Here is a 56,342-nt window from a genome sequence, read left to right as displayed (position 1 = left end):
TTTGCGGTACGGGTTTCCTTCTCTATCGGTGGTCGGAACCGCGGCCCTCGGTGAGCTATCGATCCACAGCTGAGGCCGCGGCGTCCGGGGCGCCTCGTCGGCACAACACTCTCGTCATGTTCGCGGGTAGTGCGGGCATGCTCGTCGCGTGTCTCATCGGCTGCATCGGCTTGCGGTACAGGCCCTGGTGACAGCATTTCGGGCTTCCCGCTCACTGCCCCACCCACACCTCCGCCAGCTTGACGAGGACCAGGACCATGGCGACCAGCAGGTACGTGCGGAGGGCCGCCAGGCCGGCCTTGTGGGCGGTGGAGAGGACGGGGGCGGGGAGGATGTCGAGGGGCGGCATGCGCCAGTTGGCGCGGTCGGCGCGGGAGGTGTGGTCCATGGGGCGGGCGCCGGGGGTCCAGCCCTTGCGGCGGCGGCGCAGTTCGGCGTAGCCGAGGAGTGCGACGCCGGCCGCGCCGCAGCAGGCCATGATGGTGAGGATGGTGCCGGGGCCGAGGTCCGGGAAGAGCACCGCGGCGGTGAGGATGACGGAGAGGGTGACGAGGACGGCGACGACGCAGGACGTGAAGGCGTTCATGGCGCGGCCGTTGACCCACGGGCCGAGTACCGCGCGGTCGTTGCAGAGCAGGAGCAGGAAGACCGACGCGGAGGGCAGCAGCACACCGGCCAGGGTCTGCACGCCCTCGGTGAGCAGGCCCAGCGGGGAGCCGGGGATCAGCACGATCGCCGCGGCGGCCGCGACCAGGCCCGCGTAGACGGCGTAGAAGCCCTTGGCGCGGCCGACGCCGCGGTGCAGGGAGTGCCGGATGCCGAAGACGTCGCCGATGGCGTACGCGGTGGACAGCGATACGGCGAAGGCGCCGATGATCGAGGCGTCCAGCAGGGCGATGGCGAAGAGGACTCCGGCCAGTTTGCCGGCGTGCGCGGCCAGGCCGTGGGCGATCCCGGCGGTGTCGGTGAACGCTCCGGCGCCGGACGTGCCCGCGAACGCCGCGGCGGTGCAGCCCATCAGGGCGGCGGCGCCGACCACGACGACCGCGATGCCGAGCCACAGGTCGGCCTTCTCGTACGAGAGGAAGCGCGGGGTGATGCGCTTGTCGATGACGTAGGACTGCTGGAAGAAGAGCTGCCAGGGGGCGACGGTGGTGCCGACGATGCCGATGATGAGGAGCATGGCGGCGGACAGACCGCCGGGGCCGGTGGGGAGTTGGGGGACGAGGAAGTCGTGGGCCATCTGCCCGGTGCGCGGGTGCACGAGGAAGTAGAGCGGCACCAGCAGGAGCGAGGCCGCGCACAGGCCGATGGCGATCCGCTCGAAGCGGCGGAACGAGCCGGTGAACGCGGAGGCGATGATCACGGCGGCGGCGAGCAGCACCGCGCCGACCCGCGGCAGCCCGAGGTAGCCGGCGGCGAGGGTGACGCCGATGAACTCCGTGACCAGCGTGAGGGCGTTGAGCAGGAAGAGGTCGATGACGGAGAAGGCGCCCCAGAACTTCCCGAAGCGTTCCAGTATCAGGCGGGCGTGGCCGACGCCGGTGACGGCGCCGAGCCGGAGCACCATCTCCTGGTTGACGTAGAGGACGGGGACGAGCAGGAGCAGCGTCCACAGCAGGTGGGTGCCGTAGTTCTGGCCGGCCTGGCCGTATGTGGCGAAGGCGCCGGCGTCGTTGTCGCCGACCATCACGATCAGGCCGGGGCCGACGATGGCCAGCAGGGTCTTGAGCTTGGCGGACAGGCCCCGGCGCGGGGCGGTGTCGTCGTGCCGGATGGTGCCGAGCGCGCCGCGGATGTCGCCGGTGTGCGCGTCGTCGAGGACGGCGGTGGCGCGCGGGGCGGGCGGTGCGGAGCGGACGGTGGTGGTTTCGGTCATGGCTACCTCCCGGGTCCCCGGTGGGGGACGGGTCGGTGGCGCGGGGCAGCCGTCCTCCCTGCGCGGCGGCGCAGCACGGCGGCCCGTCGCGGCGCGTTGCCGCACGGGGGCGTGACGCGGCCGGAAGCCGCGCAGGGAAGGTGGTTACCGCGTGCCGGAAGAATGCGAGGGCAGGCGGAGGCGGGGCCGATGATGGCCCGGACTACTGCAATCCATGTCTCTCGCCTCCTTCCGGCCGGGGCGCTGGGTGCGCCGTCGTCGATCCGGCAAGGAGCGGACCGGTCGCCGCGGACCGGTGCCACCCCCACTCGTCAGAGCTTTGGCACGTCACGGCGTAGCCCCCGCGGGGCAGCCACTTGGGGTCACCCCTTGGGCCGGGGAGACCTGTCCTGATCCGGAGCGTCTCTCGACGGGTGGGATCAGTGGCCTGTGTCCGTGACGACGCCTCACCGAACGAGGTGCTCGCTTCGTCAGTCGTGTGATGTGTGTGGATTTTCCGGAGTCCGCCCTGGGCGGGCGTCCGGAGTCCTCTGGAAGTGTAGACCCTCGGTGGGGGTCACTTGCGCAAGCGCGCAAGTTTTGACCTCGTCTTAACCGCGCGGCCATCCCGTTCCGCCGCCCGCGGGCCCGACGCTGGACACCGCCGCCGTGCCGGGTGAGCATGAGCCGCATGTCCCAGGAGGAGCCGGGGCCCGGCGAAGCGGGCCGTCCCGGAAGCGAGGCCGAGCGGCTGGAGCGGATCGAGGCGCTGCTGGCGCCCACCCTCGCGGGGGTGGAGGCGGCCGGGCGGCGGCTGCGGCCGGCCTGGCGGCGGGTCACCCGCGGGGAGCCCCGCTGGCCCTCGACGGTCGCGGTCCTGGTGGCGGTGGTGCTCCAGTGGCTGCTGCCGGAGCGGCTGGCGATCCATCCGGAGTGGCTGCTGCCGGGGCTGGAGACGGCGCTGGTCCTGCTGCTGGTGGCGGCCGACCCGTACCGCATCGAGCGGGTCTCGGCGCTCTACCGCGGTGCGGGGCTGGTGCTGATCGCGCTGATCAGCACGGCCAACGGCTGGTCCGCGGTGCGGCTGGTGGCCGGGCTGGTGCGCGGTACGGAGGGCAGCGACGCCGGCCAGCTGCTCATCACCGGCGGCGGCATCTGGCTCACCAACGTCATCGCCTTCGCGCTCTGGTACTGGGAGTGGGACCGCGGCGGCCCGGTCGCCCGCGCGCACGCCGTACGCCGCTACCCCGACTTCCTCTTCCCGCAGATGGCGACGCCGGAGCTGGCGCCGGAGCACTGGGAGCCGCAGTTCCCGGACTACCTCTACCTGTCCTTCACCAACGCCACCGCCTTCAGCCCGACCGATGTGATGCCGCTGACCCGCTGGGCGAAGCTGCTGATGCTCCTGCAGTCGGCCGTCTCGCTGCTGACGGTCGTTCTGGTGGTGGCGCGCGCGGTGAACATCCTGAAGTAGCGCGGGCGCGGGCCCGCTTGGCGGCCGGTGTGACGCGATCGGGTGTGTGGCGGGCGCGTTGCGAGGGTATGGCGGTGTCATGACGGCGTGATGAGGCCGGCATGAGAAAGCGATGAATACTTGCTCGGTTGCGCAATAATTGGCCAAGGCTTGACCGGCCGGTCCGTAACCGATCGGCGGCAGGGCTGTGACCTGCGGTTTTACGGGTGCCGGGTGCGGGTCCCGAAAACAATCCCCGGCCGGAGTCAATTCTTTCCCACGCCGTGGTCAGGCGCCGCGGCGCGTTTCCCGGCGCCGCCTGCCCGAGCGGCCGGCGGCCGCCTTCACACCGCGTTCGATTAGCGGATTCCGGGTCCCGGCCCGCGAACCGCCGCCCGGTGCCCGGCATCTGTAGGGGCGAACGTCCGAGGGTTTTCTGCCCACCGGCACCGAACAGAGGCATATCGATGTCGTCGCCCCTTCTCGAATCGTCCTTCGAGCCGTCCGAGCCCCTCACCGAACGGGCCGTATACCGCACCGCCGGCACCCCGGCCCCGCGGACCCTGCTCGACGTGCTCGACGCCACCGCCGCCGCCCACCCGCGGGCGACCGCCCTGGACACCGGCTCCGAGGCGCTCACCTACCGCGAGCTGTGCGCCGAGACCGAGCGCCGCGCGCGGCAGCTCAGGGACCGCGGGATCGGCCCCGGCGACCGGGTCGGGATCCGCGTGCCCTCCGGTACCGCCGAGCTGTACCTGTCGATCCTCGCCGTCCTGCGCAGCGGCGCCGCCTACGTCCCGGTCGACGCCGACGACCCCGACGAGCGGGCCGCCACCGTCTTCCGCGAGGCCGCCGTCTGCGCCGTCCTCGGCCCCGACGGCCCCCACGACGCCCCGGCCCGGCCCGCCGGCGCCCCGCGCCCGCCCGGCCCCGGCGACGACGCCTGGATCATCTTCACGTCGGGTTCGACCGGCGCGCCCAAGGGCGTCGCGGTCAGCCACCGCTCGGCCGCCGCCTTCGTCGACGCCGAGGCCGGCCTCTTCTGCCAGGACCGCCCGCTGGGCCCCGGCGACCGCGTACTGGCCGGGCTGTCGGTCGCGTTCGACGCCTCCTGCGAGGAGATGTGGCTCGCCTGGCGGCACGGCGCCTGCCTGGTGCCCGCCCCGCGCGCCCTGGTCCGGGCCGGCCACGAACTCGGCCCGTGGCTGGTCGAGCGGGGGATCACCGTCGTTTCCACCGTGCCCACCCTCGCCGCGCTCTGGCCCGACGAGGCGATGCGCGCGGTCCGGCTGCTGATCGTCGGCGGTGAGGCGTGCCCGGCCGGGCTCGTGGACCGCTTCGCCCGGCCCGGCCGCGAGATGTGGAACACCTACGGCCCGACCGAGACCACCGTCGTCGCCTGCGCCGCCCGCCTGCTGCCCGGCGTACCGGTCCGCATCGGCCTCCCGCTGGCGGGCTGGCAGCTCGCCGTCGTCGGCCGCGACGGCCGGCCGGTCGCCCACGGCGAGGAGGGCGAGCTGGTCATCGGCGGCGTCGGCACCGCCCGCTACCTCGACCCGGTCAAGGACGCCGACCGGTTCCGCCCGGACGCCGTCCTGGACACCGCCCGCGCCTACCGCACCGGCGATCTCGTCCGCGCCGAACCCGAGGGCCTGCTCTTCCTCGGCCGCGCCGACGACCAGGTCAAACTCGGCGGCCGCCGGATCGAACTGGGCGAGATCGACGCCGCGCTGGCCGCCCTGCCCGGCGTCCGCGGCGCCGCCGCCGCCGTCAAGGCCACCCCGGCCGGCACCCAGGTCCTGGTCGGCTACGTCGTCCCCGAGCAGCGCACCGCCGACGGCTCCAGCTTCCAGCAGGACAAGGCCAGAGCGCTGCTCCAGGAACGGCTCCCGGCCCAACTCGTCCCCGTCCTCGCCGAGGTGGACGACCTGCCCACCCGCACCTCCGGCAAGGTCGACCGCAACGCGCTGCCCTGGCCGCTGCCGTCCGCCCCGGCCGCCGCCGGGCCACCGCCCGAACTCCACGGCACCGCCGCCCGCCTGGCCGCCGTCTGGGAGGAACTCCTCGGCGTCCGGCCCGGCCCGGACAGCGACTTCACCGCCCTCGGCGGCACCAGCCTGGTCGCCGCCCGGATGGCGTCGATGCTCCGCGCCCACCACCCCGGCGTCTCGGTCGCCGACCTCTACCGCCACCCGGTGCTGCGCGATATGGCCGAGCACCTCGACTCGCTCGGCGGCCCGGTCGCCGAGGCCCGTCCGGTCCGCCCCGTCCCGCGCCGCGCCGCCGCCGTCCAACTCCTCGTCCAGACCGCCCTGTACGGCGTCGCCGGTCTGCGCGGACTGGTCGGGCTGGCGCTCGCCGACAACGTCCTGGGCCTGCTCGCCCCGCACGCCTGGGCCCCGCACACCGCCTGGTGGCTGGTGGCCCTCGGCTGGGTGGTGCTCTTCAGCGCGCCCATGCGGTGCGCGATCGGCGCGCTGGCCGCCCGCGCGCTGGCCGGCTCGATCCGGCCCGGCGCCTACCCGCGCGGCGGCGCCGTCCACCTGCGGCTGTGGACCGCCGAACGCACCGTCGCCGCCTTCGGCGTCCCCTCCCTCCTCGGCACCCCCTGGGCCCGGCTCTACGCCCGCGCCCTGGGCTGCGCCACCGGCCGCGATATCGCCCTGCACACCATGCCGCCGGTCACCGGCCTCGCCGAACTCGGCGACGGGTGCAGCGTCGAACCCGAGGCCGATATCTCCGGCTGGTGGCTCGACGGCGACACCCTGCACATCGGCGCGGTCCGCATCGGTCCCGGCGCCCGGGTCGCCCACCGCGCCATGCTGATGCCCGGCGCGGTCGTCGGCGCGGACGCCGAACTCGCCGCCGGCGGCTGCCTGGACGGCACCCTCCCCGACGGCGACCGCTGGACCGGCTCCCCGGCCCGCCCGGCCGGCGCCGCTGAACGCATCGCCGGCCCCGCCTGGCCCGCCCCGCACCACCGCCGCTCCCGCCGCTGGACCGCCGCCTACGGGCTCACCCTCCTCGGCCTGCCGCTGCTCGCCCTGCTCACCGCGGCGCCCGCGCTGATCGCCGCGTACTTCCTGATCCGCGACTGCGCCACGCTGTCCGCCGCGGCCCTGCGGCTGCTGGCCGCCGCCCCCGCCTTCGCACTGGTCACCACCGGCTGCTCGATCCTCGTCACCGCCGCCACCGTCCGCGTCCTGGGCCGCGGTATCACCCCGGGCCTGCACCCGGCCGCCGGCGGCGTCGCCTGGCGCGCCTGGCTGGTGACCCGCCTCCTCGACGGCGCCCACGGCAGCCTCTTCCCGCTCTACGCGAGCCTCGCCACCCCGCACTGGCTGCGGCTGCTGGGCGCCCGGGTCGGCCGGCACGCCGAGATCTCCACCGTGCTGCCGCTGCCCTCCCTCCTCCACGTCGAGGACGGCGCCTTCCTCGCCGACGACACCCTCGTCGCCCCCTACGAACTGCGCGGCGGCTGGCTGCGGCTGGGCACCGTACGGATCGGCCGCCGGGCCTTCGTCGGCAACTCCGGCATCGTCGATCCCGGCCACGACGTCCCCGACCACAGCCTGGTCGGCGTGCTCTCCAACGCCCCCGCGCACGGCGAGCCCGGCCAGTCCTGGCTCGGCCGCCCCGCCATGCCGCTGCCCCGGGTCGCCGCCCAGGCCGACCCCGCCCGCACCTTCGCCCCGCCGCGCCGCCTGGTCCTGGCCCGCGCCGCCGTCGAACTGTGCCGGGTGCTGCCGCTGATCTGCGGCGTCGCGCTCGCCGAGGGCGTCCTCCTCACCGAACAGGACGCCTTCGCCAGCGGCGGCCTGGGCCTCGCCGCGCTGGTCGGCGCCCCGCTGCTGCTCGCCGCCGGACTGACCGCGCTGCTCACCACCACGCTCGCCAAGTGGCTGCTGGTCGGCCGGTTCACCACCGGCGAACACCCGCTGTGGTGCGCGTTCGTCTGGCGCAACGAGCTCTACGACACCTTCGTGGAATCCCTCGCCGTACCGTGGATGGCCGGCGCCTTCACCGGCACCCCGGTCCTGAACTGGTGGCTGCGCACCCTCGGCGCCAAGATCGGGCGCGGGGTCTGGCTGGAGAGCTACTGGCTGCCCGAGACCGACCTGATCAGCCTCGGCGACGGCGTCAGCGTCAACCGCGGCTGCGTGCTGCAGACCCACCTCTTCCACGACCGGATCATGCGGCTGGACACCGTCCGCCTGGCCGAGGGCGCCTCGCTGGGCCCGCACGGCATCGTGCTCCCCGGCACCGACGTCGGCGCCCGCGCCTCCATCGCCCCGTCCTCGCTGGTCATGCGCGGTGAGACGGTCCCCGCGCACACCCGGTGGGCCGGCAACCCGATCGCCGGCGAACGCCCCCGGCAGGCCGCCGCGCCCGCCGCGCAAGGCGGTGCGGCCGCATGACCCGCTGCAGCCGCCGCGCCCTGCTCCGGGGCGCGGCCCTGCTCCCGCTCGCCGCCACCGTCGCGGACGGCCTGGCCGGCGCCACCGACCGCTACTTCCCGCGCCACGGCACCTACGCCCACGACACCGTCTCGTACGACCTGCACCTGGACTACCGCCCGGCCGGCGCCAACCTGGAGGGCCGGGCCCGGATCGAGGCGGTGGCCTGCGAGCCGCTGGACCGCGTCGAACTGGACCTGTCCCGGCTCACCGCGCACACCGCCAAGATCGACGGCACCCGGGTCCGGATCCGCCAGCAGCAGGGCAAGCTCTACCTCGACACCCCGCGCCCGCTGGCCGCCGGCACCCGCTTCACCGCCGAGATCGGCTACCGCGGCCGGCCCCGCCCGGTCCGCTCCCCGTTCGGCCCGATCGGCTGGGACCGCACCGGCGACCCGCACGACGGGACCCTGGTCGCCTCCCAGCCGCTCGGCGCCCCGTCGTGGTTCCCCTGCAACGACCGCCCGGACGACAAGGCCGCCTTCACCCTCCGGATCACCGTCCCGCACGGCCACCACGCGCTGGCCAACGGCACCCTCCTCGAACGCCGCCGCACCGGGCACCGCGAATGCTGGACGTACCACCACCCGGGGCCCATGGCCCCCTACCTCGCCGCGCTCTACACCGGCCGCTTCCGCCACGACAGCGGCACCGCCCACGTCGGCCCGGACCACCCGCCGGTCGCGCTGCACAACGCCTACCCGGCCCGGCTCGCCCAGGAGGCCGCGTTCGACCTGGCCCGCCAGCCGGACATGCTGCGCGCCTTCGCCGGCTGGTTCGGCCGCTACCCGTTCGAGGCGTACGGGGCGGTGGTGGTGGACGCCGAACTCGCCGCCCCGGTCGAGAACCAGACCCGGTCGGTCTTCGGCAGCAACCACATCGACGGGCAGCGCGGCGCCGAGACCCTGGTCGCCCACGAGATCGCCCACCAGTGGTACGGCAACAGCGTCAGCCTGCGCGACTGGCGCGACATCTGGCTGAACGAGGGCTTCGCCACGTATGCCGAGTGGCTGTGGTCCGAGCACATCGGCGAGGACTCCGCCGACGAGATCGCCCGGCACGAATGGCGCTCGCTGCGCGACCGGCCTCAGGACCTGCGGATCGCCGACCCCGGCCAGCGCCGGATCTTCGACGACCGGATCTATGTCCGCGGCGCCTGCGCCCTGCACGCGCTCCGCCGGGCCGTCGGCGATACGCGGTTCTTCGCGCTGCTGCGCGGCTGGCACGAGACCCACCGCGGCGCCAGCGCCGACACCGCCGCCTTCCTCGCGCACGCCGAGCGCTGCTCAGGCCCCCACGTCCGGCCGCTGCTGCATTCCTGGCTCTACGAGAAGCCGCTGCCCGTCCTGGCGGCCTGACCCGGTGCGCCCCGGCGGCGGCCCGCGCCGCCGCCGGGGACCCGGGCCTCAGCCCCGGCGCCGCACCTTCAGCACCGTGTCGGTCCGCTCGGTCGGCTGCCCGTCCGGACCGGTCTGCGTACGGGTGACCTCCTCGCTGCGCCGCACCTCCCACTCGCCCTCCGGGAGCGCCAGCGCCGCCAGCACCTCCCCGGGCGTCGGGAAGCGCTCACCGTGCGTGCGGCGGTGCTCCTCGGGGACCGCCCCGGCGTGCCCGACGATCAGCAGCACACCCCCGGGTGCCACCGCGTCCACCGCCCGCCGCAGGATGCGCTCCCGGAAGAGCTCCCCGGGCGCGTGCAGGAACTGCGCCGACACCAGGTCGAAGCGGCCCTCGGGGAAGGCCGCCGCCAGGTCGTGCCGCTGCCAGTCGATCCGGTCCGCGACCCCGGCCGCGGCCGCCTGCTCCGCGGCCCGGTCCAGCGCCACGCCGGAGACGTCGACGGCGGTGACCCGCCAGCCCTGCCCGGCCAGCCAGATCGCGTCCGCGCCCTCCCCGCAGCCCACGTCCAGGGCCGTCCCCGGGGAACGCCCGCCGACCTCGCGCACCAGGGCCGCGTTGGGGCTGCCGCTCCAAATCCGGTCCCGCTCCGCGTACCGGGCGTCCCAGAACTCCTCGTCGTCCGGGACCGCCGTACCGGTCCCGCCGCCGCTGCCATGAGCTGCCATCGCCGGGCTCTCCTCTCGTCGTCGAGAGGGAGAGCATCCGGCGGCCCGCGGCGGTACGGCAAAGTCCGTTGCCGTTCCCGCAACGAAGCGGAGAGAGCCTCCGGTAAAGCGGTGGCGGTCAGACCTCGCCCTCGACCGTCCCGCCCACGTCGTGCGCGATATGCACCGCGGCCTCCTCGGCGGACGCCGCGCCCCCGTCGATGCCGACGTCCCGGCCGACGATGTCGTTGCTGCCGCCCCCGCGCCAGAACCCCTCGTCGGAGCCGACCAGCCGCCCGGCGCGCTCCTCGCCCACCTGGTCGTCGTACGGCTCCCCGGCGCCGTCCGGCAGATCGCCGATCCCGTCGCCGTCCGGGGTGCGGATGTCCGGCAGCTCGACGGAGAGCCGGTGGGCCAGGGATTCCCGCTCGTGCTGCTCGCGCGCGGTGGTGCCCTCGTGGTTGACCACGAACGGCCGCTCCGGCGGCGAGTAGCCGGTGTCCAGGAACTCGTCCAGCCCCGGCTCGTCCAGCGCGTCCTCCATGTCGAGGTCGTTGGGGATGTCCTGCGGATCCGATGCGGGCGGCTGGTAGACCTCGTCGCCCATGGCGTCGTCGGACATGTGCCGCCCTCCTCCACTGCCCCTAGGAGCGCCGGTCCTCGGTGCCCAGACCGAGGGATTCGGCGACCCCCTGCACATTGCTGTACTTGTGATGGGCGGGCAGCTGCTCGGCCATCGACACCAGGCGGTCCGGGGCGTGGTTGCGGCGCAGGGTGCGGATGATGTCGCCGCGCTCGGCCGGGTACACGCTGCGGCCCAGATACTGCGCCAGCTCCGAGCGGATCCCCACGTCGCGTTCGGACATCCCGTGCGGGGTGCCGCCGCGGTAGGCGGTGTCCGGCGCCGGTGCCACCGCCGGCTGGTCCTCGCCGGCCGGCTCCAGGTCCCGGCTCTCGTCCGCGCGCAGCGAACGGTCGGTGGCCATCTGGCTCCGAAGCTGCTTCTTCATCATGTCGTCCCGGGCGGGACCGGTCTTGTCCATACCGTGTTCCATGACGCTGCCTCCGTTGCCTTCTGTTCCAGTCTCCCTGTTCCCTCCGCCCTGACAACACGACGGAGGAGGGGTACGGGGACGCCTACCACGGTGGCGGGGCGGCACACACCGAACCGCCCGCCGTCCCCGTGGTCACGGGAGCGGCGGGCGGGCGGTCGGTACGGTGCCGGGCCCGGGTCAGTCCTGGGCCTCGGCCGCCACCGGCTTCGGGATCAGGAACGACGTGGCGATGGCCAGCGCCAGGATCACCACACCCGCGATCATGCCCGCGGTGTAGCCGCCGGCCGAGGCCGGGTCGGCGGGCGCCAGCGCGGTCTTCACCGCGTACAGCGCCGCGAAGCTCAGCCCCGCGCCCAGGTTGAACGCGCCCGCGTTCAGACCGGGCAGGAAGCCGGGGTTCTCACCGGGGGAGAGGACGATGCCGAGCCCGTTGAGCACGATGTTGGCCACGCCCGCGTAGGTGACGCCGACCAGCAGCGAGGTCACCAGCAGCAGGACGTGCGACTGGCCGTGCATGGTCAGCAGCATCAGCACCACCGACCCCACGGAACCGACCAGCCCCAGCCGCAGGATCCGGCCGTAGCCGAACGTCGCGGCCAGCCGGCCGGCCACCGGGCCCATCGCGAGCCCGGCCAGCGCGTACGGCGACAGCGTCCACCACGCCGACTGCTCGGCGGACATCCCCAGGCCCGCCTGGGCGTCCTGGGCGAAGGCCGGGATCAGGCCGTTCATCACGGCGAACACGCCGGTCATGGTCAGCACCGTGGTCAGCAGCAGCGACCAGGTGGCGCGCTGCTTGAGGTGCCGGGTGGCGACCAGCGGATGCCGGCTGCGGTCCTCGGTCCGCCAGAACAGCGCGAACGCGGCGGCGGCCAGCACCACCAGGACGGCGATCATGGCCCAGTTGGCGGCGGCCAGCTTGCCGGCCTCGTTGAGCGCGATCAGCAGCGCGCCGACCGAGACGACCAGCAGCGCGACGCCCGGCCAGTCCATCTTGGAGGCGGCCCGCGCCTTGGACTCCGGGGTCAGCGTGGCCACCAGGGCGGTGGCCAGGGCGGCCACGACCGCCATCGCCCAGAAGACCGACTGGAAGCCGTGGTGGTCGGCGAGGTAGCCGCCGGCCAGCGAGTCGACACCGGCGATACCGCCGTTGACGGCGGTGATCACGCCCAGCAGGGTGCCGTACTTCTTCGGCTCGGTGACCTCGACCCGCAGCATGATCAGGCACAGCGGGACCACCGGTCCGCTGACACCCTGGATGATCCGCCCGGCGAACAGCATCGGGATGCTGGTCGCCAGCGCGGCGACGACGCAGCCGACCGCCATCAGGGCGAGCATCCCGGCCAGCACGCGGCGCCGGCCGAGCACATCGCCCAGCCGGGGCAGGAACAGCGAGAACAGCGCCGCGGAGGTGAAGAACGCGGTCTGCGTCATGCCCACCTCGGCGGAGCTGGCGCCGAGCGAGTCCTCGATGCTCTTCAGCGCCGGGCTGAGCATGCTGGCGTTCAGCTGGAAGGCGAAGCAGGCGGTGAGCAGCGCGGCGACCAGCACGCCGATCCGGACGCCGGATCCGCCGCCGGGGACGCCGGTGGTACGCGGTGCGGTGGAGACGTTCATGCCCGGCCTTCGCCGATCCGCTCCAGCGCGTCCACGACGAGGTTCCAGAACCGCTCGTGGTCGAGCTTGACCGCGACCTGGGTGTGGCAGTCGGCGGGCGCCGGCGCGCGGAAGTCCGTCACCGTCATGCCCAGCGTCAGCGCCCCGCGCAGCTCTATGTCCACCGGCGCCTTGCGCACGGTCATCACGTCCGGGTCGATCACGTACGCCACCGCGCACGGGTCGTGCACCGGCGGGAACTCGAAGCCCTGGTTCTCGCGGTACGCCTCGCGGAAGAAGTCCAGCAGCTCCAGGACGAACGTCGCGGGCTTGGTGCCGAGGGCCGCGATCCGGGCCTCGACCTCGGGGGTGGCCAGCGCCTGGTGGGTGAGGTCCAGGCCGACCATGGTGACCGGCCACTTCTCGTTGAAGACGATGTGCGCGGCCTCGGGGTCGATGATGATGTTGAACTCGGCGACCGCGCTCCAGTTGCCCTCGTGGTAGCCGCCGCCCATCAGGACGACCTCGCGCACCCGCTCGGCGATCCGGGGCTCCTTGCGCACCGCCATCGCGATGTTGGTCAGCCCGGCCGTCGGGACGAGGGTGATCTCGCCCGGCTCGTGGGACATCACGGTGTCGATGATCAGGTCCACGGCGTGCCGGGGGTCCAGCTCGAAGGCGGGCTCGGGGAGTTCGGGCCCGTCCAGGCCGGTCTCGCCGTGGATGTCCGGCGCGGTCTCGATGGACCGGACCAGCGGGCGGGGGTTGCCCGCGGCGAACGGGACACCGGTGATGCCGGCGATGGCCGCCACCGACAGCGCGTTGCGGGTCACCTTCTCCAGCGTCTGGTTCCCGACCACGGTCGTCACGGCGACCAGTTCCACATCGGGGTTGCCGTGCGCCAGGAGCATGGCGATCGCGTCGTCATGCCCCGGGTCGCAGTCGAGGATGATCTTTCTGGCCAACGGGAGAGCCCCTTTGCTCTGCGGGACGGTCAAGCGGGGTGAACTCGATCTCCAGTGCGCCGCCGCGGGGGCCGCTACCCAGGGAAAACGTTCTCCGGAAATTTCGCCCATCCTGCGCGGAGATGTCAATGAAATGTCAACGAAGTGTGAGCCAGGCGACCCCCTCACCCGCTGGTACCGAGGGCACGGAACTGGTACGTCTGTGCACGGGCGGTGATAACGTTTGCCGCCATCGTTCCGGGACGGCGCCGTCCGAGCGGTCCGCCGTCCCGTAGTGGAAGGGCACGCCGCCGTGGCCGAAGTGACCTTGCGGGACGTCGCGCGGGCGGCGGGCTGCTCCGTCGCCACCGTCTCCCGGGTGCTGGCCGGCACCCGCCCGGTCGGCGAGGAGACCGCGCGCGCCGTACGGGCCGCGGCCGAACGGCTCGGCTACCGCCCCAACGAGGTCGCCCGCGCCCTGCGCAGCCGCTCCACCGGCACCGTCGGCCTGGTCCTCCCGCAGATCGCCAACCCCTTCTTCCCCACCCTCGTACGGGAGTTGGAGCACGCGCTGCACGCCGCGGGCCGGGCCGTGCTGCTCGCCGGCTGCGACGACGACCCGGAGACCGAGGCCGCCCGGATCGGCGCGCTGCTCGACCGCCGGGTGGACGCCCTGCTGGTGATCCCGGTGGACGAGCGGCGCAGCCGGGACGCGGTGGCCGCCGCCGCGGCACGGGTGCCGCTGGTGCTGCTGGACCGCGGCTGCGGCCCCGGCGTCGCCGACTCGGTCGCCGTCGACAACGCCGCCGGCATGGCCCTCGTCCTCGCGCACCTGGCCGCCACCGGCCGCCGCCGCCCCTGCTTCATCGGCGCCGCCGGGACCGCCTCGGCGGCGGCCGAACGGCGCGCGGCCTACGCGGCGGGCGCGGCCGCCCTCGACCCGGCCGGGCCGGAACGCGCGCTGCTCGGCGACTTCTCGGTGGAGTGGGGCCGGGCCGCCGCCGACCGCCTCTGGCCGGCCCGCCCGGACGCCGTGGTGTGCGCCAACGACCTGATCGCGGCCGGTGCGCTGCAGCGCCTGCGGCAGCTCGGCGCGGACGTCCCCGGCGAGGTCGCGGTCACCGGCTTCGACGACATCCCGCTGGCCGGGCTCGCCGAGCCCGCGCTCACCACCGTCCGCCAGCCGGTCGCCGAACTCGCCGCGGAAGCGGCCCGGTTGCTGGTCCAGCACCCCGCCGGCGCGCCGATCCCCGCGCCCCGCCACCCGGTCCGCACCCTGCGGTTGGCACCGGAACTGGTGGTGCGGGCGTCCAGCGCTCCGGCAGCCGGGGTCCGTCCGACCTCTTGACGGTACGCGGTCAGGGCGTTAAGTCTAGACCAATCCCCTCGGTACACCCTCGCGTCATCCACCCCCCTCCGCGAAAGGGTTGACATGAACAAGAAGAGAAGGATCGCCCTCGCCGCCGGTATCGCCCCCCTCCTCGTCGTCGCCCTGCCGGCCGGCCCGGCCAGCGCGCACGGCTATGTCTCCTCCCCGCCCAGCCGGCAGGCCCAGTGCGCCGCCGGCACCGTCAGCTGCGGCCCCATCAAGTGGGAGCCGCAGAGCGTCGAAGGCCCCAAGGGGCTGAGGAGCTGCAGCGGCGGCAACAGCCAGTTCGCCGACCTCGACGACGACTCCAAGGGCTGGAAGGTCACCCCCGTCGGCAGCACCCAGACCTTCACCTGGCGGTTCACCGCCCGCCACGCCACCAGCAACTGGCAGTACTTCGCCAACGGGACGAAGGTCGCCGAGATCAGCGGCGGCGGCCAGCAGCCCCCGGCCGAGGTCTCGCACACCGTCAACTTCGGCGGCCTCAAGGGCAAGCAGAAGATCCTGGCGGTCTGGAACATCGCCGACACCTCCAACGCCTTCTACGCCTGCATCGACGTCAACATCGGCTAGCCGCCCCCCGACCCCCCTCTTCCCTGTCCCTTCTCCCCCTCCTCTCTCCTCTCTCTCCGCTCACCGGCACCGTCCGCCGCCCCGTGGCCCGTCCCAGGCCGCGGGGCGGCGCCGCTGTCAGAGGCACCCGTTACGATCGGCGCATTCAAGGGCCGATGCGGCCGGCCGCAGCCGGGAGGAAGAATGGGTCTGTTCCGCCGAGGACCGAAGCGCGATCCCCGGGACCTGACGCGCGACGAGGAGTTCAGCTTCTTCTCCGAGCGCGAGGGCCGGGTCTTCAGATCGCAGGTCCGGCAGGCGTTCGCCGAGCGCGGTCTGGAGGTCACCGCGTACGCCGGCGTGGTCACCGACTCCGCCGGCCGCCAGTTCGGCCTGGGCAACCTCGCCGCCGTCTGCCACCGCGACCGCCGCGGTGAGCGCAGCTGGCCCGGCCTGATCCGCGACCACGTCGGCAAGGTGCTGCGCACCATGGACGGCCCGCAGCCGCTGGAGATCCTCTCCCAGGACGAGATCCGCGCCTGCCTCTACCCCCGCGTCGTCGCCCAGGAGACCCTGCCCGCCTCCGACTCCTTCCGCTACGGCCGGGAGCCCGCCCCCGGACTGCGCGAAGTGCTCGCGCTCGACCTCCCCGAGGCGGTGCAGATGCTCAGCGAGGACTCGCTCGCCGACCTCGGCGACGTCGCCGAACTGCGCATCCGGGCGATGAACAACCTCCGCGCGCTGCCCGTCGAGGGCCACGAGACGGTGCGGCGCGGCGACGGCTCGGCGTTCGAGGTGCTGCTCGGGGACTCCTTCTTCACCGCCAGCCGGGTGCTGGTCCTGGACGATCTGGTCGAGCGCCTGACCGGCACCGGCCTCACCCCGGACGGCGCCCTGGTCGCCCTGCCGTTCCGCCACCAGCTGGCGTTCCACCGCATCCAGGACGCCCAGGTGATCCCGGCGCTCCAGTCGATGGCGCAGTTCGCCGCGGCCGGGCACGAGGACGCGGCGGGCGCGATCAGCCCCCGGGTGTACTGGTGGCGCCGCGGGATGATGACCCCGCTGAGCGAACCGGACGGCGACGGCCTGCGGGTGGTGGTGGACCGCGAGTTCCAGGAACTCCTCGAACGGCTGGTCCAGGACGAGGCGTAGCGGGGCGCCGGCTCTGTGGCCCGCCCTCGGCCCGTAGCCGCGCCCGGCCCCGCTCCGCGGAAAAAATTTCCGCGAATTCCGCGCCGGGCGGGAACCCCGGCCCCCCACCGCCCGTTGTTCCCGGTGAGGCCCCGCGCTTTCCCCCGTGCGCGGGGCCTCACCAGTGCCGCCCGGTGCCGCACCGCCCGCCGGGCCCGCCCGCCTCAGCCGCTTTCGCCGTTTTCGAGCAGCGCCCGCTCCTCCTCGGTGAGCAGCCGCGAGCGGATCAGGAAGCGCACACCCTCCGGCGCCTCCAGCGAGAAACCGCTGCCCCGCCCCGGTACGACGTCCACCGTCAGATGGGTGTGCCGCCAGCGGGCGAACTGCTCGCCCGACATCCAGAAGCCCACCGGCTCCGGCACCCCGGCCACCGCCAGCCGCCCCAGCAGCACATCCGACGCGCCGGTCCGGAACTCCCCGGCCGGATAGCACATCGGCGCGCTCCCGTCGCAGCAGCCGCCGGACTGATGGAACATCAGCGGCCCGTGCCGCTCCCGCAGCGAGCGCAGCAGCGCGGCGGCCGTGCCGGTGAGCGCGATCCGCGCGGCGCCCGGCCCGGAGCCGGACTCCGTCGTGCCGGATCCCCCGGTGCCGGATTCCCCGGTGCCGCCGTCGTCGTCCATGCGCCGCCCCTTCCTCGGCCGTCCCCGGCGGGCCCGGTGCCCGCGCCGGGCGGGGGAGTGCCCCGCCCGGCAGCATGGCAGACCGCCACCGCGCCCCGGAACACCGCCGGGGCCGCCCGTCACCGGCTCAGCAGCGCCTGGGCGATGGCCACTTGGTCCGGTTCCAGGGCGGTGGCCCCGTCCTCGATGTCCCACAGCGCGTTCTGGAGCACCCGGCCGAGGGCCCAGCCGGCCGCCCGCGCGCGGTCCAGGCCGAGCGCCTCGGTCAGCAGGTCGAAGCGGCGCAGCACCGCCCGCCGTACGTCACCGGTGGCCACCACCTCCGCCCAGCGGTTGTCCAGGGCCGGCAGCAGCTCGAACCCGGGGTCCCCGGCCAGCGGTTCCGGATCGATGGCCAGCCACGGCTCCCGCTCCCCGGCCAGCACGTTGTCGTAGTGCAGGTCCCAGTGCAGCAGCCGGTCCCCGGGCTCGCCCAGCAGCTCGGCCACCGCGGCCGCGCAGGTGCGCACCAGCCGCCGCTCGTCCGGGTCGTGGAGCGCCCGGACGGCTCGCGGCGCCTGGTCGAGCATGGCGGCGGCGAGGTCCGCGAGCCGCCGCAGGCCCGGCGGTGCGGGCACCGCCACCAGCCGCGCCAGCAGCCCGGCCAGAATCTCCAGCGCCTCGGTGCCGTCGGGCACCGAGGACAGCGGGCGCCGGGCGTCGAGCCGTTCGAGCAGCTGGGTGGCGGTCGCGGCGTCGTGGTCGAGCAGGCGCACGATGCCGTCGCCGTCCCAGGCCCGCAGCCCGGCGGTGGCGCCCCGGGTCTCCTCCCGGGCCCGCTGGAGCTTGAGCGCGGCCGGGCCGCCGTCCGCCCGGCGTACGGGCAGCACCAGCGAGGCCATGCCGTAGCGGGCGGGGCCGTCCGGCCGCAGCGCCCAGCGGTCGAGGAACTCCGCGCCGAGCGCGGGCAGTTGGGCGAGCCAGGCGCGCTCGGTGGGGCCGTGCGCGCCGTACGACGCGGCGAACGCTTCCGGTACGCCGATCGGGGCCGAGGTGGTCATGACGGGACTCTCCTTCGTGGTCCGGATCCGGAGGGCGGTACGGGGACGAAGGAGGGAGCGGAGGTGCCCGGGGCGCGGGCCGGCGTCACAGCATGCGGCGAGCCTAACGCGCCGGCCCGCCGCGCGGTGTCCGGCCCGGTGCCGCAACGTTCCGGCACCGGGCCGGAGTTACCGCCCGCTCACGGCGCGCCGCCGTTTCCCGTGCCGTTGGCCGGGGGCCCGCCGCCGTCGCTCCTGCCGGACGGCCCCGGTCCGCTGCCGTTCCGGGACGCTCCCGGGCCGCTGCCGTTGCTGCCGTTGGGGCTGCCGTTGGCGCTCCCGTTGCGGGCGGAGCCGGGGCCGCCGCCCTGGGCGGGGATCCGGGCCCCCGCCCAGCCCTGCACGGCCGGTTCGGCCAGCGACCGGACCCACCAGTCGGCGGGCGCCGCCTCCCGGCCGCTGGGCCGCGGGCCGACGCCGATCACCCGCAGCCCGGCGGCCGCGGCGGCCTGGATACCGCACTGCGAGTCCTCGACCGCCAGCGCGCGTTCCGGCTCGACCCCGCAGAGCCGGGCCGCGGTGAGATAGACGTCCGGATGGGGTTTGGGTCTCGTGGTGTCGTCCGGCACCACGATGTGGCCGAAGAAGTGGCGCAGTCCGGCCAGGTCCAGGCAGGACTCGACGACCTCCAGCGGGCAGTTGCTGGCCACCGCCAGCGGCGCGAACCGCGCGGCGGTGCGGACGAGTTCGGGCGCGCCCGGCATGGTCGCCGGATCGGCCGCGACCAGCCGGCGGAAGCGGTCGAGCAGGGCGTCGGTCATCTCGTCGGCCAGCTCCGGCCGGCCGGCCTGGTCGGCCATCAGCCGTCCGCAGGCGGTGTAGTGGAGGCCCCGGGCCTGCTCGGCGAAGCCTGGGGCGGCGGTGCAGCCGTATTCGCGCAGGACCGCGTCACGGGCGTCCACCCAGTGGCGTTCGGTGTCCATCAACGTGCCGTCGCAGTCGAAGACCACGGCGGCTGGGGTCCAGGAAAGGATGCGATGTGCGGTCATCCGAGGTTCCGTTCCGATGGGCCCGGAGGGCGGCGGTGTGACCGGTCGCCTCGAGGGCGTGTCTGCGTCGGTGCACGGCCGCGGCAGCGGGCTGAAGGGTTCCCGGCGGAGGGCGGCTCCCGACAGGGGAGACCAAGGCGCGCTCGGCGTCGGAAAATAACGATCGTTACGTTACGTACGGCAACGCGCCAGGGTCAATAGAGACATAAATGTCCATATTTTATGCTCTATGGGTAGCTGAGGGTCCCGTAGGCCGTTGGTGTGCCGTCCTGGACGACGCGGAACACGCACGTCGAGTGGTGGCGGGTGCACAGCACACGCGCGGACGGCGCGAGTTCGGTGAACCGCACCGCCCTGAGTTGCCCGGCGCACGGCCGGGCCAGCGCGCCCCCGCTGCGGTACGCCGCGGCCTGCCGCGCGGCCTCCAGCAGCACCATCCCGGGTACGTGGTCGGAAGGGTGGTCGAAGAGGAACGGGTGCAGCGGATCGGCCGGCGCCACCAGCAGCCCGTCGCCGTCCTCGGCCAGCACCGCGTCCTGCGGGTGGTTCACGGTCAGCGCGGCGGCCGGCGGACGGGACGCGCCCGCCCGGATGCCGGACGGCTCCACCGGGGCCGCCCCCCGGCCGCGCAGCGCCGCGTACCCCGCCCCGTCCACGAACCGCACGCCGCCGCCGCCCTGCCCGAACACCGCCCCCCGGGCCGCGAACGAGACGTCCAGCCGCAGGCCGGTGACGGTGCCGCCGGGCGCGCGGCGTACCCCGCCCACCCGCGCCCGGCAGGTGATCTCGGTCGCCCCGGGCCCGGCCGCCGGTTCGCGCTCCGGCGCCAGGCGGAAGTACAGGTCGGTGATGATCGCGTGGCACGCCGCCGGGACCCCGTGGAACCGCAGCGGGATGTACAGCCCCAGCTGGCGCAGGGTCTCCACCAGCACCAGCGGGCTGTGCCGCTGCGACCCGTCCCGGGGGAAGGTGGTGTGGGCGCGGGGCCAGGCCGCGGCCGCCTCGAAGGCGTCCGGGCGGCCCGCCGCGGGCCGGACGTCCGTCAGCAGGACCTCCGCCACGGATGCCCGGTGGACCAGCTCGCGCTCGACGGTCCGGGACCGGTTGAGCGGTTCGACGGTTCCGGACCGGATGAGCGGTCCGCTCGCTCCGGCCGGGCCGGTAGGTGACGTACTCATATGACCAGGGAATATCGAAATTCGAACAGGCGCACCCGTGAATTGCCGGCGGCCGGGCGCGGTACATTTCCAGCAGGTGGAGACCGACATCCGAGGTGCACGTGCAGATCCGGGCGAAGACCACGCGCAGATTCCTGCTGGAAGCGGCCGCAACTCTGTTCGATGAACGGGGCTATGCCGGGACGAGTATCAGCGATATCAGCGCGCATTCCGGCCGCACCAGCGGCGCGATCTATTTCCATTACGCCAGCAAGGAGAAGCTCGCACTGGCCATCGTCGAGGAGCATTTCGCCACCTGGCCGCAACTGATCAGCCGCTACCGCGAGCCCGGGGTGCCCGCCCTGGAAAAACTCGTCGGGCTCAGCTTCGAGGTGGCGCGGGCGTTCCGGGACGACATCGTGGTCCGGGCCGGGGCCCGCCTCTGGGCGGAGCGCAAGGCCATCGAGACGCAGCTGCCGACCCCGTTCCTCGGCTGGATCGAGGCCGTCACCCAGCTCCTGGAGGAGGCCGCCCGCAACGGCGAGCTGGCGCCCGGCATCCCGCCCGCGCCCACCGCCCACGGCATCGTCTGCGCCTTCTTCGGCCTGCACACCGTCTCCGACGCCCTGGAGGGCCGGCGGAACATCGAGGACCACCTCAACGACCTGTGGCGGCTGCTGCTCCGCGCCCTCCAGGCCGACCCCGACCCGGCGGCCCTGCTCGCCCGGGTCCACCACCGCACCCGCACCGGGGACGCGGCCGCCGCCCGGGAGCCGGCCCCCGAACCGGCCTGACCGGCCTCAGCCCCGCCGCCCACCGCGCAGGAACCGCCGCAGCCGGGTCAGCGGCCAGGTGTTGATGACGTCCTCCGGCGTCAGCCAGCCGCGCTGCGCGGTGCCCACGCCGTACCGCAGATACGGCAGATGCGTGGTGGCGTGCGCATCGGAATTCACCGCGAATTTCACGCCATGACGCTTGGCGCGGAGAATGTCCTCATCGCACAGATCCAGCCGCTCGGGATGCGAGTTGATTTCCAGCGCGGTGCCGGTGCGGGCGCAGGCCGCGAACACCTCGTCGAAGTCCGCGTCGATTCCCGGGCGTTTGCCGATCAGCCGGGTGGTGGGGTGGCCGATGATCGCCACGTACGGGTTCTCGCAGGCCCGGACCAGCCGCCGGGTCAGCTCCCGGCGGCTCTGGTTGAAGTGCGAATGCACCGACGCCACGCACAGATCGAATTCCGCCAGGAAGTCGTCGGGCCAGTCAAGTTCACCGTCCGGGCCGATGTTCAGCTCCGTACCGTGCAGCAGCCGCATCCGCCGGAATTTCCCGTCCAGCGCGCGTACTTGTTCCCGCTGCGCGAGCATCTTCTCGTCCGTCATCCGCTGCATGTAGAGGTTCGGCGCGTGGTCGGTGACCGCGTAATACCGGTAGCCCCGCTCGGCGGCCGCCGCGACCATGTCCTCCAGGGAGGACAGCCCGTCGGTGAGGTCGGTGTGGGTGTGCAGGTCCCCGCGGATGCCGTCCTCGGTGACCAGCTCGGGCAGTTCGCCGCGGAGCCCGGCGGCGATCTCGCCGCGGTCCTCCCGCAGCGGCGGCGGGATCCACGGCAGCCCCAGCCGCTGGTAGATCTCCTCCTCGGTCCGCGAGGTCACCAACTCCCCGCTCTCGCTGTCGAACAGCCCGTACTCGGACAGCTTCAGCCCGTGCCGCACCGCGATCGCCCGGGTGCGGATGTTGTGCCCCTTGGACCCGGTGAAGTACTGGAGCCCCGCGCCCCAGGAGTCCGGCGGCAGCACCCGCAGATCCACCTGGAGCCCCTTGGTCGTACGGACCGAGGTCTTCTTCTCCCCGTGCGCGATGACCTCGGCGGTGGCCGGCAGCTCCGCCAGCGCCGCCATGAACGGCGCCGACCGCTCGGCCGCCACCAGGATGTCGATGTCCCCGATCGTCTCCCGCATCCGCCGCAGCGACCCCGCGTAGCCGCACCGCTCGCACCCGGTGATCCGGGACAGCTCCCCGGTGATCTGCTCGGCCACGTCCATCGCGGCACTGATCAGGATCCGCCCCCCGCCCGCCTTCTGGAGCAGCGCGATCCCGTGCAGGATGTTCGCCTCGGTCTTCTCCCCGAACCCCTTCAGCTCCCGCAGCCGCTCCTCGTGGACGGCGTCCAGCAGCGCGTCCACCGAGGCGATCCCCAGCTCCTCGTAGAGCACCATGGCCTTCTTCGGCCCCAGCGTCGGGATGGTGATCAGCTCCCGCACCCCCGCCGGAATCGCCGCCCGGGTCTCCTCGATCACCGACACCCGCCCGGTGTGCAGATACTCCGCCACCTTCTCCGCGATCGACGCCCCCACATGCGGAATCTCCCGCAACCCCGCCACATCCAGCCGCCCCACATCCGTCGGATGCCCCCCGATCGCCCGCGCCGCCTTCTCATACGCCCGCGCCTTGAACGCATCACCCCCACTGATCGCGATCAGGTCGGCATACTCCTGCAGCAGCCCCTCGACCTCCTCATTCACACGCCCCATAACCCCAGGGTGCATCGGGGGAGGCGGGGTGGCATGCGGGGCCGGGCGCAACGCACTCCACCCCGTACCCACTTCACGGTTTCAGCGACATATAAGGGATTGTGTAACCTCCCACAGGTTTCTCACAGAACAGATGGAAGACACATGGGTATAGCGAGTGGCAGCGCAGCGGCCGTCCCGGTCGCCGCCGGACCGTCCAAGGGGACCGATGCGGTATCCGCGCAGCGGCCACCGCGCCGCCGGATCCTCGCGGTCGACGGGCTGCGGCTCGTGGCGGCCCTGGCCGTGGTCCTCTACCACCTCGTCGCCCGGGAAGGCGCCTGGCGGACCGACCCCAAGGCCCTGTTGCCCGGCCTCTTCCCGGTCGGTGCCTACGGGTGGCTCGGGGTGCAACTGTTCTTCCTGATCAGCGGCTTCCTCATCTGCATGAGCTGCTGGGGCCGGTCGCTCGGCGACTTCTTCACCTCGCGGGTGGTGCGGCTGTTCCCCGCCTACTGGTTCGCCGTGCTCACCACGGCCGCGGTGCTCATCGCCTTTCCCCTCGGCGACTCCCGGCTGCCGTTGCGCATGGTGCTCACCAACCTCACCATGCTCCAGGAACCCCTCGGCGTGGAACACGTCGACGGCGTCTACTGGACCCTCTTCGCCGAGATGCGCTTCTACCTGCTCTTCGCCGCGCTGGCCTGGTGGGGCCTGACCTACCGCCGGGTGCTGGCGTTCTGCTGGGTGTGGGTGGTCGCCAGTGCGCTCTTCGCCGGCTACGACGACAGCCCGGCACGGCTGCTGGTGATGCCCGACTACAGCTGGTACTTCATCGCCGGTATCGCCTTCTACCTCATGCACCGCTTCGGCCCCGATCTGCTGCTCACGGGCCTGGTCCTGGTGTGCTTCGGCGCCTGCCTGCCGTTCGTCCACTCCTCGTGGCAGCGCCTCCCGCGCTACATCGGCCACCACGTCCCGTTCTGGCCGGTCGTCCTCGTCCTGGCCGCCTGCTTCGCGGTGATGGCGCTCGTCGCCACCGGCAGACTGACGTGGATGCAGTGGCGCTGGCTGCCGTACGCGGGCGCGCTGACCTATCCGCTCTACCTCCTCCACCAGAACATCGGCCGCAAGCTGATCGGCCTCCTGGAGCCGCGGCTGCCGTCGTACGGCGTGCTGGCCGCGGCCGTCGCCGCGCTGCTGGTGGCCGCCTGGCTGGTGCACCGCTGCGTCGAGCGCCCCGCCGCCCGGTGGCTCAAAACCGGCCTGACCCGCGCCGCGGCCCGGGTCCGCGCGGCCACCCCCTGAGCGCCAGCCGGCACCGGCCCGGATGCGAAAAAGCTCACCGGCGCGCAATACTTTTACATTGAACTAACGTTTTACCTTGAGCTACTCCTGCCGAGGGGAAGGCGAGTGCCGTGAGCAACGTCGAGGCGCATCCGGCCGAAATGCGCTGTGCGGCGCCGGTCGAGGGTGTGCGGAGCGCCGCCGCGCCGCGGGTCGAGGTCCTCGCCCCGCGGCAGGTCCCCCTGGGCGGCCCGCGCGCGATGACCGTGCGGCGCACCCTGCCCCAGCGCTCCCGCACCCTGATCGGCGCCTGGTGCTTCGCCGACCACTACGGCCCGGACGACGTCGCCGCCACCGGCGGAATGGACGTCGCCCCGCACCCCCACACCGGTCTGCAGACCGTGAGCTGGCTCTTCAGCGGCGAGATCGAGCACCGCGACAGCCTGGGCACCCACGCCCTCGTACGCCCCGGCGAGCTGAATCTGATGACCGGCGGACACGGCATCGCCCACTCCGAGGTCTCCACCCCGCGGACGACCGTCCTCCACGGCGTGCAGTTGTGGACCGCGCTGCCGGAAGCCCACCGCGACACCGGCCCCGCCTTCCAGCACCACGTACCCGATCCTGTACGCCTGCCCGGCGCCGAGCTGAGGGTCTTCCTCGGCTCGCTGGCCGGCACCCGCTCCCCGGTGCGGACCTTCACCCCCCTCCTCGGAGCCGAACTCCTCCTCGCCCCGCACGCCACCCTCGCCCTCGACGTGGACCTGGCCTTCGAACACGGCTTCCTCGTCGACACGGGAAGCCTTGGCGTGGCCGAAACCACCATCCAGCAAGCCGAGCTGGGGTACATCCACCCAGGCATCGACCGCCTCACCCTGACCAACCCCGCGGCGGAAACGGCCCGCGCGATCCTCCTCGGCGGCCCGCCGTTCGAGGAGGAGATCGTGATGTGGTGGAACTTCGTGGGCCGCTCCCACGAGGACATCGTCCGGGCCCGCGCGGACTGGATGACAGGCACCCGATTCGGCGAGGTCCATGGCTACGACGGCGACCGCCTCCCGGCGCCCGAGATGCCGTCGGTGGTCCTGCGGCCGCGGCGGCGCAGCTGCTGAGCTGGGGTGGCGTTACGCGCGTTCTTCGACGTCGGCCGGGGAGGGGCGGGCAGCGGTTGCGGGGCGTTCCGCCCGTCCGACACTGGACAGAGGGGCGTTGTCCGGAAGAACCAGGCGCCGGGAAGCAGGTGCGCAGATGCCAGCCCCGTACGAACGAAGCAACGCGGAGATAATCGTCCTGCAAGAGGAATTGGGTTCCGAACCCTTCCTCTCCGACCGATTGCGTTCCCTCCAGGGGGAAGAACAGCAACCCGGGCAGGGGCCGGATCAGGGCCCTTCTTCTCCTTCCGGAAGAACGCGGGCGCAGCGGGAGGAGAGGGCGGAATTCCGCAGGAGCGCGGCCGCCGAGACAGCGGGACACGTCAAGGAATTCCTGCGCCATGCGTCGTCGTCGCAGTCGCACGCGTTCTCACCCTCGCACGCCGTTCCGGCCCCGGAGGAATTTCCGTCGCACGTCTTCGGAGCGACCTACGGGCCCGATACCGAGGGCACGGGCGGCCCCGACGTCTACAGCAGAGGGTGGAGCTGGGTGCCGCCGCCGGTGACCGGTACGGATACCGCCAGAGCCGACGTACGCACCGGAAACCTCAGCGCCACCCGGTACATCACCTCGGGTGAGAACAACTCCTACGCGATGATCAGCGTATGGCTGACCCCGTTGGCCGACAGGCTGCTCAACGTCATGCCGTACGTGAACTGGAACGGCTACGCCAAGGTCCAGACCCGCGTCTTCGATCCGCACGTCGACGAACAGCAGCCGGCCGCCTCGGGCGGCTACCTGGGCATCATCGTCGGAAGCGTGGACGCGTCGGGCCACTACACCCTTCAGGCCAGAAAATGGGTCCCGCTCTGGGAGATCGGCGGACTGAACCCCAACCAGACACAGAGTTACACGGCGACCGCCCACGGCGGAGACTTCGTCCTGCCATTCCAGGCGAGAGCGAACCAGCGCTATGACATCTCCGTCGCCTGCACCGTCCACGTACAGGGCAAACAAGGTTTCGCGGTGGAGACCCTGGCGGATTCCGAGTTCTGGTGCACCATGCCGCAATTGCAGGTGTTCAGCTAACGCTCAGTCAAGACAGAACTCGTTGCCCTCGATGTCCAGCATCGGGATGCACGCATCATTACCGTCATACAGCGTCTGCACGTGTACGGCGCCGAGCGGGATCAGCCGCGCGCACTCGGCCTCAAGTGCGGCGAGGCGCTCTTCCCCCCTGAGCCCGGTGGCGACCCGCACGTCAAGATGCAGCCGATTCTTGGCGGCCTTCCCTTCGGGAACGCGCTGGAAGAACAGTCGCGGGCCAACACCGGAAGGGTCAACGCACGCAAACCATGCGTCACGCTCCTCAGCTGGCAGCGAGCGCTGGAATTCGTCCCAGGTAGCAAACCCCGCCGGTGGCGGCGGCACGACGTACCCCAACACCTCGCACCAGAAACGAGCGAGACGCTCGGGTTCCGCGCAGTCGAAGGTGACTTGGAACTGCTTGATCGATGCCATCGGTGCACCGTACCAACGGGACGTGAGGCTCCGCCGCCCGTTTTCCCAGGGGAGCCGCCGGCGACCCTGTCGGGACGCGGGACGCCGCACACTTCGCCAACCGCGGGCACACGGGCGTCCGCCGTATTGGCGCCGGTGCCGAAATCACGACTGCTTCCGCGACGCGCTCGCGGCCCTGGTCGCCCGGGCCGCAGTCAGGCACGACTTCGGCTTCTACACGACCGCGGGCGACCCGGCTTTCGAGGCCGCCGTCACCGCTGCCGTCTGGGACATGTACGGTCCGCACGCCGAGCAGCACACCGCGGAACTGACCGGTCTCTTCGCCCACGAGCTCGGGTACGCGCCGGCGACTCTCGCCACCTATCAGGCGGCATACGCCCTCACCACCTACGACCTCTTCGGCTTGGACGACAGCGACGGGCACTTCCGGTGGTGCGCGGAACTCCTGCGCCGCAACGCCGTGTTCAGTGCCTGAAGGGGCGGGCGGTCCCTTCAGGCCGTTCGAACCGTTCCGACGGTTCCGACCATTCCGACCGTTCGGACTGGACGGCTCATATGCCTCCGCGGCGGTGATGCACGGGATTGTGCCGCGTCACCCCGGATCAGTGCGCGGCATGGTCCCGCTCGGCTGCCGCGCGCCGGTATTCGGCGTTGATGCGCTGGGCCTCCTCGAGCTGATCCTCCAGGATGACGATGCGGCAGGCGGCCTCGATCGGTGTCCCCTGGTCGACGAGTTCGCGGGCGCGGGCGGCGATCCGGAGCTGATAGCGCGAGTAGCGGCGGTGACCGCCCTCCGAGCGGAGCGGCGTGATCAGGCGCGCCTCTCCGACGGCCCGCAGGAAGGCGGGCGTGGTGCCGAGCATTTCGGCGGCCCGGCCCATGGTGTAGGCGGGGTAGTCGTCATCGTCCAGACGACCGCTGAGCGGGGTTTCTTCTGTCATGTCACCTCGTTGAACCCATGCGTCGAAAGGCCCCGGCGCCGTACGGCACCAGGGCCCCGAGGGAATTCAACACCATCCGCCCGCCCCGGTGACGTACGGCACCGCCCTTCCGTGTCCGCCGCCGGCACGGGAGCCTGCCCTGCGAAGGCCGGTGGAGCGGCCCACCAGCCCGTGCCGCCTGCCGCACACCAGCACGCGGAAGGCCCCGCCGACACCTGCCGGCGGGGCCCTCCGCGTTCAGATCAGGCTTTCGCCACCGCCCGCTAGAGAGGGGTGGAGGTGGTGCCAAGAAGAGCGGATGCCGTCTCGAACGGCGTCAAGGCGCGCGCGGGCGCGTCGGCCTCGAGGTGAGTGCTGCACGTGAAGCCGAGCTGCGTCATGGCTCGGGCGACCTCTCCGGCGGAGAAGTCACGGCGGTCCTGCCGGGTGATGACCGCGCCCACCTGCTTGAGGGGGTACTGCCGGCGGCCGATCGTCACGGAGCCGCTGGTGATGGGCTCGGGCTTGACGCCCTTCATCAGTTCCAGCACTTCATTCTTGGTCAGATCGAACGGGAATCGGGCGATGACGACGCGCATGATGCCTCGCAAGTATGTGGGAGAAGCTGGCTGACAGGGGTGAGGTGATCCGGGGACACGACAGGAAACGGGGAAACGCCCCCAAGCGCACGGGCCGGCTCGAACGGTGCGGAGCGAGGAAATTCCCGGGAGCGGGCGAGTGAATTACCTGAGTGGTCCCGTCCGCCGGCTACCGGCCGGCGGCCCGAAATCTGCCCGCGCATCTCCCCGCGCAGCTCCTCGCGATGCAACGAGCTGGGGCCCGCACCCAAGGTGCGGGCCCCAGCTCTCATGTGCGCGCGGCGTCAGGCGGAGACGATGTTCTCAGCCGTGGGGCCCTTCTGGCCCTGCGCGATGTCGAAGGTCACCTTCTGGCCTTCCTGAAGCTCACGGAAGCCCTGGGAGGCGATGTTCGAGTAGTGGGCGAAGACGTCGGGGCCGCCGCCGTCCTGCTCGATGAAGCCGAAGCCCTTTTCAGCGTTGAACCACTTAACGGTGCCAGCAGCCATGTCAATTCTCCTTCGAGGCAGTGCCGGAGCCCACACCGTGTGGGCTCCGTGTCGTCGCGATGATTACCCCGCCGGAAACTGACCGGAAATGCATAGGCACTCCCACCGGCACGCGTTGGCCAAGGTGAGGGGTCTTGAAGCTTGCGGGAACCACAACTGCAACTGAGATCGAGACTAGCACGGCACGAACGGCATTGCGCAATAAGTAATTCAATTCCGCCTGCCGCGACAGAAATGCTCTCGGGGCGTATGCGCAAATTCTGTTCCCGCCGGCACACATATTGATTCCCTGGGGGCACAGCTATGAGGCGCTGCGGCGCGGCTGTGACACCCGAAGCGACCGGGTGGCCCCTGCCCCGTGCGGGCCTGGTCGTCAGGGGCCCGCGGGCGTGTCTGGCTGTGGCTGGGTGGCTTGGCGGGCTGGGAAGCGTTTGGCGATCTCGGGGTTGGCGAGCAGTCGGGTGGGGTAGCCGGGGCCGGTGCGGACGGTTGTGTTGTCGTGGCGCAGGGGTTCGCCGCAGGAGCAGCAGACGACGCGGGCCTGGGTGTCGTGGCCGCAGGTGGTGTGTTCCATGACGACGGGGACGCCCTCGTCGCCGGCGAGCCACCGGTCGCCCCAGGCGTTGAGGGCGGCGAGGACGCCGAAGAAATCGCGGCCTTTGTCGGTCGGCAGGTACTCGTGGCGGACCGGGTCGCTCTGGTAGGCGCGACGCTGCAGCAGGCCCGCGTTCTCCAGGCGCCTGAGGCGGTCGGTGAGGGTGTTGCGGGCGATGCCGAGCGAGTCGATGAAGCCGTCGAAGCGCGACTCGCCGTAGAAGACCTCGCGCAGGACGAGCAGCGTCCAGCCGTCGCCCAGGATGTCGACGGTGCGGGCGATCGAGCAGGGCCAGCTGTCGAAAGAGGTCCGTCTCATGCCCGTGACCTTATCAGTTGCATGATGAGATGCACTTGTCCTGGCGCTCCGGCCGGACTAACGTCTCGTGGGTCTCATCATGCAACTGACGGCGGTGTCGGCGGTGCCGGCGAGGAGGAGGGGCGATGAGTGCGACGTCTGGGGACGCGGGGAGCACGGTCACGGTCGAGCGGGACGGGCACATGCTGCTGATGGGTCTGAACCGTCCTGCCAAGCGCAACGCCTTCACCAGGCAGATGATCGGTGAACTGGCGTCGGCGTACGGCCGGTTGGAGGCGGACGACGACCTGTGGTGCGGCGTGCTGTTCGCCCACGGCGACCACTTCACGGGTGGACTGGACATGCTCGACGTCGGCGCCGAGCTGGTGTCGGGGGAGTTCGCCGTCCCGGAGGGCGGCCGCGATCCGTGGCGGCTGGACGGGAACTGGTCCAAGCCGGTCGTCGCGGCCGCGCAGGGCTGGGTGATGACCCTGGGCATCGAGCTGCTGCTGGCCGCCGACATCCGCGTGGCGGCGCGGGACGCGCGCTTCAGTCAGTTCGAGATCCGGCGGGGGATCTACCCGTTCGGCGGCGCGACCTTCCGGTTTCCGCGCGAGGCGGGGTGGGGGAACGCCATGCGCTGGATCCTGACCGGTGAGGAGTTCGACGCAGCCGAGGCCCACCGCATCGGACTGGTCCAGGAGGTCGTCGGCGACGGCGCCGCGGCGGTCGCGCGGGCCAAGGAGATCGCGGGCGTCATCTGCGAACGGTCGGCGCCCCTGGGGGTGCGTACCGCGCTCGCCTCCGCGCACCGGGCCCGCGAGCACGGCGATGCCGCGGCCATCGCCCGACTGCGGCCCGATATCGCCCGTCTCACCGCCACGGCTGACGGTGCCGAGGGTGTGGCGTCCTTCGCGGAGCGCCGGGATGCCCGTTTCACCGGGCGGTGATCACCGGCGCTCCGGTATCGCCAGTACCGCCGGCACCGCGGTGGTTCACCGCCGCGCCTCCGTCGTGAGATTCAGGCGTTCACTTGTCCTCGTACCTGGCCAGGGCCAGCCCCAGGCCGAAGAAGGTGGGCGCCCACTCGCCGACGAAGATGCCCCACCGGTCGGCGCGGTCGGTGCCGGCGCTCTCGCCCTTCACGGAGCCGAGCCAGGCCAGGAAGGACAGGCCGACCGAGGCCACCGCGGCCGTGTACGCGTGATCGCTCCGCAGGCCCGCTTCGTGCAGCTTCTTGATCACCATGGATAACCCCTGTGTTCGAAGGATGGGAACCCTCCCACCGTCGGCGCGGACCAACCCGTTGGCCAGAACATGTCCGCCGAATGGGTGACGGGGTGGTGGGTGAGGGGGGGTGATGGCGACGGGGTGGGTGGTGGTCGGTCGGTCGCGGTGGTCGGTGGCTTCGTCGCGGGTGGCTTGGGGTGCTGCCGGTCCGGCGCAGGGTGCGGTGGGGAGGGTTGACAGTGAACTGGGCCACTCGTAGGTTGGCCGAAATCTGAAATCGATTTCAAGCCCCTATCGCCCTTCGGTAAGCAAGGTGAGCAAGACGCGCGGCCTGAAATCGATTTCGTCGCCGCCCGCCCGTGAGGTGCTCAGTGAATCTTGCGCATTCCCACCAGCCGGTCCGCTCGGCCGGTCAGCCCTGGAGGGCCGCCCTGGCCGGCGGCTTCGGGTCGGTGCTGGAGTTCTACGACTTCTTCGTCTACAGCCCGCTGGCCGTGCTGGTGTTCGCCGATGTCTTCTTCCCCGCCCAGTCGCCCGGTGCCGGAGCGCTGCTGGCGTTGAGCACCTTCGCGGTCGGGTTCATCGCCCGGCCGATCGGAGGGCTGCTCGCGGGGCACCTGGGGGACCGGGTGGGGCGGCGCCCCATGCTGGTGGCCACGTTCCTGTTCACCGGCGCGGTCACGTTCGCCGTGGGGCTGCTGCCCACCTACGCGCAGATCGGTGTCTGGGCGCCGGCGCTGCTCGTAACGCTGCGCTTCCTGCAAGGCATCGGCCTGGGCGGCGAGTGGGGCGGCGCCGCCCTGCTGGCGGTCGAGCACGCCCCCGAGCACCGCCGGGCCTTCTTCGGCAGCCTCATCTCGGCCAGCGCGCCGCTGGGTGTGATCCTCGCCAACGGTGTGGTCGCCGTCCTGACCGGTACGCTCACCCGGTCCCAACTTCTGGCCTGGGGCTGGCGGATCCCCTTCCTGGTCAGCATCGTGCTCGTCATCGTGGGCCTCCTGCTGCGCATGAAGGTCGAGGAGACACCGGAGTTCGCGCGCCTGCGTTCGGCGAACCGGCCGTCGCCCAGCCCCGTTCTGCAGGTGCTGCGCCGCCATCCCCGGCAGATCCTGGCCGTCGTCGCCATCCACGCCGGACCCACCACGGTCGGCTTCCTCAGCGGGACGTTCCTGGTGGGCTACGCGGTGAAGGCGATGCACCTCAGTCCGGCCGTCGCCCTCACCGGGACGATCACCGGCAGCGTGGTGCACTTCGTCCTCACCCTGCTCATCGGGCGCTTCGCGGATCGCGGCGGCCAGCGGCGGTTCGTGAGCATCGGCGGGGCGGCCATCATCGTCTGGGCCTTCCCGATGTTCTGGCTGGCGGGACTGGGGCAGGTCGGCGCGCTGTTCTGTGCTTTCATCGGCGTGGCCGTCGTCCAGGCATTCATCTCCACACCGGAACCGGCCTTCTACGCCAGCCTCTTCGGGCCGGAGACCCGCTACAGCGGAATGTCCATCGGCTACCAGACCGCGACCATCATCGGCGGCGGCGCCGGGCCCCTCGTCATCCAGGCACTGGTCGACGGCTCGGGCGGGGCGACGTGGCCCGCGTCCCTGTACCTGGCGGGTGTGGGCGTACTGGTCCTGGTCGCCGCGCTGACCGTCCGTACCGCGACCGCCGGGCGCGGAGAGGGTGCCGGGGGCGGCGCCGAGGGCGAAAGCGGGGGCGGTGCCGGGGAGTCCGCCGCGACGGTCCCGCCTGCCGAGGGCGCCACGACCTGACCCGGATCGCTACGCAGCCAGTCACACGCCGGTCCTGAAATCGATTTCGAATCCCTGCCGCAACCAAGCCACACGCACGCACCCAAGTCACGCACACGCACCCAAGCCACACGCACCCACACACACAACCGCACCAACCCAAGCAAGGAGCGCCCCCTCATGCACAACCCCCGCCCCCACCCCTTCCCCGGCCGCATCGGCCGTACCGTCGCGGAATCCACCCCCTGGTGGCCCGCCGCCGCCCCGGACGGACCGGCGGGGCCGAACGTCCTGGCAGTCGTGCTGGACGACACCGGCTGGGCGGACTTCGGCTGTTTCGGGTCGGAGATCCACACGCCCACCATCGACGCCCTGGCCGGGCGGGGACTGCGGTACACCGACTTCCATGTGACCCCGCTGTGCTCGCCGACCCGGGCCGCCCTGCTGACCGGCCGCAACCACCACGCGATCGGCATGCGGTTCCTGGCCGACACCGACACCGGTTTCCCCAACTCCCGCGGCCGGGTCGACCCGGACGTGCCGATGCTGCCCGAACTGCTGCGCGCGCAGGGCTACGGCACGTACCTGGTCGGCAAATGGCACCTGGCGCCCCTGCACGAGGTGACACCGGCCGGCCCCCACCACAACTGGCCGCTCGGCCGGGGATTCGACCGCTTCTACGGCTTCCTCGACGGCTGCACCGACCAGTACGCGCCCGAACTCTACGAGGACAACCACCCCGTCACGCCGCCGGCCGATCCCGGCTACCACCTCAGCGAAGACCTCGCGGACCGGGCCATCGGCTATGTGTCGGACCACGTCGCCTTCCGCGCGGGGCAGCCGTTCTTCCTCCAGCTCGCCTTCGGCGCCACGCACGCGCCGTTCCAGGCACCGCGCGCGTACATCGACCCCTACCTGCCGGTCTTCGAGAAGGGCTGGGACCGCACCCGCGCCGACCGGCTGCGCCGCCAGATCGACCTGGGCGTGGCGCCGCCGGGCACCGAGCTGGCGCCCCGCAACCCGGGCGTCGCGCCCTGGGACGCACTGGACGAGGACCGGCGCCGGCTCTACACCCATCTCCAGGCCGCCTACGCCGGCTTCCTCGAACACGCCGACGCCCAGCTCGGACGGCTCGTCGCCGCACTGGACCGGCTCGGGCAGCTCGACAACACCCTCGTCCTGGTGCTCTCCGACAACGGCGCCAGCCGCGAGGGCGGCCCGGACGGCGCCGTCGACATCAACGGCCCCTACGGCGGCTCCCGCCAGGACGTGGCGACCCAGCTCACCCGCCTGGACCGGATCGGCGGCCCCGACGGCCCCGCCCACTACCCCGAGGGCTGGGCGATGGCCGGCAACACCCCGTTCCGGCGCTACAAGCAGTACGTCGACCTGGGCGGCGTCCGCTCGCCGCTGGTCGTCTCCTGGCCCGCCGGCATCCCGGCCCGCGGCGAGGTGCGGACCCAGTTCGTCCACGCCATCGATGTGGCGCCGACCGTACTCGACGTGATCGGTGCGACGTCGGTGGCGACGGACGGGCGCAGCGCGGCGGCCACCTTCACCGACCCCGAGGCCCCGGCCCCCCGGGACACCCAGTACTGGGAGATGCTCGGTCACCGGGCGGTCTGGCACCGCGGCTGGAAGGCCGTCACCGAGCACCGCCAGGGCGTTCCCTACGAGGACGACACCTGGCGGCTGTACGACACCACGACCGACTTCTCCGAGTGCCACGATCTGGCCGCCGCCCATCCCGAACGGCTTGCCGCCCTGCGGGAGTTGTGGTGGCGCGAGGCCGAGGCCAACCAGGTCCTGCCGCTGGACGACCGCTCCCTGGCCGAACTCCTCGGCCTGCGCCCGCCGCACGGCCTGGCCGGCCGCCGGCGCCTGGAGCTCCGCCCCGGGCACGGCCATGTGCCGATCTCCAGCCTGGTCACCGGTACCGACCGCTCGATGCGGATCACGGCGCGGCTGCGGGGCCGCCGGCCGGACGACGAGGGCGTCCTGCTGGCCAGTGGCAGCTGCCAGGGCGGTTATGTGCTCTATCTGCGGAACGGCCGCCTGGCGTTCGAGCACCACGCACTGGGCGAACGCGTCGTCTGCCGGGCCGACACCGAGGCGCCGACCGGCGACTGCGCCGTGGGATTCACCCTGAGCCGGGCCGGCGACCGCTCCGCGGAGGTCACCCTGGTGCAGGCCGGCCGGACCGTCGGCAAGGCCGCCATCCCCGTCACCTCACCGCACCTGTCGTTCTGGGGCCTGGACGCCGGCCGCGATCCGGTCAGCCAGGTGTCGTCCGCGTACGAGGGCGAGTTCCCGTTCCCCGCGGACGTCCTCGACGCGGTGACGCTCGACTTCCTCGGCGCCTCCACCCCGGAAGAGGTCGCCGAAGCCATCGAAAGCAAGGAGTGACCTTCATGGAAGAAGTGATCCTCGATGTCGACACCGGTGTCGATGACGCGCTCGCGCTGCTGCTCGCGGTCCGGCACCCCGGGCTGAACGTCCGAGCCATCACCTGTGTCGCCGGCAACACGGACGTCGACGGGGTGGTCCGCAACACGCTCACCGTGCTGGAGACCGCGGGTGCCCCCGACATCCCGGTGGGCCGGGGCGCCGAGCGGCCCCTCCTCGCTGACTGGCACGACGCCCGTCACGTCCACGGCGCCGACGGCCTGGCCGACCTCGGTCTGCCCGCACCCACACGCCGCCCGTCCGAGCTGCACGCCGTTGAACTGATGCGACGTCAGATCGCGGACAGTCCGACTCCCGTCACCCTGATAACCCTGGCGCCGATGACCAACACGGCCCTGCTGCTGCGCAGTCACCCAGAGGTCGCCGCCGGTATCAAGCGCATCGTCTTCATGGGCGGGACGGCGGCGGTCGGCAACGCCACGCCCGTCGCCGAGTTCAACGTCTGGCACGATCCGGAAGCCGCCGCTCTGGTGCTGGGCGCGGGCGTGCCCCTGACCATGTACGGCCTGGACGTCTTCTACGACGTCGCCCTCAGCCGCGCCGAGGTCGACACGCTCGCCGCCGCCGAGGAGCCGGGGACGCGGCTGGCCGGCCGGCTGCTGCGGCATCTGTCGGGCGGCGCCGACGACACCCGGATCGCGATACCGGGCGGTGCCGGGCTCGGGGACGCGGGCGCGGTGTGCGCCGCCGCCGACCCCGGGGGCCTGCGCACCACCCCGCTGCCCGTGCGGATCTGCCTGGCGGAGGGGATCACCCGGGGCCAGACCGTCGTCGACCGCCGGGGCCATCGCGGCGAGTCCGACCTGGACGGCGCCCCGATCGGCCCGCTCGTGGACGTCGCGTTGGGTGTGGACGCCTCACGCTACCGCCGGCTCTTCCTGGACCATGCCTGCGGGAAGCTGTGCTGAGCTGAGGGGACGGACGGCGCGCCGGTGACTGGGCCGGCAGCCAGTAGGCTGGCGCGGGCAGCGGCGGACCTCCGCGGACCGCGGCTGCCCGCCGAGGGAGCGACGAGGAACGAAGGGGGCGCCATGGCCACCATCAGCGATGTGGCCCGGGCGGCCGGCGTCTCGCCGGCGACTGTTTCCCGTGTCCTGAACCACCCGGACATCGTCGTGGCGGAGAAGCGCAACCGCGTCCTGGCCGCCGTCGCGCGCCTGAACTACCAGCCCAGCTCGGCCGCCCGCGGGCTGCGCAGCGGCACGTTCGACACCCTGGCGCTGCTGGTCGGCGACATCTCGCAGCCGTTCCACGGGCGGCTGGCGAAAGCCATCGAGCAGGCCGCCGAGGCCAAGGGGTACAGCGTCCTGCTGTGCGACCTCGACCACCGCACCGACCGCCTCCTCGGCTTCCTCGCGTCGCTGCCCAAGCGGGGGGTGGACGGCATCCTGCTGGCCACCGCGGACGACCTCGACACACCCCCCGTCCGGGACGCCCTCGCGCATCTCCTGGAGCAGGGCGTGGCCGCCGTCAGCACCTCGCAGCGGCTGCCCGGCCTGTCCGTCCCCGCCATGGTGATGGATTACGCGGCCGCCGCCCGGGAGGCCACCGCCCACCTGCTGGACCGCGGGCGCTGGCCCGTCGCCTGCCTGAGCGGGAACGCGTCGTCCGCCTACTCGCGGCAGATCCTGGCGGGTTACCGGGCGGCGTGCCGGGCCGCGGGGCGGCGGGTGCCGCGCCGGATGGTCCTCGACGGGGACTTCCAGGCCGGGCCGGCGCGGCGCGCCATGGCGGACGTACTCGCGTCCGGGACGAAGCCGGAGGCGGTGCTCGCGGCCAACGTGCCCATGGCCCTGGGCGCCCTGCGCGCCGCCGCCGACAGCGGCCTGAGCGTGCCCGGCGACCTCGCCGTCATCTCGTGCGAGGACGTCCCCATGGCCGAATACCTGCGCCCTTCGCTGTCCGCGGTGGGTACGGACCTGGACACCTACGGCCGCCAGGCGGTGGAACTGCTCGTTGCCGCGATCGAGGGCGAGACGGTCGCGCCCGTCGCGCCCATGCCGTACACCCTGCGCGTCCGCGACTCGTCTCCCTGACGCGGCGCACGCCGTTCGCCAAGGGCCCGGGCGCGCGGCGCGAACGGGCCCCGGCCCCGGCTCACCCCGACGCCGTCCGCACCAGCATGATCGAGAACACATCGGACCGGTAGTAGCTCTCGGTCGACACCACGATGTCCCCGGCGTCGGAGTAGCTGGCCTGGTGCGCGTGCAGCACGGCGACGGACGGTTCGGGAAGGTCGAGCAGCCGGCGGATCGTGTCGTCGGCGACCGCCGCGTCCAGCCGCGCCTCGTCCCGTACGACGCGCGTGCCGGTGCGCTGGATGAGACTGGGGATGTCGGCGTCGAGGGCGGTGAGCGGGGTGGCGTCGACCGCCACCCCGTTGACCCGCAGGGGCACATAGGCCCGCAGCAGCACGCCGGGCCGGCCGTCGACGCACAGGCAGCGCTCGATGAACCACACCTGCTCGCCCGGCTCCGTGCCCAGGTCCGCGGCGTTCTCCGCCGGGCAGGGCACCTGCTCGACCCGCGCGTGGGCCAGCTCCGGGGTGTGCCCCTCGTGCCGGATCCGCTCGGGCAGGGAACCGACGTCCCCGAGGTCCACGTAGATGTTGGCGACCGCGCCGCCGGCCGCGACGGGACGCTCGCGGACGAAGGTGCCCACGCCCCAGCGGCGCGTGATGAGGCCCTCGACCCACAGCTGGCTCAGCGCATCGCGCACCGTGACCCGGCTGACACCGAGGCTCCGGGTGAACTCGGCCTCGGAGGGCAGCTGATCGCCCGGTCGCAGTTGCGCGGCGATGTGCTCGCGGATGGCCTGGGCGACTGCCGATGCACGTTTGGGGGGCTTCCTCACGGCCTTGATCCTACGACTGTCACCAGGTGCCGATGCCGAACAAGTCCCGCGGGCTGTTCGGGTAGCCGGCGCACACGATCATCTCCAGCAGCCGGTCGCGCAGCTCGCGCCGGGTCTCCTCCCACTCCGGGAGGCCGGCGAGGTTGTGCTGCTCGTCCGGGTCGCTGACGAGGTCGAAGAGCTGCTCGCCGCCGCCGGAGAAGAAGGTGGTGTAGCGGTGGCGCGCGGTGCGGATGGTCCGTGCCCAGCTGCGCGGGGAGGCTTCCCAGTGGTTGTTGTTGCTCTGGATGTACACCGCGTCGCGCCACGGCTCCGCCTCGCCGCCCTGGTCATCGCCGGGTTCGCCGCCCAGGCACAGCGGGAGCAGCGAACGGCCCGCGAAGAGCGGGATCCGTTCGGGGTTGCGCGGGCGGCCGAGGTCGGGCCGGGGCAGCACCGGATGGTCGAGTCCGGCCAGGTCCAGGATGGTGGGCGCGAGATCGGTGAGTTCGACCAGCTCGTCGCGGAAGCCGGGGGTGAGGCCCGGGCCGTTCACGATCAGCGGGACGCGGATGCACGGGTCGTAGTGGCGCTCCCACTTGCCCAGCATGCCGTGGTCGTGGAGGAGTTCGCCGTGGTCGGAGCAGAAGAGGACGTAGGTGCCGGCCAGCGTGCCGGTCTCGGCCAGGCAGTCGAGCAGCCGGCCGAGTTCGTGGTCGAGGTGGGCGCAGTCCGCGAAGTACAGCCGGCGGTCGCGGGCCCAGTCACGGGTGTCGTAACTGCACCGGCCGTAGCGTTCCTGGGCGAAGTAGGGGAGGCGGTCCGCCACGGCCCACTCGGCCGGGACGGGCTCGGGGATGCGTTCGGTGCGGACGTGCGGGACGTACTCGGCCGGCGGCGCGAACGGATTGTGCGGCTGCACGTAGCTGACCTGCGCGAAGAACGGGGTGTCCGCGGCGGTCGAGCGGACGAAGTCGCAGGCCCGGTCGGTGATCCAGGCAGTCTGCGACACCTCGGCGGGGAAGGGCAGGGTGTACGCCTCGGTGGCGGCCTCCGGATAGCGCTGCCGGGCCTTCTCGATCTCCGCGCGCAGGTCGATCCGGTCGGGACCGTAGCCGGTCAGCTCCGGAATCATCGTCATCCAGACCGTGGCCTGCGCCGCTTCGTAGTGCCCGGGGTGCTGGTCGCGGACCCAGTCCAGCCACTCGCCGGCCCGGGCGTCCTCCGTGACACAGGTGACGTCGAAGCCGTACCGGCGGTAGTCGGGGCGCACCCCGGCGATGGAGGGCGCCAGATGCAGCTTGCCGAACAGCCCGGTGCGCCAGCCGCCCTGCTGCAACTCCCGCATGAACGTGGGGAGTTCGGGGTCCAAGGTGTAGCCGCACTCGGTGACGCCGTGCCCCTGGCTGGTCAGTCCGGTGGCGACGCTGGCCCGGGCCGGGCTGCACACCGGGTTGGGGGTGTAGGCGTTGGTGAACCGCACACCGCGGTCCGCCAGGCGCCGGAGGTTGGGCAGGTCGACGATGCCGTCCCAGGCTTGTTCCAGCCAGCGGGCGGCGAGCTGGTCGACCATGACCAGGACGATGTTGCGCTGCATGGGGTGTGCTCCTTGTCGCGGGTGTTCGGCGCGTTGCGGGGGGCGGGTGTTCGGCGCGTTGCGGAGGGGTGGGAGTGGTCGGCGGGTGACCGGGGTGCGGTTGCGGTTACGGCTGCGAGGGCGGGCGATGAGGTACGGGGAGGGGACCGGGGGGTACGGCGTGGGACTCGGTACGCGGGTGAATGCCGCGGGCGGCCGCCGTGCAGGCGACCATGGCCACGGCGAGGACGGAGACATAGGCGGCGATCGGCCAGGACCGGCCGCCGGAGGCCCGCAGCAGCAGGGCGGCCACGGTCGGGGCCAGGGCCCCGCCGAGCACGGTGGCGATCTGGAAGCCGAGCGAGATGCCGCTGTAGCGCACGGACGCCGGGAACAGTTCGCAGAACAGGGACGCCTGCACGCCGTAGGGGAGCCCGTTGACGAAATTCGCCAGGCAGCACGCGGTGAAGACCACCGGCAGTGAACGCGTGTCCAGCAGCGCGAACAGCAGGAACGGCGTCGGGATCAGCAGCAGACCGCAGGCGAGATAGACGCGGCGGCGGCCGACGCGGTCGCACAGCCGGCCGGAGAGCAGCATGCCGGCCAGGTAGAAGACGGCGCTGACCACGTTGATGGTGGTCGCGGTCGACCGGGACAGCTGGAGCTGGTCGACGAGGTACGCGATGACGTACACACCGAGGAGGAAGCCGAACGCCGCGATGGCCGTGTGCATCCCGATGGCGAGCCCGATGCTCTTCCCGTGCCGGCGCACGGTCTCCCGCAACGGCGCCCGGACCGGCGCCCCCTGATCCCTCAACCGCTCGAACTCCGGTGATTCCTCGATCCGTTGGCGTATGACGAGACCGACGCCGACCAGGAGGATGCTGACGAGGAAGGGGAGGCGCCAGCCCCAGGCAAGGAGCTGCTCGGTGGTGAGGCCGGCCAGCAGGGCGGTGAGGGTGAGGGACGACAGGATGATCCCGAGCCCGCTGCCGGTCTGCACCAGGCTGCCGTACCAGCCGCGGCGGTGCGGCGGCGCGCTCTCGATCACCAGGCTCACCGCACCGCCCCACTCCCCGCCCAGACCCAGCCCCTGGCAGAACCGCAGGACGGTGAGCAGCACGGGGGCCCAGATGCCCACGGCCGCGTAACTGGGCAGCAGCCCCATCAGGAAGGTCGCCCCTCCCATGATCCCCAGGCTCCACAGCAGCATGGGTTTGCGCCCGAACCGGTCGCCGAGGTGCCCGAAGACGGCACCGCCGAGCGGCCTGGAGAGGAAGCCGACGGCGAAGGCGGCGAAGGCCAGTACGGTGCCCACGGCGGGATCCGCGGCGGGGAAGAAGACCTTGTCGAAGACCAGGGCGGTCATGAGCCCGTAGACCGCGAAGTCGTAGAACTCGATGGTGTTGCCGAAGACCGAGGCGGCGATGAGTTTCTTCGGCACGGAGCCGGGCGGGGGCGGGCCCCCGGCACGGGGGAGAGCCAATGTCGGCTCCTCTCGCGGTGTCTGGTGGGGAGAGAGTGGCGTGCGGGTGACTGGGTGCGTGGGCGCCTGGGTGTCCGGGCGTCCAGGCGGCTGGGTGACCAGGTGGCTGCCTGGTTTCTCAGGCGGCGCAGCGGAAGCCGAGGTGCCCGGTGGAGTTGTCGGGCGGATTCTTGGTGCGGGCGGCGGTGCGATAGCGGTTGCAGTACGACGCGTGGCACAGGTACGAACCGCCGCGCATCACACGCTCGCTGCCCTCCGGCGGCCCGCCCGGATCGCGCCGGGTCCCGGGCCGCGACGGTACGTGCCAGTCCGTGCTGAACCAGTCCGCGCACCACTCCCACACATTGCCCGAGGTGTTGAACAGGCCGTAGCCGTTGGGCCGGTAGGCGTCGACGGGCACGGTGCCCGGCCGCCCGTCCTCGTGCCGGCGGGGGAACTGCCCGCGCCAGGTGTTGCACCGGTGCCGGCCGCGCGGGGCGAACTCGTCCCCCCAGGGGAAACGTGCCTGGACCAGGCCGCCCCGCGACGCCTTCTCCCATTCGGCTTCCGTCGGGAGCCGCTTGCCGGCCCAGGCCGCGTAGGCCGCCGCGTCGTTGAAGGAGACGTGCACCACCGGATGGTTCTGCCGGTCGGCGATGCCTGAACCGGGTCCGCCCGGTTGCCGCCAGCTCGCGCCCTCGACCGGCAGCCACCACGGCGTCTGCCGGACCCTGCCCTGAAGGACGTGTCCGGCCGCTTCGGCGCCGACCAGCATCTGGAAGACGAACGACCAGCCGATCCGCTCGGCGTCCGTGACATAGCCGGTTGCCTTGACGAAGGCGGCGAACTGGGCGTTGCTGACCGCCTTGGCGTCGATGCGGTACGTGTCGAGGTACACCTCGCGGACCGGCCCCTCACCGTCGTCGGGGAAGGCGTCCGGATCGTCGCCGCCCATCAGGAACGGTCCGGCGGGGATCCGGACCATGCCGCGGTGCCGCTCCCGTTCGGTGCGCGCGGGCCCGCCACCCGGGACGCGGGCTGCCTGGGCTGCGGGGGCAGGGGCGCCCAGGTCGCGGGACGGCGCACAGCACTGCGGGATGCCTGGCTGAGCAGCGGCGGCCGGGGCGTCCGAGGCGGCAGAGGTGGCCGGGGTGGCCGGGGTGGCCGGGGTGCTGGGTAGGGCCGGGGTGGCCGATGCGGCCGAGGTATCCATGCGGTGGCTCACTTCCGTTGTGCACAGGGGCTCTCCCTTGACAGGCGGTGCCCTGGCTCCCAGCATGACCATCGAGGCGGTAGACGTCTAGACGTCTACCGAAAAAAGTGTGAAGGGAGCTCCGTGAGCAGCACGCGACGCAGGTGGCCTCAGGCGGTGTACGACGGCGGCACCGAGCCGGACCCCCGCTTCACCCTGGCCAACGAGCGGACCTTCCTTGCCTGGATGCGCACCGCGCTCTCGTTGCTGGCCGCCGGCGTGGCCCTCCGCGCGGTACCGTTCCCGTCCCTGGGCCACCGGCAGGTGCTCGCCGTCCTGCTCGTGCTGTCCGCCGCCGCCTGCGCCGTGACCGGCCTCACCCGCTGGGCACGCTCCGAACGGGCGCTGCGCCGGGCGCAACCCCTGCCCGCACTCTCGCTGGCCCCCGTCCTGTCGATCGGTTTCGTCGCGGCGGCCGCCGCCCTGCTCACCGCCCTCGTCGTATGACGGCCCGCCTGCCCGACCCGGGCCTCCAGAACGAACGGACCGCCCTTGCCTGGATGCGCACCACGCTCTCGCTGCTCGCGGCGGCAGCGATCACCACGCGCCTGGCGCTCCCCGCTCGCGGCGCGGCGGTCCTGGCCATCCTGTCCGCCGACGCGCTACCGGCCCTGTACCTCTTCACCGCGTCCGCCCGCCGATACCGCGGTACGCACCGCGCCCTCCACCGCGGAACCGCCCTCCCGGACGCCCGCCTCCCCCTCCTCCTGACCGCCATCACCGTGCAGAACGCCGTGGTGGCGCTGCTCTACGTACAGTGAGAGCGGCCCCGGGCGGCAGGAGGCCCAACTAGCCACTCAGCCAGGGAAGTCCAACAGAGCCGCGGCGAGTTCGGCCGGGGTGTCCTCCTGGACCAGGTGGCCGGCCCCGGGAAGCAGCCGCAGCGTGGCCCCCGGGATACAGGGACGCCAACTCGTGCGCCTTGGCCACCGGAATCCAGCCGTCGTCCTCGCTCCAACACACCAGAGCGGGGAGGGACGTGGACCCGTACCGTCCTTCGATCTCATCGGTGAGCCCCAGGGCGCCAGCGCGACGGGATCGACCAAGGTCAGCCGCCGATAGCACTGGAGCATCGGATCCGGCCAGGAAGGCGCTCGGCGTCATGGCCGGGCCAAGCGCTGGGCGGCATGACTGAACAGCCTGAGTAGACAGTGTCTACGCACTGCTGGTAGACACTGTCTATGGCTGATGAAAGCTCTCTGCGTGAGCGGTTGATCGATGTCGGGGTGGATCTCGTGCTTCAGGAGGGGTCCGCGTCCGTGGGGTTGCGGGAGATCGCCCGTCGGGCGGGGGTGTCGCACGGTGCGCCGCGCCGGTACTTCCCGACGCACCGGGCGTTGCTCTCGGCCATCGCGCGCCGCGGTTTCGAGGACCTCGGTGCCCGGTTCGAGGTCGCGGTCGCGGGGGCGGCTTCGGCCACGCCGCGCGGCCGGTTGGAGGCCCTGGCGCGGGCGTATGTGGCGTACGCGTTGGAACGCCGCGGCATGTTCGAGCTGATGTTCCGGCACGACCTGCTCGACAGTGCGCCGGAGGCGTCGGACCAGCCGCGGCTGCGTGAGTCCACCCTTCCGCTGTTCGGGCAGATCACCGATCTCGTCGCCCGGTGCAGGTCGGAGCGGGATGCCGCAGAGCGCGATGGTGCGTCGCATGGGGCCGTTGCGCCGCTGCCTGCGGTGGCCGCTGCCGCCCTGTGGGCCAACCTGCACGGGATCGCCCAGCTGTGGGCCTGGGGGAGCCTCCAACTCGCCGTGAATGAAGCTGAGTTGGGTAATGGAGCCGCCGGTGGCCATGTTGATGGAGATGGCCAACGTGACCGGCTCATCGCGGCGGTTCTGGACGCCCACCTCGGCCCGGTGACGGCGTGACCGCGCGCGTACAGCGACGGCTCGCACTCCTGGTCAGTGTGGCCGGCGCGATGATCGTCGCACTGGACGGCACCGTCCTGCTCGTCGCGCAGCCCGGCCTGCGGAAGGATCTCGGCGCGAGCATGGCGCAGGTCCAGTGGACGAGCACCGGCTATCTGGTGGCGGTGGCCGCGCTGCTCGTCATCGCCGGCCGGCTCGGGGACCGGTACGGGCATACGCGCCTGCTGTTCGCCGGCGTCCTCGGTTTCGGGGCCGCCTCGGCCGGGATCGCGCTCGCGTCGGACGTCACGTGGGTGGTTGTCCTGCGCGTGGTCCAGGGCGGATTCGGCGCGCTCCTCCAGCCGGCGACGCTCGCGCTGCTGCGGCTGGCGTACCCCGCGGACCGGCTCGGTACGCCGGTCGCCATCCGTACGAGTGCGATCGCGGTGGCGGCGGGGGCCGGGCCGATCCTCGGTGGTGTGCTCGTGGCGGACCTGGGCTGGCGCGCCGTGTTCTGGATCAACGTGCCTGTGGCTGGCGCCATCGCCGCGCTCGTGCTCACCGTACGGCTGCCAACAGCAGTGCGGGCAGCCGAAGTTGAACGGCTGTCGGCAACGGAAAGCTTCCCCTCCCCGCGGCTCAACCTCACCGGTGCGGGCCTGCTCGCGCTCGTGCTCGGGCTGCTGGTCCACGCGCTGGCCGGCGTACCGGAGCGAGGGTGGACCGCCGCGCCCACACTGCTCGAACTCCTCGCCGTCGCAGGCGTCGCAGCGGTGCTTGTCCGGCACGAACGCCGTGCCAGGCATCCGATCGTTCCGCCGCCCGTGGCGAGTTCCGTACCGGTGACGGCGTCGATGGGAATGCTGCTGGTCGCCGGCGCCGGGCTGTTCGGCGCACTGTTCCGGGCCACGTTCTATCTCCAGGACGTCCTCCGACTCGGCCCGCTCGCCAGCGGTCTGCGCGTCCTTCCGCTGACCGCGCTCATGGTCCTCGGCGCACCGGTCGCGGGCGCCGCACTCCGCCGGTACGGTCCGCGCCGCACCGCCCTCGCCGGTACGGCCCTCCTGGCGGTCGGCATCGCGGGGCTGTCCCGGCTCGGTCCGGCCAGTCCGGGGACGGCGATGGTCGCGGCCTTCGCGGCCATGGGTGCCGGGTTCGCCACGGTGATGGTCACCGCGACCGGGACCGTCGTCGGCGACGCGCCGCCCGGGTACGCCGGGGTCGTGGGCGGCCTCAAGCAGACCGCCATGAACATCGGGCCGACCCTGGGCATCGCCGTAGCAGCGGGCGCGACAGGCACCGCAGGCACAGCCATGGGCTCTGCCCTGCTGATCCTGGCCGCACTCGTTTCCCTCGGCCTGTTCCCCGCGTCGTGTCTGCCCTGGAACCCGGTGCACCGGGCAGGCGGCGATACGCCCTCCGCGCGCCCGGCGCATGCATCAAAGTGAAGGCATGAAACCATGCGCGGAGTGCGGTGCGCCGATGGGCTCACGCTCCTGTGACGAGCTGTTCCACGCCTTGCTCGCCCTGGACCATTCACGCCAGGCACCGTGGGGGCCGCTGCACGGGGTCTCGGTCTCGTGCTTCCTGCTCCAACACCCCAGTCGGCTTCCCGCGGACGGCGGCGCGATGGCGCGGACGCTCCTGAGCGCGTACCTGGAAGGCGGTCTGGAACAGGCGAACCAGCTCGTCGCGCAGGCGCGTCGGGGCAACTCCCATGTGGTGAAGGGCGGCCCGTCACGCGTCGACCGGAAGGTGACGCCGCCGCCCCGGGAGGCCCCAGTGCGATCCCCTTTCGCCGTCACGATCGAAGACGTCGCCGTCGACGGGACGTTCCCCGCCTCGCGGTTCACGGAACGCGTCAGGGCCTGGGCCGCGGCGACGGTCGATGCGGGGAGGCGTGACACCTGAGGAAAAAGGACCGTGCGGGTGGCTCGGGCGCCTTTACTCTGGCGCGGTGATGACTCAGGTGATCGTTCTCAACGGTGGTTCCAGTTCGGGGAAGTCCGGGATCGCCCGGTGTCTGCAGGCGGTCCTGCCGGATCCATGGCTGACTCTCGGCACCGACACGCTGGTTGACGCGATGCCCGCGTCCATGCGCGCGTCGGATACGGGCATCGAGTTCGCTCCGGACGGAGGGGTGAGTGTCGGGCCGGAGTTCCGGACGCTGGAGGCGGCGTGGATCGAGGGGGTCGCCGCGATGGCCCGCGCGGGCGCCCGGGTCATCGTCGATGAGGTCTTCCTCGGCGGAGCGGACTCGCAGCAGCGGTGGCAGAAGGCCCTGCGTGACCTGGGGGTGCTGTGGGTCGGCGTCAGGTGCGACAGCGCGGTGGCCGCGGGCCGTGAGATCGCACGAGGCGATCGGACCGCCGGGATGGCCGCGGCCCAGGCGGAAATGGTCCACCGGGGTGTGACGTATGACGTGGAGGTGGACACCACGCGTACCGAGTCGATGGCGTGCGCGCGGGCCATCGCCGCGCAGGTCAGGTGACGGGCGGTCTGGCTGGGTAACTGCCGGGCTGTCCGCCTGCGCGGCGGCACAGGGCCGCTGCCTGGCATTCCCCGCGCTGCCGCCCGCGCCCGCGCCGCCGCCCCCACCCGCGCCCCCACCCCACGCCCGTTTCCGCCTGGCGGAGGAATTCAGGCCGGCTATTACCGCAGCGTGGAAATAGCCGACTCGAATTCTTCGGAGTGATGGGATCCGCGCCGTGGGAAGGGCCCGTATCCGGCTCTTGACCTGCGTGTTCGGTGGAATGCGGAAAGGTCGGCGCTTTCTTCTCCGGCTATTGACACGAGGAAATCGCGCGCGCATTCTCTAGACCTCCACGAGACGAAGGAGGTGCTTCCACGTGGCGGAGGATCTGGGCGGCCATGCAGTGGCAGTCGACGATCGGGACCGGATGTTCGCCGAGGAGGTTCCGGCCGGTGCGGACCTCGGGGTGCGGCTGGGCGGGCTGGCTCTGGCGAATCCGGTGATGCCGGCGTCCGGGTGCTTCGGGCCGGAGCTGGGGCCCCTGCTTCCGGTCGGCGAGCTCGGTGCCGTTGTCACCAAGACGCTGTTCGCCGGGCGGCGTTCGGGGAACCCCTCGCACCGGCTGACGGAGTCCTCGCACGCCATGCTCAACAGTGTGGGGATTCCCAGTCCGGGGACGGGAGGGTTCCTGCGGGCGGTGCTTCCGGCTTATCGGGCGTTCGGAGTGCCTGTGGTCGTAAGCGTGGGCGGTCTGCGTGTTGAGGAGTACTGGGAGGTTGTTGAGGAGTTGGGTGGGGCGCATATCGACGCGTTGGAGATCAATGTGTCGTGTCCCAATCTTGAGCACGGTGGGCTGGCCATTGGGACCGATCCGGTGGTGGTGGAGCGGGTGGTCAGGGGGGTGGGGGAGCGGACCGGCCTGCCGTTGCTGGTGAAGCTCACGCCGAGCGTGACGTCGATCGGCGAGGTCGCGCGGGCCGCGGAGGCCGCGGGGGCGGCGGCGGTGACGGTGTGCAACAGCTTCCCCGGTATGGCGGTTGATCCGCGGGGGCGTAAGGCCGTTCTCGGGAACGGGGTGGGAGGGCTGTCCGGGCCTGCCGTGAAGCCGCTGGCGCTGCGGCTGGTGTGGGAGGCGTCCCGGGCCGTGGCCATTCCGGTCGTCGGGTGCGGCGGGATCGGGACGGCACGGGACGTGGTCGAGTTCCTGGTGGCCGGTGCCACCGCCGTGCAGGTCGGAACGGCGACGTTCACCCGTCCGTATGCGATGGCCGAGATCGTGCGTGATCTGGCCGTCCTCGTCGCCGATCTGGGCGCGAGCGGTGTCGGCGAACTCATCGGCCGCCTTTCCACCGAGTCCGCCAAGTCCAGCGAGACCTCCGAATCCAGCCAGGAGATGATGTGTCCGGCACCGAGCATGTACGTGTGACGGCGGGGACGCCCGGCCGGGATGGCGCCCTGCCGCCGGGGGACGGGGGCCCGGAGAAGGTCAGCGGTTATGCGAAGAAGGCGGTTGTGGCGTCGTCCATCGGTTATGCGATGGACGGGTTCGATCTGCTGATTCTCGGTTTTGCGTTGTCGGCCATCTCCGCCGATCTGCGTCTGGGGCATACGCAGGCGGGGTCGCTGGCGACGATCACCTTGTTCGGTGCGGTGCTCGGCGGTGTGGTCTTCGGGATGCTGGCCGACCGTATCGGGCGGGTGAAGGTGCTCACCTACTCGGTGGTCTTCTTCGCCGTCTTCACGGGGCTGACCGCGGCCGCGCACGGTTTCACCGAGATCGCCGTCTACCGCTTCCTCGCCGGTGTCGGCATCGGCGGAGAGTTCGGCATCGGTATGACCCTGGCCGCGGAAGCCTGGCCGGCCAGGAAGCGCGCCCGGGCCACCGCCTGGGTCGGACTGGGCTGGCAGTCGGGGGTGCTGGTCGCCGCGCTGGTCAGCGCTCCCGTATTGGAACACTGGGGCTGGCGGGGCCTGTTCCTGCTCGGCGCGCTGCCGGCCGTCATCGCGATCGTCTTCCGGTCGCGGTTGCCCGAGCCCGAGACGTTCGTGCGGTTCAAGGCCGCGCAGCAGGGCAAGCCGCGGGTCCCGCTGCGGCTGCTGGTCGCCGATGTGCCAACCACCCGGGCGACCCTCGGCGTACTCGTCCTCACATCGGTGCAGAACTTCGGCTACTACGGGATCATGATCTGGCTGCCGACGTACCTGTCGGACCGCTTCGGCTACAGCCTGACGAAGTCCTCCGCGTGGACCGCGGTGACGGTGCTCGGCATGGGCGCGGGCATCTTCGTCTTCGGCCGGCTCGCCGACCGCCTCGGCCGGCGCACAGCCTTCTGGATCTTCCAGTGCGGTGCCGCCGTCTCCGTACTGGCCTACAGCCAGCTGGTGTCGCCCTGGGCGCTGATGCTCGGCGGGGCCGTCATGGGCGCCTTCGCCAACGGCATGATCGGCGGCTACGGGGCCCTCATGGCCGAGCTGTACCCGACCGCGGTGCGTTCCACCGCCCAGAACATCCTGTTCAACGCCGGACGAGCGGTCGGCGGGCTGGCCCCGGTGGCGGTGGCGCTCGTCGCGGACTCCCTGGGCCTGGGCACGGCCATCGGCCTGCTCGCCGTCATCTACGTACTGGACATGGCCGCGATGCTGCTCATCCCCGACCGGCCCGCCGGCTCGCTCGACTGATCGTCCCGCCGCGCCGCGCCGCCTCGCTCGACTGACCGTCCAGGCGGCCCATGTGACGGATCGCCTCGCCGCCGCGCCCGACCGACCGCCCCGCCGTGGCTCTCGGCTGGCCGTCCCGCCGCCGCTTTCGACCGACCGACCGCCCCGCCGCCGCGCTCGACCGACCGTCCAGGCGGCCCCTGCCGACAGGAGACACCCATGCAAGTCGTTGTCCGCGCACTGTCCGTCCTGCGGACCCTCGCCCCCAAGGCCACCGGTGCCACGCTGCAGGAGCTCCACGAGGAGCTGGGCATCCCGATCGGAAGCCTGCACCGCGTCCTGGCCACCCTCCAGGAGCAGGAGTTCGTCACCCGCAGCCCCACCAACCGGCGCTACTTCCTCGGCCCCGTGGCCCGCCAGCTGTCGGAGCAGAGCACCGGCCACTCCGCGCTTCTGGTCACCCCGCACCCGGCCATCGTCACCGCCGCCGAAGCCAGCGGCGAAACGGTCTTCCTCACCGAACTCATCGGTGACCGCGCCGTCTGCGTCGCCCTGCGGGAAGGCCGGCACCCGCTGCGGCTCTTCGTCCGCATCGGGCAGGAGATGCCGTGGAACGCGGCGGCCTCGGCCCGCGCGCTGCTGGCCCACCTGCCCGGGCCCGTGGCCCACCGGCTGCTGGACGCGCGCCCGCTCAGCGCCTTCACCGACGACACCCCGACCACCCTCGACACCGTCAACGAGCATCTCGCACTGGTGCGGGCCCGCGGCTACGACGTCTGCGACGACGAACTGGACCGCGGCGTATGGGCGGTGGCGGCCCCGGCCTTCACCTCCACCGGCTCGGTCGCGGCCAGTGTGACGCTCGCCGCGGCGGGCGGCCGGATGCGCGACCCGGGCAAGAGGGCGGAAGCGGTGCGCACCGTGCTCACGGCGGCCCGCGCACTCTCCGACGAACTGGGCTTCGCCGGTGACTGGCCCGACACCGTCCCCGACCCCGAACCGCCCGGGACGCCCGCCACCCGGACCCCGGCCCCGGCCGATGCCCCGGATTCCGGCCCCTCCGCCCGGCCGAAGAAAGGCACCCCGCGATGACCCTCGACCAGCAACTGGCCGCAACCGCAGCCCGCGACATACCCGCCGTCTTCCTCACCCCGGAGCAGCGCCTGGCCGAACTGCGGGCCGACATCCTCGCCGCCGCCGGCCGCGCCGGTACGAGCCCGTCCGAGCCGGCCGTCGACCCGTACGCCTTCCAGACCCAGCCCGCCATCCTGCGCCGCCTGGCCGATGTGCTCGCCGGCCGCCTGCCGGCCACCCTCGACCGCCTGGTGGCCGCCGGGCCGGTCGGGGTCGCCCTGACGGCCGCCGTCGCGCTGCACACCGGACTGCCGTACGCCGTCCTGCTGCCGGGCGCGCCCGCGTCCTCGGATTCCGCCTCACCGGCCACCGCTTCCCCGGCCACCGCCTTCCGGACCACCCTGCACGGTGAGATCCATCGCGCGGAGCACGTCGCCGTCCTCGACCCGGTCGTCACCACCGGCCGCCGGATCCTGGACGCGGCGGCCGCGGCCGAGGAGTACGGAGCCCGGGTCGCGGGCCTGTACGCCGCCCTGGGGAGCGGGAGCGGGGGCGGCGCGGCCGTGGCAGCCGCCGAGGACTCCGGGTACACGCTGCAGGTCCTCTTCCCCAACTCTTCGGGTTCGTAAGGCACTTGGCAGGGACTGGCGATCTGCGCAGTCCCTCCCCAGTCACCTTCACCTTCACTTTCCACCAGTCACCTCCACCCTCCAGACGGAGTGTCCCCATGCACAGCGCACCCCCCGTCACACCGGTCACGGCCGCCGTCCGTGACCTGGGCATCGGGCCCGACACCTACGGGCCGACCCTCGACACGGCCCGGTCCACCGCCGCCACCGAAACCGTCGGCAAGGCCCTGGCCGCGGCCCTGGAGCCGTACCGCCCGCAGGCCCTGGCGGTCTGGCGGACCGGCGACGACATGGTTCTCGCGCACATCGCCGCGCGGGAACTCGGCGCCGAACTCCTCTACGCCAGCGCCACGGCCGGCATCCTCGCCTTCGACCGCACCCCGGCGCCCGGCCGGCGCGTGGCGCTGCTCGCCGCGGCCTGGACCGAGCAGGGGCTCAGCTCCCTGCGGACCCTGGCCGAGCGGACCCACGGACTCGACGCGGTGGTCGCCGCCGCCGTCGTCGACACACCCGCGCTCCGCGCCGCCGGCGGCCTGGCCACCCTCCACCTGACCGCCGACACCCGGCAGGAAGAGCCCTCATGAACGGCACAGCCACCGCAACCCGCCGACTCGGTGCCAGTCCGGCCCGGCTCCAGGAGCGGATCGACGCCTTCGCCGCGCTGTCCGAACCCGACTCGGGCCCCGGCGTCACGCGCCTCGCCTACACGCCCCTGGAGCGCCGGGCACACGCCGCGTTCACCCGCGAGATGACCGCGCTCGGCCTGACCGCGTGGACCGACGAAGCCGGCAACACCATCGCCGAACGCGCCGGCACGCAACCCGACCTGCCGGCCCTCGGCACCGGCTCCCACCTGGACAGCGTGCCCAACGCCGGCGCCTACGACGGCATCGCCGGGGTGGTGGCCGCCATGGAGACGGCCCGCCTCTACGCCGAGCACGGCATCGAACACGCCCACCCCGTAAGGTTCGTGGCCTTCGCCGCCGAGGAAGGCGCCCGCTTCGGCCAGGCATGCACCGGCAGCCGTATCGCCGCCGGACTGACCGGGCCGGAGGACCTGGACACCAAGGTGGACGCCGATGGCATCAGTCTGGCCGACGCCATGCGTGCGGTCGGCCTGGAACCCCGCGACGTCTCCCGGGCGCGCTGGGCGCCGGGGGAGTGGGCGGCCTTCCTGGAACTGCACATCGAGCAGGGCAGCGTCCTGGAATCCACTGCCACACCGGTGGGCGTGGTGGACCGGATCTCGGGCAGCACCCGCCTCCGCCTTGACGTGACCGGCCGGGCCTCCCACACCGGCGGCACCCCGATGCATCTGCGCGCGGACGCCATGACCGCGGCCGCCGAGATCGTGCTGCTGGCCGAGGCCCTCGCCAACGACACCAGGCATCGCGGGACGCGGATCAGCGTGGGGAAGTTGGAAGCCCTGCCTGGCTCCCTGACCACCATCGCCGGACAGACCCGGCTCTACGTCGACGTACGGGACGTGGACAGCGACCGGCAGCGGCACACGGCCGCCGAACTCGTCGAACGGGCCCAGGACGTCTGCCTGCGCCGCAAGGTGGCCCTGGCCGCCACCACCCTGGCCGACGCCTCCCCGGTGGTCCTGCCCCGCCAGCTGCGCGACGTCATCGCCGCCACCTGTGGGGATCTCGGGATCGACTACCGCGTCCTGCCGAGCGGTGCCAGTCACGACAGCCAGATGGTCAACCACGTCGTCCCCACCGCCATGCTCTTCGTGCCCAGCCGGGACGGCATCAGCCACAGTCCCGTCGAGTGGACGAGCGCGGACGAACTCGCCGTGGGCACCGAAGCGCTCGCCGCCGGTCTGCTCGCGCTCGACCGGCAGTTCCGGCGGCCGGCTCCCGAGGCCGCGGACGGTGGCCAGGCATGAGGTCCGCGGCACCAGCAAGCAAGGAGAGGACCATGTCCCACCCCACGCCGGTCAACGAGGCCGCCGCCCAGATCCACGAGGCCGTCACCCCGATCCGGTCCGGGGGCGCCGCGCGGCCGGAGCCGACGTGGCACCGGGCGACCGTACGGGAACACACCCAGGTCGCCGACCGCTACCACTACCTCTGCCTGGAAGCCCCCACCATCGCCTCCCGCGCCCAGGCAGGCCAGTTCGTCATGCTCACCGTCGCCCGCGACGGCGAACGGGCCCCCGTGCTGCCGCGCCCCATGGCCCTCTACCGCCGGGACGCCCGGGCCGGCACCATCGAGGTGATCTACGGTGTGGTCGGCGACGGCACCCGGCTGCTCACCACCTTCCGCCCCGGCGAGCGCCTGCTCTGCGTCGGACCGCTGGGCCAGGGCTTCGACCTCGACCCGTCCGCCCGCCGCGTCCTGCTGGTCGGCCGGGGCATCGGGACCTGCTCGCTGACCACCGTCGCCCAGGATCTGGCCGGCACGCCCACGGACGTCATCGCGGTCGCCAGCGGCCGCGACGCGTCCACCGTCATCGGCGGTCCGCGCTACCGCGCGTACGGCGCCGCCGCGGTCCACGAAGTCCACGACGCCGACGGCAGCAGCTCCGTCGCGGCCCTGCGGCGGACGCTGACCACGACACTGGACGCCGATCCGCCGCAGCAGATCATGACCTGCGGTTCCGAACGGCTCGCGCGCCTGTGCCGCGAGCTGGGCGACCGCTGGCACGCCGACGTCCAGGTGTCGCTGGAAGCCCATATGGCCTGCGGGCTGGGCTACTGCCACGGCTGCGCGACCGGCACCCGCGGCGGCCCGCAGGAGTCACCGCTGATCTGCGCCGACGGCCCCGTCTTCCGCTACGCGCCGGGGAGGGCGGAGATATGACGCCGCCGCCGGAACAGCCCCCGGTGGCGCGCCCCCTCGGCCCCCTCGACTCGGTCCTCCTGCGCGGCGTACGCGTCCTGGGCCAGGGCGCCACCGACGTACGGATCGACAGCGGCCGGATCGCCGCGATGGGGCCCGGAGCGGACGACGGCACCGCCGCCCGCCGCGTCGACGTCTCGGGCCTGGTCATGCTCCCCGCCTTCGTCGACCTGCACACCCATCTGCGGGAGCCGGGCGGTGAGGACAGCGAGACGATCGCCTCCGGAACCCGCGCGGCGGCCGCCGGCGGCTACTCCGACGTCTTCGCCATGGCCAACTGCCGGCCCGTCACCGACACCCCGCGGCGCGTCGAATCGATCACCGACCTGGCCGGGCGCGTGGGCGCCTGCCGCGTGCACCCGGTCGGAGCCGTCACCACCGGGCTGCGGGGCCAGTCACTCGCCCCGATCGGCGGCATGGCGCGGGCCGGCGCACGCCTCTTCTCCGACGACGGCCGGTGCGTGGACGACCCCCAACTGCTGCGCGAGGCACTGCTGGCCAGCCGGGAGGCCGGGACGGTCATCGCCCAGCACGCGCAGTGCCCCCGGCTCGCCGGCGACGGCCAGATCAACGCCGGGCCGGTGGCGGACCACACCGGCCTGCCGCCCTGGCCGGCCGTGGCCGAGGAGACGATCGCGGCCCGCGATGTCGTCCTGGCCGCGGAGACCGGCAGCCCGCTGCACATCTGCCACGTCTCCACGGCCGGCACGGTCGCCGTCGTCCGCTGGGCCAAACAGCAGGGCTGGCCGGTCACCGCCGAAGTGGCGCCCCACCACCTGATGCTCACCGACCGGTCGGCGGCGGAAGCCGACCCGCTCTACAAGGTCAATCCGCCGCTGCGGTCGGCCGCCGACGTCACGGCCCTGCGCGCCGCCCTCGCGGACGGCACCCTCGACGCCGTGGCGACCGATCACGCCCCGCACCCCGCGCACCGCAAGGCGAACGACTGGTGCCACGCGCCGTTCGGCATGCTCGGACTGGAGACCGCGCTGTCCGTGGTGGCGGAGGTCCTGGTCACCAGCGGCGGCGGCCCGGACTGGGCGCGGATCGCCGGGGTGATGTCCCACCAACCCGCCCGTATCGGCGGCATTACAGCGCTCGCCGGGCGTCCGCTGCGAGCCGGGGAGCCGGCCACCTTCACCCTCATCGATCCGGAGGCTGACTGGCGGGTCGACACCGGCGAGCTCCACAGCCTCTCCACCAACACCCCCTTCGCCTCGATGACCTTCCGCAACCGGGTCGTTGCGACGGCGGTGGGCGGCCGGCTCACCCACGACCGCATCGACCTGCTGCCCCTCACGGCCGAGAAGGAGCCCCGACGTTGACCACCAACGGCCGCCCGGCAGACGCCGGTTCGCGCAGGGAGTGCACCTCGCGCACCGAACACGACCTGCTGGGCGAACGCCGCGTCCCGCACTCCGCGTACTACGGGATCCACACCCTCCGCGCCATGGAGAACTTCCCCATCACCGGCACCCCCCTTGCCAGGCACCCCGCCCTGGTCGTGGCCCTCGCCCAGGTCAAGCACGCGGCCGCCCTGGCGAACCGCGAACTCGGCCTGCTCGCCCCGGAGAAGGCCGCGGCCATCACGGCCGCCTGCGAGGAGATCGCCGCGGGCCGCTGGCACGACCAGTTCACCGTCGACGTCATCCAAGGCGGCGCCGGAACGTCCTCCCACATGAACGCCAACGAGGTGATCGCCAACCGGGCCCTGGAACTCCTCGGCCACCCCAAGGGCGCGTACGAACACCTCCACCCCCTCGACAGCGTCAACCAGGGCCAGAGCACCAACGACGTCTATCCCACCGCGGTGAAGATAGCCCTCCGGTCGCACGCCGACGCGCTCCTCGCCGCCCTGGCCGAGCTGCGCGCGGCCTTCACGGCCAAGGGCAAGGAGTTCGCGGAGATCGTGAAGGTGGGCCGCACCCAGCTCCAGGACGCGGTACCGATGACGCTGGGCCAGGAATTCTCCGCCTTCGCCGCCACCCTCGCCGAGGACGAACAGCGCCTGACCGAAGCGGCGGCCCTGCTCCACGAGATCAACCTCGGCGGCACCGCCATCGGCACCGGCCTCAACGCACACCCCCGCTATCCGCAGACGGTCTGCCGGCACCTCCGCCACCTCACCGGGCTGCCGCTGGTCACCTCCGGCGACCTCGTGGAGGCCACCCAGGACACCGGCGTCTTCGTCCACCTGTCGGGCGTCCTCAAGCGCGTGGCCGTGAAACTCTCCAAAATCTGCAACGACCTCCGGCTGCTCTCGTCCGGACCGCAGACCGGCCTCAACGAGCTCAACCTGCCGCGCGTACAGGCCGGTTCGAGCATCATGCCGGGCAAGGTCAACCCCGTCATCCCGGAAGTCGTCAACCAGATCGCCTTCGAAGTGATCGGCAACGACCTCACCGTCACCATGGCCGCCGAGGCCGGACAACTGCAGCTCAACGCCTTCGAGCCGATCATCGCCCACGCACTCCTCACCTCCGCCGGGCACCTCACCGCCGGCTGCCGCACCCTGGCCACCCGCTGCGTCTCAGGCATCACCGCCAACGCCGGCCGCCTGCGCCGCCAGGTCGA

Annotated in this window: 51 protein-coding genes, 2 pseudogenes and 1 riboswitch (1 of these 54 running past the window's edge); of the genes and pseudogenes, 31 read left to right on the top strand and 22 right to left on the bottom strand. The window is 72.5% G+C overall.

What is annotated here, in order from left to right:
• Nucleotides 1-211 precede the first annotated feature (211 nt).
• Nucleotides 212-1,879, bottom strand: coding sequence for an NRAMP family divalent metal transporter (locus ADL22_RS00500; protein WP_066972457.1), 1,668 nt, complete (start codon nt 1,877-1,879; stop codon nt 212-214).
• 295 nt (nt 1,880-2,174) lie between these two features.
• A riboswitch (M-box (ykoK) riboswitch) is annotated at nt 2,175-2,344 on the bottom strand.
• 205 nt (nt 2,345-2,549) lie between these two features.
• On the opposite strand from ADL22_RS00500, the gene ADL22_RS00495 reads away from it, so the two are divergent.
• The 3 genes from ADL22_RS00495 to ADL22_RS00485 all read left to right on the top strand — a co-directional run bounded on the left by ADL22_RS00495 (nt 2,550) and on the right by ADL22_RS00485 (nt 9,126).
• Nucleotides 2,550-3,332 (top strand): hypothetical protein, encoded by a 783-nt coding sequence (locus tag ADL22_RS00495; RefSeq protein ID WP_066972454.1) that lies wholly within the window; start codon nt 2,550-2,552, stop codon nt 3,330-3,332.
• Between the two features lie 446 nt (nt 3,333-3,778).
• Nucleotides 3,779-7,729, top strand: coding sequence for an epsilon-poly-L-lysine synthase Pls (gene pls, locus ADL22_RS00490; protein WP_066972450.1), 3,951 nt, complete (start codon nt 3,779-3,781; stop codon nt 7,727-7,729).
• Entirely contained in the window at nt 7,726-9,126 is a 1,401-nt protein-coding gene (locus ADL22_RS00485) for a M1 family metallopeptidase (RefSeq protein WP_066972447.1), read from the top strand. Before pls ends, ADL22_RS00485 begins: the two co-directional genes overlap by 4 nt.
• 48 nt (nt 9,127-9,174) lie before the next feature.
• Here the strand turns inward: ADL22_RS00485 and ADL22_RS00480 are convergent, their stop codons facing one another.
• The 5 genes from ADL22_RS00480 to ADL22_RS00460 all read right to left on the bottom strand — a co-directional run bounded on the left by ADL22_RS00480 (nt 9,175) and on the right by ADL22_RS00460 (nt 13,429).
• Nucleotides 9,175-9,834, bottom strand: a complete 660-nt coding sequence (locus tag ADL22_RS00480) for a class I SAM-dependent methyltransferase (protein ID WP_066972445.1) — start codon at nt 9,832-9,834, stop codon at nt 9,175-9,177.
• Nucleotides 9,835-9,952: 118 nt separating this feature from the next.
• Nucleotides 9,953-10,435 carry a DUF5709 domain-containing protein gene (locus tag ADL22_RS00475; RefSeq protein WP_066972442.1) on the bottom strand — a complete coding sequence of 161 codons (483 nt, stop codon included), beginning with the start codon at nt 10,433-10,435 and terminating at the stop codon, nt 9,953-9,955.
• Nucleotides 10,436-10,457: 22 nt separating this feature from the next.
• Nucleotides 10,458-10,868, bottom strand: coding sequence for a DUF2795 domain-containing protein (locus ADL22_RS00470; RefSeq protein ID WP_066972439.1), 411 nt, complete (start codon nt 10,866-10,868; stop codon nt 10,458-10,460).
• A gap of 177 nt (nt 10,869-11,045) precedes the next feature.
• The gene (locus ADL22_RS00465; protein ID WP_066972436.1) at nt 11,046-12,485 is read right to left on the bottom strand and encodes an MFS transporter; all 1,440 of its coding nucleotides are present in this window, start codon (nt 12,483-12,485) and stop codon (nt 11,046-11,048) included.
• The gene (locus ADL22_RS00460) at nt 12,482-13,429 is read right to left on the bottom strand and encodes a nucleoside hydrolase (protein ID WP_066972433.1); all 948 of its coding nucleotides are present in this window, start codon (nt 13,427-13,429) and stop codon (nt 12,482-12,484) included. The genes ADL22_RS00465 and ADL22_RS00460 overlap by 4 nt, the downstream gene beginning before the upstream one ends.
• A gap of 292 nt (nt 13,430-13,721) precedes the next feature.
• Here ADL22_RS00460 and ADL22_RS00455 point away from each other — a divergent pair, with 292 nt between their 5' ends.
• From ADL22_RS00455 to ADL22_RS00445, 3 genes are all read left to right on the top strand, one after another.
• A complete protein-coding gene (locus ADL22_RS00455; protein ID WP_066972430.1) occupies nt 13,722-14,756 on the top strand; it encodes a LacI family DNA-binding transcriptional regulator in 1,035 nt (344 codons plus the stop codon).
• Nucleotides 14,757-14,840: 84 nt separating this feature from the next.
• Nucleotides 14,841-15,350 carry a lytic polysaccharide monooxygenase auxiliary activity family 9 protein gene (locus ADL22_RS00450; RefSeq protein ID WP_066972427.1) on the top strand — a complete coding sequence of 170 codons (510 nt, stop codon included), beginning with the start codon at nt 14,841-14,843 and terminating at the stop codon, nt 15,348-15,350.
• A 183-nt stretch (nt 15,351-15,533) separates the two neighbouring features.
• Complete coding sequence (locus ADL22_RS00445) at nt 15,534-16,481, top strand: hypothetical protein (RefSeq protein WP_066972424.1); 948 nt, start codon at nt 15,534-15,536, stop codon at nt 16,479-16,481.
• Between the two features lie 203 nt (nt 16,482-16,684).
• Here the strand turns inward: ADL22_RS00445 and ADL22_RS00440 are convergent, their stop codons facing one another.
• From ADL22_RS00440 to ADL22_RS00425, 4 genes and pseudogenes are all read right to left on the bottom strand, one after another.
• Nucleotides 16,685-17,143: a DUF779 domain-containing protein gene (locus tag ADL22_RS00440; RefSeq protein ID WP_066972421.1), complete on the bottom strand. Its 459-nt coding sequence runs from the start codon at nt 17,141-17,143 to the stop codon at nt 16,685-16,687.
• Nucleotides 17,144-17,262: 119 nt separating this feature from the next.
• Nucleotides 17,263-18,183, bottom strand: coding sequence for an aminoglycoside phosphotransferase family protein (locus ADL22_RS00435; RefSeq protein ID WP_066972418.1), 921 nt, complete (start codon nt 18,181-18,183; stop codon nt 17,263-17,265).
• 341 nt (nt 18,184-18,524) lie between these two features.
• Nucleotides 18,525-19,211 (bottom strand): annotated as a pseudogene (locus ADL22_RS00430) (HAD family hydrolase); the annotation flags it as partial.
• A gap of 227 nt (nt 19,212-19,438) precedes the next feature.
• A complete protein-coding gene (locus ADL22_RS00425) occupies nt 19,439-20,389 on the bottom strand; it encodes a ScbA/BarX family gamma-butyrolactone biosynthesis protein (protein WP_079063736.1) in 951 nt (316 codons plus the stop codon).
• A gap of 95 nt (nt 20,390-20,484) precedes the next feature.
• Here ADL22_RS00425 and ADL22_RS00420 point away from each other — a divergent pair, with 95 nt between their 5' ends.
• Complete coding sequence (locus ADL22_RS00420) at nt 20,485-21,162, top strand: ScbR family autoregulator-binding transcription factor (protein ID WP_079063735.1); 678 nt, start codon at nt 20,485-20,487, stop codon at nt 21,160-21,162.
• 6 nt (nt 21,163-21,168) lie between these two features.
• Here the strand turns inward: ADL22_RS00420 and polX are convergent, their stop codons facing one another.
• Nucleotides 21,169-22,899 (bottom strand): DNA polymerase/3'-5' exonuclease PolX, encoded by a 1,731-nt coding sequence (gene polX / locus ADL22_RS00415; protein WP_066972415.1) that lies wholly within the window; start codon nt 22,897-22,899, stop codon nt 21,169-21,171.
• Nucleotides 22,900-23,043: 144 nt separating this feature from the next.
• On the opposite strand from polX, the gene ADL22_RS00410 reads away from it, so the two are divergent.
• From ADL22_RS00410 to ADL22_RS35115, 3 genes are all read left to right on the top strand, one after another.
• Nucleotides 23,044-24,186, top strand: coding sequence for an acyltransferase family protein (locus tag ADL22_RS00410; protein ID WP_079063734.1), 1,143 nt, complete (start codon nt 23,044-23,046; stop codon nt 24,184-24,186).
• 110 nt (nt 24,187-24,296) lie between these two features.
• Entirely contained in the window at nt 24,297-25,277 is a 981-nt protein-coding gene (locus ADL22_RS00405) for a pirin family protein (RefSeq protein ID WP_066972409.1), read from the top strand.
• Between the two features lie 136 nt (nt 25,278-25,413).
• Complete coding sequence (locus ADL22_RS35115; protein WP_159048560.1) at nt 25,414-26,346, top strand: hypothetical protein; 933 nt, start codon at nt 25,414-25,416, stop codon at nt 26,344-26,346.
• A 3-nt stretch (nt 26,347-26,349) separates the two neighbouring features.
• Here the strand turns inward: ADL22_RS35115 and ADL22_RS00395 are convergent, their stop codons facing one another.
• Nucleotides 26,350-26,778 (bottom strand): VOC family protein, encoded by a 429-nt coding sequence (locus tag ADL22_RS00395; RefSeq protein WP_066972403.1) that lies wholly within the window; start codon nt 26,776-26,778, stop codon nt 26,350-26,352.
• 271 nt (nt 26,779-27,049) lie between these two features.
• Between ADL22_RS00395 and ADL22_RS35905 the strand changes: the two genes are divergently transcribed.
• Nucleotides 27,050-27,253 (top strand): hypothetical protein, encoded by a 204-nt coding sequence (locus tag ADL22_RS35905; protein WP_066972400.1) that lies wholly within the window; start codon nt 27,050-27,052, stop codon nt 27,251-27,253.
• 127 nt (nt 27,254-27,380) lie between these two features.
• Here ADL22_RS35905 and ADL22_RS00385 read toward each other — a convergent pair whose 3' ends face one another.
• From ADL22_RS00385 to ADL22_RS00370, 4 genes are all read right to left on the bottom strand, one after another.
• Nucleotides 27,381-27,719 carry a MerR family transcriptional regulator gene (locus ADL22_RS00385; RefSeq protein WP_066972397.1) on the bottom strand — a complete coding sequence of 113 codons (339 nt, stop codon included), beginning with the start codon at nt 27,717-27,719 and terminating at the stop codon, nt 27,381-27,383.
• 263 nt (nt 27,720-27,982) lie between these two features.
• Entirely contained in the window at nt 27,983-28,297 is a 315-nt protein-coding gene (locus tag ADL22_RS00380; RefSeq protein ID WP_066972394.1) for an SCO5918 family protein, read from the bottom strand.
• A 284-nt stretch (nt 28,298-28,581) separates the two neighbouring features.
• The gene (locus ADL22_RS00375; protein WP_033202321.1) at nt 28,582-28,785 is read right to left on the bottom strand and encodes a cold-shock protein; all 204 of its coding nucleotides are present in this window, start codon (nt 28,783-28,785) and stop codon (nt 28,582-28,584) included.
• 373 nt (nt 28,786-29,158) lie between these two features.
• Entirely contained in the window at nt 29,159-29,698 is a 540-nt protein-coding gene (locus tag ADL22_RS00370) for a winged helix-turn-helix transcriptional regulator (protein WP_066972391.1), read from the bottom strand.
• 125 nt (nt 29,699-29,823) lie between these two features.
• Here ADL22_RS00370 and ADL22_RS00365 point away from each other — a divergent pair, with 125 nt between their 5' ends.
• Nucleotides 29,824-30,627 carry a crotonase/enoyl-CoA hydratase family protein gene (locus ADL22_RS00365; protein ID WP_066972388.1) on the top strand — a complete coding sequence of 268 codons (804 nt, stop codon included), beginning with the start codon at nt 29,824-29,826 and terminating at the stop codon, nt 30,625-30,627.
• A gap of 79 nt (nt 30,628-30,706) precedes the next feature.
• Here ADL22_RS00365 and ADL22_RS00360 read toward each other — a convergent pair whose 3' ends face one another.
• On the bottom strand, nt 30,707-30,925 hold the full coding sequence (locus ADL22_RS00360) for a hypothetical protein (RefSeq protein WP_066972385.1): 219 nt from the start codon (nt 30,923-30,925) through the stop codon (nt 30,707-30,709).
• A 353-nt stretch (nt 30,926-31,278) separates the two neighbouring features.
• Here ADL22_RS00360 and ADL22_RS00355 point away from each other — a divergent pair, with 353 nt between their 5' ends.
• The 4 genes from ADL22_RS00355 (at nt 31,279) to ADL22_RS00340 (ending at nt 37,151) form a co-directional block, all read left to right on the top strand.
• Complete coding sequence (locus ADL22_RS00355; protein ID WP_066972382.1) at nt 31,279-32,670, top strand: MFS transporter; 1,392 nt, start codon at nt 31,279-31,281, stop codon at nt 32,668-32,670.
• A gap of 159 nt (nt 32,671-32,829) precedes the next feature.
• Nucleotides 32,830-35,055 carry an arylsulfatase gene (locus ADL22_RS00350; protein WP_066972379.1) on the top strand — a complete coding sequence of 742 codons (2,226 nt, stop codon included), beginning with the start codon at nt 32,830-32,832 and terminating at the stop codon, nt 35,053-35,055.
• 5 nt (nt 35,056-35,060) lie between these two features.
• Nucleotides 35,061-36,023 (top strand): nucleoside hydrolase, encoded by a 963-nt coding sequence (locus ADL22_RS00345; protein ID WP_066972376.1) that lies wholly within the window; start codon nt 35,061-35,063, stop codon nt 36,021-36,023.
• A 123-nt stretch (nt 36,024-36,146) separates the two neighbouring features.
• On the top strand, nt 36,147-37,151 hold the full coding sequence (locus ADL22_RS00340) for a LacI family DNA-binding transcriptional regulator (RefSeq protein WP_066972373.1): 1,005 nt from the start codon (nt 36,147-36,149) through the stop codon (nt 37,149-37,151).
• A 61-nt stretch (nt 37,152-37,212) separates the two neighbouring features.
• Here ADL22_RS00340 and ADL22_RS00335 read toward each other — a convergent pair whose 3' ends face one another.
• The 4 genes from ADL22_RS00335 to ADL22_RS00320 all read right to left on the bottom strand — a co-directional run bounded on the left by ADL22_RS00335 (nt 37,213) and on the right by ADL22_RS00320 (nt 42,201).
• Nucleotides 37,213-37,968, bottom strand: a complete 756-nt coding sequence (locus ADL22_RS00335; protein ID WP_066972370.1) for a GntR family transcriptional regulator — start codon at nt 37,966-37,968, stop codon at nt 37,213-37,215.
• A gap of 19 nt (nt 37,969-37,987) precedes the next feature.
• Nucleotides 37,988-39,544, bottom strand: coding sequence for a sulfatase (locus tag ADL22_RS00330; RefSeq protein ID WP_066972367.1), 1,557 nt, complete (start codon nt 39,542-39,544; stop codon nt 37,988-37,990).
• Between the two features lie 106 nt (nt 39,545-39,650).
• Entirely contained in the window at nt 39,651-41,009 is a 1,359-nt protein-coding gene (locus ADL22_RS00325; RefSeq protein ID WP_066972364.1) for an MFS transporter, read from the bottom strand.
• Nucleotides 41,010-41,127: 118 nt separating this feature from the next.
• Nucleotides 41,128-42,201 (bottom strand): formylglycine-generating enzyme family protein, encoded by a 1,074-nt coding sequence (locus ADL22_RS00320; protein ID WP_079063730.1) that lies wholly within the window; start codon nt 42,199-42,201, stop codon nt 41,128-41,130.
• 123 nt (nt 42,202-42,324) lie between these two features.
• Between ADL22_RS00320 and ADL22_RS00315 the strand changes: the two genes are divergently transcribed.
• Both ADL22_RS00315 and ADL22_RS00310 read left to right on the top strand, forming a co-directional pair.
• Nucleotides 42,325-42,687, top strand: coding sequence for a YidH family protein (locus tag ADL22_RS00315; RefSeq protein ID WP_066972358.1), 363 nt, complete (start codon nt 42,325-42,327; stop codon nt 42,685-42,687).
• Nucleotides 42,684-43,001 carry a DUF202 domain-containing protein gene (locus ADL22_RS00310; protein ID WP_066972356.1) on the top strand — a complete coding sequence of 106 codons (318 nt, stop codon included), beginning with the start codon at nt 42,684-42,686 and terminating at the stop codon, nt 42,999-43,001. The genes ADL22_RS00315 and ADL22_RS00310 overlap by 4 nt, the downstream gene beginning before the upstream one ends.
• A 36-nt stretch (nt 43,002-43,037) precedes the next feature.
• Here ADL22_RS00310 and ADL22_RS35900 read toward each other — a convergent pair.
• A pseudogene (locus ADL22_RS35900) lies at nt 43,038-43,251 on the bottom strand (alpha/beta fold hydrolase); the annotation flags it as partial.
• Between the two features lie 170 nt (nt 43,252-43,421).
• Here ADL22_RS35900 and ADL22_RS00305 point away from each other — a divergent pair.
• The 13 genes from ADL22_RS00305 to ADL22_RS00245 all read left to right on the top strand — a co-directional run.
• Entirely contained in the window at nt 43,422-44,105 is a 684-nt protein-coding gene (locus ADL22_RS00305; protein ID WP_066972353.1) for a TetR/AcrR family transcriptional regulator, read from the top strand.
• Nucleotides 44,102-45,532: an MFS transporter gene (locus ADL22_RS00300; protein ID WP_066972350.1), complete on the top strand. Its 1,431-nt coding sequence runs from the start codon at nt 44,102-44,104 to the stop codon at nt 45,530-45,532. The genes ADL22_RS00305 and ADL22_RS00300 overlap by 4 nt, the downstream gene beginning before the upstream one ends.
• The gene (locus ADL22_RS00295) at nt 45,519-45,995 is read left to right on the top strand and encodes a DUF5946 family protein (protein WP_066972347.1); all 477 of its coding nucleotides are present in this window, start codon (nt 45,519-45,521) and stop codon (nt 45,993-45,995) included. The genes ADL22_RS00300 and ADL22_RS00295 overlap by 14 nt, the downstream gene beginning before the upstream one ends.
• 49 nt (nt 45,996-46,044) lie before the next feature.
• Nucleotides 46,045-46,575 carry a chloramphenicol phosphotransferase CPT gene (cpt, locus tag ADL22_RS00290; protein WP_066972343.1) on the top strand — a complete coding sequence of 177 codons (531 nt, stop codon included), beginning with the start codon at nt 46,045-46,047 and terminating at the stop codon, nt 46,573-46,575.
• Between the two features lie 358 nt (nt 46,576-46,933).
• Nucleotides 46,934-47,983: a dihydroorotate dehydrogenase gene (locus ADL22_RS00285; RefSeq protein ID WP_234430488.1), complete on the top strand. Its 1,050-nt coding sequence runs from the start codon at nt 46,934-46,936 to the stop codon at nt 47,981-47,983.
• Nucleotides 47,956-49,236, top strand: a complete 1,281-nt coding sequence (locus ADL22_RS00280; RefSeq protein WP_234430487.1) for an MFS transporter — start codon at nt 47,956-47,958, stop codon at nt 49,234-49,236. The genes ADL22_RS00285 and ADL22_RS00280 overlap by 28 nt, the downstream gene beginning before the upstream one ends.
• Nucleotides 49,237-49,434: 198 nt before the next feature.
• Nucleotides 49,435-50,307 carry an IclR family transcriptional regulator gene (locus ADL22_RS00275; protein WP_066972341.1) on the top strand — a complete coding sequence of 291 codons (873 nt, stop codon included), beginning with the start codon at nt 49,435-49,437 and terminating at the stop codon, nt 50,305-50,307.
• Nucleotides 50,304-50,918, top strand: coding sequence for a hypothetical protein (locus ADL22_RS00270; protein ID WP_066972338.1), 615 nt, complete (start codon nt 50,304-50,306; stop codon nt 50,916-50,918). The genes ADL22_RS00275 and ADL22_RS00270 overlap by 4 nt, the downstream gene beginning before the upstream one ends.
• Before the next feature lie 98 nt (nt 50,919-51,016).
• Nucleotides 51,017-51,502, top strand: a complete 486-nt coding sequence (locus tag ADL22_RS00265) for a hypothetical protein (RefSeq protein ID WP_066972335.1) — start codon at nt 51,017-51,019, stop codon at nt 51,500-51,502.
• Complete coding sequence (locus tag ADL22_RS00260; RefSeq protein WP_066972333.1) at nt 51,499-52,812, top strand: Zn-dependent hydrolase; 1,314 nt, start codon at nt 51,499-51,501, stop codon at nt 52,810-52,812. The genes ADL22_RS00265 and ADL22_RS00260 overlap by 4 nt, the downstream gene beginning before the upstream one ends.
• A gap of 32 nt (nt 52,813-52,844) precedes the next feature.
• Nucleotides 52,845-53,729 (top strand): dihydroorotate oxidase electron transfer subunit, encoded by an 885-nt coding sequence (locus tag ADL22_RS00255; RefSeq protein WP_066972330.1) that lies wholly within the window; start codon nt 52,845-52,847, stop codon nt 53,727-53,729.
• Nucleotides 53,726-55,093, top strand: coding sequence for a dihydroorotase (locus tag ADL22_RS00250; protein WP_066972327.1), 1,368 nt, complete (start codon nt 53,726-53,728; stop codon nt 55,091-55,093). The genes ADL22_RS00255 and ADL22_RS00250 overlap by 4 nt, the downstream gene beginning before the upstream one ends.
• Nucleotides 55,090-56,342: the 5' portion of an aspartate ammonia-lyase gene (locus tag ADL22_RS00245; protein ID WP_066972324.1), read on the top strand. It continues 196 nt past the right edge of the window; the window shows 1,253 of its 1,449 coding nt (coding positions 1-1,253); the start codon lies at nt 55,090-55,092; the stop codon falls past the right edge of the window. The genes ADL22_RS00250 and ADL22_RS00245 overlap by 4 nt, the downstream gene beginning before the upstream one ends.

It is taken from the genome of Streptomyces sp. NRRL F-4489 (assembly GCF_001509485.1).
Lineage (GTDB): Bacteria > Actinomycetota > Actinomycetes > Streptomycetales > Streptomycetaceae > Streptomyces.
Note: the sequence above shows the minus strand (reverse complement) of the source record. Positions and strands in the feature narration are given on the sequence as shown.

Bases quoted from the DNA above. Each gene is read 5' to 3' on its own strand.
- ADL22_RS00500 (WP_066972457.1), bottom strand. From the start codon at position 1,879: ATGACCGAAACCACCACCGTCCGCTCCGCACCGCCCGCCCCGCGCGCC.
- ADL22_RS00495 (WP_066972454.1), top strand. From the start codon at position 2,550: ATGTCCCAGGAGGAGCCGGGGCCCGGCGAAGCGGGCCGTCCCGGAAGC.
- pls (WP_066972450.1), top strand. From the start codon at position 3,779: ATGTCGTCGCCCCTTCTCGAATCGTCCTTCGAGCCGTCCGAGCCCCTC.
- ADL22_RS00485 (WP_066972447.1), top strand. From the start codon at position 7,726: ATGACCCGCTGCAGCCGCCGCGCCCTGCTCCGGGGCGCGGCCCTGCTC.
- ADL22_RS00480 (WP_066972445.1), bottom strand. From the start codon at position 9,834: ATGGCAGCTCATGGCAGCGGCGGCGGGACCGGTACGGCGGTCCCGGAC.
- ADL22_RS00475 (WP_066972442.1), bottom strand. From the start codon at position 10,435: ATGTCCGACGACGCCATGGGCGACGAGGTCTACCAGCCGCCCGCATCG.
- ADL22_RS00470 (WP_066972439.1), bottom strand. From the start codon at position 10,868: ATGGAACACGGTATGGACAAGACCGGTCCCGCCCGGGACGACATGATG.
- ADL22_RS00465 (WP_066972436.1), bottom strand. From the start codon at position 12,485: ATGAACGTCTCCACCGCACCGCGTACCACCGGCGTCCCCGGCGGCGGA.
- ADL22_RS00450 (WP_066972427.1), top strand. From the start codon at position 14,841: ATGAACAAGAAGAGAAGGATCGCCCTCGCCGCCGGTATCGCCCCCCTC.
- ADL22_RS00445 (WP_066972424.1), top strand. From the start codon at position 15,534: ATGGGTCTGTTCCGCCGAGGACCGAAGCGCGATCCCCGGGACCTGACG.
- ADL22_RS00440 (WP_066972421.1), bottom strand. From the start codon at position 17,143: ATGGACGACGACGGCGGCACCGGGGAATCCGGCACCGGGGGATCCGGC.
- ADL22_RS00435 (WP_066972418.1), bottom strand. From the start codon at position 18,183: ATGACCACCTCGGCCCCGATCGGCGTACCGGAAGCGTTCGCCGCGTCG.
- ADL22_RS00425 (WP_079063736.1), bottom strand. From the start codon at position 20,389: ATGAGTACGTCACCTACCGGCCCGGCCGGAGCGAGCGGACCGCTCATC.
- polX (WP_066972415.1), bottom strand. From the start codon at position 22,899: ATGGGGCGTGTGAATGAGGAGGTCGAGGGGCTGCTGCAGGAGTATGCC.
- ADL22_RS00410 (WP_079063734.1), top strand. From the start codon at position 23,044: ATGGGTATAGCGAGTGGCAGCGCAGCGGCCGTCCCGGTCGCCGCCGGA.
- ADL22_RS35115 (WP_159048560.1), top strand. From the start codon at position 25,414: ATGCCAGCCCCGTACGAACGAAGCAACGCGGAGATAATCGTCCTGCAA.
- ADL22_RS00395 (WP_066972403.1), bottom strand. From the start codon at position 26,778: ATGGCATCGATCAAGCAGTTCCAAGTCACCTTCGACTGCGCGGAACCC.
- ADL22_RS35905 (WP_066972400.1), top strand. From the start codon at position 27,050: ATGTACGGTCCGCACGCCGAGCAGCACACCGCGGAACTGACCGGTCTC.
- ADL22_RS00385 (WP_066972397.1), bottom strand. From the start codon at position 27,719: ATGACAGAAGAAACCCCGCTCAGCGGTCGTCTGGACGATGACGACTAC.
- ADL22_RS00380 (WP_066972394.1), bottom strand. From the start codon at position 28,297: ATGCGCGTCGTCATCGCCCGATTCCCGTTCGATCTGACCAAGAATGAA.
- ADL22_RS00375 (WP_033202321.1), bottom strand. From the start codon at position 28,785: ATGGCTGCTGGCACCGTTAAGTGGTTCAACGCTGAAAAGGGCTTCGGC.
- ADL22_RS00370 (WP_066972391.1), bottom strand. From the start codon at position 29,698: ATGAGACGGACCTCTTTCGACAGCTGGCCCTGCTCGATCGCCCGCACC.
- ADL22_RS00365 (WP_066972388.1), top strand. From the start codon at position 29,824: ATGAGTGCGACGTCTGGGGACGCGGGGAGCACGGTCACGGTCGAGCGG.
- ADL22_RS00360 (WP_066972385.1), bottom strand. From the start codon at position 30,925: ATGGTGATCAAGAAGCTGCACGAAGCGGGCCTGCGGAGCGATCACGCG.
- ADL22_RS00350 (WP_066972379.1), top strand. From the start codon at position 32,830: ATGCACAACCCCCGCCCCCACCCCTTCCCCGGCCGCATCGGCCGTACC.
- ADL22_RS00345 (WP_066972376.1), top strand. From the start codon at position 35,061: ATGGAAGAAGTGATCCTCGATGTCGACACCGGTGTCGATGACGCGCTC.
- ADL22_RS00340 (WP_066972373.1), top strand. From the start codon at position 36,147: ATGGCCACCATCAGCGATGTGGCCCGGGCGGCCGGCGTCTCGCCGGCG.
- ADL22_RS00330 (WP_066972367.1), bottom strand. From the start codon at position 39,544: ATGCAGCGCAACATCGTCCTGGTCATGGTCGACCAGCTCGCCGCCCGC.
- ADL22_RS00320 (WP_079063730.1), bottom strand. From the start codon at position 42,201: ATGGATACCTCGGCCGCATCGGCCACCCCGGCCCTACCCAGCACCCCG.
- ADL22_RS00310 (WP_066972356.1), top strand. From the start codon at position 42,684: ATGACGGCCCGCCTGCCCGACCCGGGCCTCCAGAACGAACGGACCGCC.
- ADL22_RS00305 (WP_066972353.1), top strand. From the start codon at position 43,422: ATGGCTGATGAAAGCTCTCTGCGTGAGCGGTTGATCGATGTCGGGGTG.
- ADL22_RS00295 (WP_066972347.1), top strand. From the start codon at position 45,519: ATGCATCAAAGTGAAGGCATGAAACCATGCGCGGAGTGCGGTGCGCCG.
- cpt (WP_066972343.1), top strand. From the start codon at position 46,045: ATGACTCAGGTGATCGTTCTCAACGGTGGTTCCAGTTCGGGGAAGTCC.
- ADL22_RS00275 (WP_066972341.1), top strand. From the start codon at position 49,435: ATGCAAGTCGTTGTCCGCGCACTGTCCGTCCTGCGGACCCTCGCCCCC.
- ADL22_RS00270 (WP_066972338.1), top strand. From the start codon at position 50,304: ATGACCCTCGACCAGCAACTGGCCGCAACCGCAGCCCGCGACATACCC.
- ADL22_RS00265 (WP_066972335.1), top strand. From the start codon at position 51,017: ATGCACAGCGCACCCCCCGTCACACCGGTCACGGCCGCCGTCCGTGAC.
- ADL22_RS00260 (WP_066972333.1), top strand. From the start codon at position 51,499: ATGAACGGCACAGCCACCGCAACCCGCCGACTCGGTGCCAGTCCGGCC.
- ADL22_RS00255 (WP_066972330.1), top strand. From the start codon at position 52,845: ATGTCCCACCCCACGCCGGTCAACGAGGCCGCCGCCCAGATCCACGAG.
- ADL22_RS00250 (WP_066972327.1), top strand. From the start codon at position 53,726: ATGACGCCGCCGCCGGAACAGCCCCCGGTGGCGCGCCCCCTCGGCCCC.